50 protein-coding genes, 3 pseudogenes and 1 riboswitch (1 of these 54 only partly in view) are annotated in these 56,496 nt (G+C 72.5%); of the genes and pseudogenes, 31 read left to right on the plus strand and 22 right to left on the minus strand.

Annotated elements, in window-relative coordinates:
- Window positions 1–301: pseudogene (locus KUM40_RS26695) on the minus strand (lipase); the annotation flags it as partial.
- A gap of 492 nt (window positions 302–793) precedes the next feature.
- On the opposite strand from KUM40_RS26695, the gene KUM40_RS26700 reads away from it, so the two are divergent.
- Window positions 794–1,210, plus strand: coding sequence for a cobalamin B12-binding domain-containing protein (locus KUM40_RS26700; protein WP_217168746.1), 417 nt, complete (start codon window positions 794–796; stop codon window positions 1,208–1,210).
- 136 nt (window positions 1,211–1,346) lie between these two features.
- On the opposite strand, the gene KUM40_RS26705 is transcribed toward KUM40_RS26700, so the two are convergent.
- Window positions 1,347–2,978 (minus strand): DUF5691 domain-containing protein, encoded by a 1,632-nt coding sequence (locus tag KUM40_RS26705; protein WP_374227427.1) that lies wholly within the window; start codon window positions 2,976–2,978, stop codon window positions 1,347–1,349.
- A 452-nt stretch (window positions 2,979–3,430) separates the two neighbouring features.
- Window positions 3,431–4,804 (minus strand): SWIM zinc finger family protein, encoded by a 1,374-nt coding sequence (locus KUM40_RS26710; RefSeq protein ID WP_217168747.1) that lies wholly within the window; start codon window positions 4,802–4,804, stop codon window positions 3,431–3,433.
- A 131-nt stretch (window positions 4,805–4,935) separates the two neighbouring features.
- On the opposite strand from KUM40_RS26710, the pseudogene KUM40_RS26715 reads away from it, so the two are divergent.
- The 6 genes and pseudogenes from KUM40_RS26715 (at window position 4,936) to sucD (ending at window position 13,547) form a co-directional block, all read left to right on the plus strand.
- Window positions 4,936–6,047: pseudogene (locus tag KUM40_RS26715) on the plus strand (AAA family ATPase).
- A 132-nt stretch (window positions 6,048–6,179) separates the two neighbouring features.
- Entirely contained in the window at window positions 6,180–8,612 is a 2,433-nt protein-coding gene (locus KUM40_RS26720; RefSeq protein ID WP_217168748.1) for a DUF5682 family protein, read from the plus strand.
- Entirely contained in the window at window positions 8,609–9,778 is a 1,170-nt protein-coding gene (locus KUM40_RS26725; RefSeq protein ID WP_217168749.1) for a VWA domain-containing protein, read from the plus strand. Before KUM40_RS26720 ends, KUM40_RS26725 begins: the two co-directional genes overlap by 4 nt.
- A gap of 182 nt (window positions 9,779–9,960) precedes the next feature.
- Window positions 9,961–10,842 (plus strand): hypothetical protein, encoded by an 882-nt coding sequence (locus KUM40_RS26730; RefSeq protein ID WP_217168750.1) that lies wholly within the window; start codon window positions 9,961–9,963, stop codon window positions 10,840–10,842.
- A gap of 607 nt (window positions 10,843–11,449) precedes the next feature.
- Complete coding sequence (gene sucC / locus KUM40_RS26735; RefSeq protein ID WP_217168751.1) at window positions 11,450–12,634, plus strand: ADP-forming succinate--CoA ligase subunit beta; 1,185 nt, start codon at window positions 11,450–11,452, stop codon at window positions 12,632–12,634.
- A gap of 28 nt (window positions 12,635–12,662) precedes the next feature.
- The gene (sucD, locus tag KUM40_RS26740; protein WP_217168752.1) at window positions 12,663–13,547 is read left to right on the plus strand and encodes a succinate--CoA ligase subunit alpha; all 885 of its coding nucleotides are present in this window, start codon (window positions 12,663–12,665) and stop codon (window positions 13,545–13,547) included.
- A 90-nt stretch (window positions 13,548–13,637) separates the two neighbouring features.
- Here sucD and KUM40_RS26745 read toward each other — a convergent pair whose 3' ends face one another.
- Window positions 13,638–14,789, minus strand: coding sequence for a helix-turn-helix domain-containing protein (locus tag KUM40_RS26745; RefSeq protein ID WP_217168753.1), 1,152 nt, complete (start codon window positions 14,787–14,789; stop codon window positions 13,638–13,640).
- Window positions 14,790–14,885: 96 nt separating this feature from the next.
- Between KUM40_RS26745 and KUM40_RS26750 the strand changes: the two genes are divergently transcribed.
- A complete protein-coding gene (locus KUM40_RS26750; RefSeq protein ID WP_217168754.1) occupies window positions 14,886–16,613 on the plus strand; it encodes a DUF6350 family protein in 1,728 nt (575 codons plus the stop codon).
- A 179-nt stretch (window positions 16,614–16,792) separates the two neighbouring features.
- Here KUM40_RS26750 and KUM40_RS26755 read toward each other — a convergent pair whose 3' ends face one another.
- The gene (locus KUM40_RS26755) at window positions 16,793–17,593 is read right to left on the minus strand and encodes a hypothetical protein (protein ID WP_217168755.1); all 801 of its coding nucleotides are present in this window, start codon (window positions 17,591–17,593) and stop codon (window positions 16,793–16,795) included.
- A 353-nt stretch (window positions 17,594–17,946) separates the two neighbouring features.
- Between KUM40_RS26755 and purN the strand changes: the two genes are divergently transcribed.
- Together purN and purH are read left to right on the plus strand one after the other, a co-directional pair.
- Window positions 17,947–18,594 carry a phosphoribosylglycinamide formyltransferase gene (gene purN, locus KUM40_RS26760; protein WP_217168756.1) on the plus strand — a complete coding sequence of 216 codons (648 nt, stop codon included), beginning with the start codon at window positions 17,947–17,949 and terminating at the stop codon, window positions 18,592–18,594.
- The gene (gene purH / locus KUM40_RS26765) at window positions 18,591–20,168 is read left to right on the plus strand and encodes a bifunctional phosphoribosylaminoimidazolecarboxamide formyltransferase/IMP cyclohydrolase (RefSeq protein WP_217168757.1); all 1,578 of its coding nucleotides are present in this window, start codon (window positions 18,591–18,593) and stop codon (window positions 20,166–20,168) included. The genes purN and purH overlap by 4 nt, the downstream gene beginning before the upstream one ends.
- Before the next feature lie 66 nt (window positions 20,169–20,234).
- Here purH and KUM40_RS26770 read toward each other — a convergent pair whose 3' ends face one another.
- The 4 genes and pseudogenes from KUM40_RS26770 to KUM40_RS26785 form a co-directional block, all read right to left on the minus strand.
- Window positions 20,235–20,678, minus strand: a complete 444-nt coding sequence (locus KUM40_RS26770; protein WP_254395731.1) for a peptidoglycan-binding protein — start codon at window positions 20,676–20,678, stop codon at window positions 20,235–20,237.
- A gap of 89 nt (window positions 20,679–20,767) precedes the next feature.
- Entirely contained in the window at window positions 20,768–21,220 is a 453-nt protein-coding gene (locus tag KUM40_RS26775; RefSeq protein ID WP_217168758.1) for a peptidoglycan-binding protein, read from the minus strand.
- A 286-nt stretch (window positions 21,221–21,506) separates the two neighbouring features.
- Window positions 21,507–21,794, minus strand: a pseudogene (locus KUM40_RS41690) (ATP-binding protein); the annotation flags it as partial.
- Complete coding sequence (locus KUM40_RS26785; RefSeq protein ID WP_217168759.1) at window positions 21,791–21,997, minus strand: hypothetical protein; 207 nt, start codon at window positions 21,995–21,997, stop codon at window positions 21,791–21,793. The pseudogene KUM40_RS41690 and the gene KUM40_RS26785, both read right to left, overlap by 4 nt.
- Window positions 21,998–22,119: 122 nt before the next feature.
- Between KUM40_RS26785 and KUM40_RS26790 the strand changes: the two genes are divergently transcribed.
- Window positions 22,120–22,977, plus strand: coding sequence for a helix-turn-helix transcriptional regulator (locus KUM40_RS26790; RefSeq protein ID WP_217168760.1), 858 nt, complete (start codon window positions 22,120–22,122; stop codon window positions 22,975–22,977).
- A complete protein-coding gene (locus KUM40_RS26795; protein ID WP_217168761.1) occupies window positions 22,949–23,146 on the plus strand; it encodes a DUF397 domain-containing protein in 198 nt (65 codons plus the stop codon). Before KUM40_RS26790 ends, KUM40_RS26795 begins: the two co-directional genes overlap by 29 nt.
- A gap of 11 nt (window positions 23,147–23,157) precedes the next feature.
- On the opposite strand, the gene KUM40_RS26800 is transcribed toward KUM40_RS26795, so the two are convergent.
- The 7 genes from KUM40_RS26800 to KUM40_RS26830 form a co-directional block, all read right to left on the minus strand.
- Window positions 23,158–23,517, minus strand: a complete 360-nt coding sequence (locus KUM40_RS26800) for a peptidoglycan-binding protein (protein WP_217168762.1) — start codon at window positions 23,515–23,517, stop codon at window positions 23,158–23,160.
- A 138-nt stretch (window positions 23,518–23,655) separates the two neighbouring features.
- Complete coding sequence (locus KUM40_RS26805) at window positions 23,656–25,017, minus strand: protein kinase (protein ID WP_217168763.1); 1,362 nt, start codon at window positions 25,015–25,017, stop codon at window positions 23,656–23,658.
- Complete coding sequence (locus tag KUM40_RS26810) at window positions 25,014–25,757, minus strand: FHA domain-containing protein (RefSeq protein ID WP_217168764.1); 744 nt, start codon at window positions 25,755–25,757, stop codon at window positions 25,014–25,016. The genes KUM40_RS26805 and KUM40_RS26810 overlap by 4 nt, the downstream gene beginning before the upstream one ends.
- Window positions 25,758–25,995: 238 nt before the next feature.
- Window positions 25,996–26,466 (minus strand): hypothetical protein, encoded by a 471-nt coding sequence (locus KUM40_RS26815; protein ID WP_217168765.1) that lies wholly within the window; start codon window positions 26,464–26,466, stop codon window positions 25,996–25,998.
- A gap of 98 nt (window positions 26,467–26,564) precedes the next feature.
- On the minus strand, window positions 26,565–28,190 hold the full coding sequence (locus KUM40_RS26820; protein WP_217168766.1) for a protein kinase: 1,626 nt from the start codon (window positions 28,188–28,190) through the stop codon (window positions 26,565–26,567).
- Window positions 28,187–28,933, minus strand: a complete 747-nt coding sequence (locus KUM40_RS26825; RefSeq protein WP_217168767.1) for an FHA domain-containing protein — start codon at window positions 28,931–28,933, stop codon at window positions 28,187–28,189. Before KUM40_RS26825 ends, KUM40_RS26820 begins: the two co-directional genes overlap by 4 nt.
- 174 nt (window positions 28,934–29,107) lie before the next feature.
- Entirely contained in the window at window positions 29,108–29,719 is a 612-nt protein-coding gene (locus tag KUM40_RS26830) for a hypothetical protein (RefSeq protein ID WP_217168768.1), read from the minus strand.
- A 273-nt stretch (window positions 29,720–29,992) separates the two neighbouring features.
- Between KUM40_RS26830 and KUM40_RS26835 the strand changes: the two genes are divergently transcribed.
- The 9 genes from KUM40_RS26835 (at window position 29,993) to KUM40_RS26870 (ending at window position 42,162) form a co-directional block, all read left to right on the plus strand.
- Entirely contained in the window at window positions 29,993–30,847 is an 855-nt protein-coding gene (locus tag KUM40_RS26835) for a bifunctional methylenetetrahydrofolate dehydrogenase/methenyltetrahydrofolate cyclohydrolase (protein ID WP_217168769.1), read from the plus strand.
- Window positions 30,837–31,379, plus strand: coding sequence for a DUF3017 domain-containing protein (locus tag KUM40_RS26840; RefSeq protein WP_217168770.1), 543 nt, complete (start codon window positions 30,837–30,839; stop codon window positions 31,377–31,379). The genes KUM40_RS26835 and KUM40_RS26840 overlap by 11 nt, the downstream gene beginning before the upstream one ends.
- Window positions 31,380–31,826: 447 nt before the next feature.
- Window positions 31,827–33,188 (plus strand): XRE family transcriptional regulator, encoded by a 1,362-nt coding sequence (locus KUM40_RS26845; protein ID WP_254395719.1) that lies wholly within the window; start codon window positions 31,827–31,829, stop codon window positions 33,186–33,188.
- Between the two features lie 382 nt (window positions 33,189–33,570).
- On the plus strand, window positions 33,571–34,560 hold the full coding sequence (locus KUM40_RS26850) for a malate dehydrogenase (RefSeq protein ID WP_217168772.1): 990 nt from the start codon (window positions 33,571–33,573) through the stop codon (window positions 34,558–34,560).
- Between the two features lie 255 nt (window positions 34,561–34,815).
- Window positions 34,816–36,345 carry an aldehyde dehydrogenase family protein gene (locus tag KUM40_RS26855; RefSeq protein WP_217168773.1) on the plus strand — a complete coding sequence of 510 codons (1,530 nt, stop codon included), beginning with the start codon at window positions 34,816–34,818 and terminating at the stop codon, window positions 36,343–36,345.
- An 88-nt stretch (window positions 36,346–36,433) separates the two neighbouring features.
- Complete coding sequence (locus tag KUM40_RS26860) at window positions 36,434–37,966, plus strand: GMC family oxidoreductase (RefSeq protein ID WP_217168774.1); 1,533 nt, start codon at window positions 36,434–36,436, stop codon at window positions 37,964–37,966.
- Complete coding sequence (locus tag KUM40_RS26865; protein ID WP_254395720.1) at window positions 37,963–39,258, plus strand: glycine betaine/L-proline ABC transporter ATP-binding protein; 1,296 nt, start codon at window positions 37,963–37,965, stop codon at window positions 39,256–39,258. Before KUM40_RS26860 ends, KUM40_RS26865 begins: the two co-directional genes overlap by 4 nt.
- The gene (locus tag KUM40_RS41695) at window positions 39,258–41,204 is read left to right on the plus strand and encodes a proline/glycine betaine ABC transporter permease (RefSeq protein WP_254395721.1); all 1,947 of its coding nucleotides are present in this window, start codon (window positions 39,258–39,260) and stop codon (window positions 41,202–41,204) included. Before KUM40_RS26865 ends, KUM40_RS41695 begins: the two co-directional genes overlap by 1 nt.
- Window position 41,205: 1 nt before the next feature.
- Complete coding sequence (locus KUM40_RS26870) at window positions 41,206–42,162, plus strand: ABC transporter substrate-binding protein (RefSeq protein ID WP_217168775.1); 957 nt, start codon at window positions 41,206–41,208, stop codon at window positions 42,160–42,162.
- Between the two features lie 3 nt (window positions 42,163–42,165).
- Here KUM40_RS26870 and KUM40_RS26875 read toward each other — a convergent pair whose 3' ends face one another.
- The 3 genes from KUM40_RS26875 to KUM40_RS26885 are packed head-to-tail and all read right to left on the minus strand — an operon-like array spanning window position 42,166 to window position 43,918.
- On the minus strand, window positions 42,166–42,924 hold the full coding sequence (locus KUM40_RS26875; RefSeq protein ID WP_217168776.1) for an isocitrate lyase/phosphoenolpyruvate mutase family protein: 759 nt from the start codon (window positions 42,922–42,924) through the stop codon (window positions 42,166–42,168).
- Window positions 42,921–43,367 carry a carboxymuconolactone decarboxylase family protein gene (locus KUM40_RS26880; RefSeq protein WP_217168777.1) on the minus strand — a complete coding sequence of 149 codons (447 nt, stop codon included), beginning with the start codon at window positions 43,365–43,367 and terminating at the stop codon, window positions 42,921–42,923. The genes KUM40_RS26875 and KUM40_RS26880 overlap by 4 nt, the downstream gene beginning before the upstream one ends.
- Complete coding sequence (locus tag KUM40_RS26885) at window positions 43,364–43,918, minus strand: carboxymuconolactone decarboxylase family protein (protein WP_217168778.1); 555 nt, start codon at window positions 43,916–43,918, stop codon at window positions 43,364–43,366. The genes KUM40_RS26880 and KUM40_RS26885 overlap by 4 nt, the downstream gene beginning before the upstream one ends.
- Window positions 43,919–43,964: 46 nt before the next feature.
- Here KUM40_RS26885 and KUM40_RS26890 point away from each other — a divergent pair, with 46 nt between their 5' ends.
- The 4 genes from KUM40_RS26890 to KUM40_RS26905 all read left to right on the plus strand — a co-directional run bounded on the left by KUM40_RS26890 (window position 43,965) and on the right by KUM40_RS26905 (window position 48,709).
- The gene (locus tag KUM40_RS26890; RefSeq protein WP_217168779.1) at window positions 43,965–45,350 is read left to right on the plus strand and encodes a PLP-dependent aminotransferase family protein; all 1,386 of its coding nucleotides are present in this window, start codon (window positions 43,965–43,967) and stop codon (window positions 45,348–45,350) included.
- A gap of 96 nt (window positions 45,351–45,446) precedes the next feature.
- Entirely contained in the window at window positions 45,447–45,833 is a 387-nt protein-coding gene (locus KUM40_RS26895) for a hypothetical protein (RefSeq protein WP_217168780.1), read from the plus strand.
- An 8-nt stretch (window positions 45,834–45,841) separates the two neighbouring features.
- Window positions 45,842–47,026: a glutathionylspermidine synthase family protein gene (locus KUM40_RS26900; protein WP_217168781.1), complete on the plus strand. Its 1,185-nt coding sequence runs from the start codon at window positions 45,842–45,844 to the stop codon at window positions 47,024–47,026.
- A 114-nt stretch (window positions 47,027–47,140) separates the two neighbouring features.
- Window positions 47,141–47,228, plus strand: a riboswitch (ZMP/ZTP riboswitch).
- A 35-nt stretch (window positions 47,229–47,263) separates the two neighbouring features.
- The gene (locus KUM40_RS26905) at window positions 47,264–48,709 is read left to right on the plus strand and encodes a glycine hydroxymethyltransferase (RefSeq protein ID WP_217168782.1); all 1,446 of its coding nucleotides are present in this window, start codon (window positions 47,264–47,266) and stop codon (window positions 48,707–48,709) included.
- 26 nt (window positions 48,710–48,735) lie between these two features.
- Here KUM40_RS26905 and KUM40_RS26910 read toward each other — a convergent pair whose 3' ends face one another.
- Complete coding sequence (locus KUM40_RS26910; protein WP_217168783.1) at window positions 48,736–49,389, minus strand: hypothetical protein; 654 nt, start codon at window positions 49,387–49,389, stop codon at window positions 48,736–48,738.
- Between the two features lie 115 nt (window positions 49,390–49,504).
- On the opposite strand from KUM40_RS26910, the gene trpS reads away from it, so the two are divergent.
- Together trpS and KUM40_RS26920 are read left to right on the plus strand one after the other, a co-directional pair.
- Window positions 49,505–50,518, plus strand: a complete 1,014-nt coding sequence (gene trpS / locus KUM40_RS26915) for a tryptophan--tRNA ligase (RefSeq protein ID WP_217168784.1) — start codon at window positions 49,505–49,507, stop codon at window positions 50,516–50,518.
- A gap of 219 nt (window positions 50,519–50,737) precedes the next feature.
- Window positions 50,738–51,316 carry a 2'-5' RNA ligase family protein gene (locus KUM40_RS26920; protein WP_217168785.1) on the plus strand — a complete coding sequence of 193 codons (579 nt, stop codon included), beginning with the start codon at window positions 50,738–50,740 and terminating at the stop codon, window positions 51,314–51,316.
- 46 nt (window positions 51,317–51,362) lie between these two features.
- On the opposite strand, the gene KUM40_RS26925 is transcribed toward KUM40_RS26920, so the two are convergent.
- Together KUM40_RS26925 and KUM40_RS26930 are read right to left on the minus strand one after the other, a co-directional pair.
- A complete protein-coding gene (locus KUM40_RS26925; RefSeq protein ID WP_217168786.1) occupies window positions 51,363–52,118 on the minus strand; it encodes a decaprenylphospho-beta-D-erythro-pentofuranosid-2-ulose 2-reductase in 756 nt (251 codons plus the stop codon).
- Window positions 52,119–52,135: 17 nt separating this feature from the next.
- Complete coding sequence (locus KUM40_RS26930) at window positions 52,136–53,545, minus strand: FAD-binding oxidoreductase (RefSeq protein ID WP_217168787.1); 1,410 nt, start codon at window positions 53,543–53,545, stop codon at window positions 52,136–52,138.
- A 133-nt stretch (window positions 53,546–53,678) separates the two neighbouring features.
- Here KUM40_RS26930 and KUM40_RS26935 point away from each other — a divergent pair, with 133 nt between their 5' ends.
- The 4 genes in view from KUM40_RS26935 to KUM40_RS26950 are tightly spaced (at most 37 nt apart) and all read left to right on the plus strand, a layout consistent with a single transcriptional unit that may run on beyond the window.
- The gene (locus KUM40_RS26935; protein ID WP_217168788.1) at window positions 53,679–54,188 is read left to right on the plus strand and encodes a phosphatase PAP2 family protein; all 510 of its coding nucleotides are present in this window, start codon (window positions 53,679–53,681) and stop codon (window positions 54,186–54,188) included.
- 37 nt (window positions 54,189–54,225) lie between these two features.
- Window positions 54,226–55,176 carry a decaprenyl-phosphate phosphoribosyltransferase gene (locus KUM40_RS26940; RefSeq protein ID WP_217168817.1) on the plus strand — a complete coding sequence of 317 codons (951 nt, stop codon included), beginning with the start codon at window positions 54,226–54,228 and terminating at the stop codon, window positions 55,174–55,176.
- A complete protein-coding gene (locus KUM40_RS26945) occupies window positions 55,137–55,676 on the plus strand; it encodes a GtrA family protein (protein ID WP_254395737.1) in 540 nt (179 codons plus the stop codon). The genes KUM40_RS26940 and KUM40_RS26945 overlap by 40 nt, the downstream gene beginning before the upstream one ends.
- Window positions 55,664–56,496, plus strand: partial view of a YihY/virulence factor BrkB family protein gene (locus KUM40_RS26950; protein WP_254395722.1) — the 5' portion only. The gene runs 109 nt beyond the window's last position; only the first 833 of its 942 coding nucleotides appear in the window; its start codon is at window positions 55,664–55,666; the stop codon falls past the right edge of the window. Before KUM40_RS26945 ends, KUM40_RS26950 begins: the two co-directional genes overlap by 13 nt.

Genomic DNA, 56,496 nt, shown 5'->3' on the forward strand with positions numbered 1-56,496 from the left:
TGGGAGGGGTGGGCTGCGGGTCCTGGGAGTCCGCCGGCGGGAGGGCCGAGTCCGGGCGCACCGCGCCCGGGCGCCGCTCCTGGATGATCCCTGAGGGGTAGAGGAGGAGATGACCGGCGAGGATCGCGGCCTCCAGGGCGCTCGCCTTCAGGAGGGTCAGGGAGAGTCCGGTCAGCCGGCCCGGAATGCGTGCCAGTTCCGGCAGTCCTGGGATCGGGGGGAGACCGGGCAGACCGGGGAGACCGGGCAGGAGACGCTGAATGAGCGGAAGAAGGGGCAGTGCTGCCGTGGTGACCTTCATGGGCCGACCTCCTGTCGGCACGACCAGGGACGCCTCTGTCCCCCGTGTGCCCTTGTGGAGCGCCGTGACACCAGTGATTGGTGGTGTTTGTGAGGTTTATACCTACCCGTGTGCCGATGTGCCGTATCAGAGGTAGCCGAGTTCTGTGGGCCTTATGAGACCGGTGGTGTCCGGGCGGGCGGGCGTCCGTGTGGCTCTCCGTGCGCGTATGGCCGCCGCGCCCTGGAGCGGTGCGCGGCGAACGTGTCCCACCGTGTGATTTCCCCCTCTGTATCCACCGCGAAACTGCCGGTTGCGGGATGCTGGCGATAACGTTCGTTCACTTCCCCGGACGCTGTGGTGCGGGGGTTTCGCGCCGCGAGGATGTGCACTTTGCGCACTTCGTGCATGATGTGCCGCTTCACGTGCCATGCCCCCTGTGTACGGCGTCGGTGAAGTGTGCGGTACTTGTCGGTACGTACGGATGGATGTAGTCGCTTCATGGAGGCAGTGATGGGTGTGGCAGCCGGTCCGATCCGCGTGGTGGTGGCCAAGCCGGGGCTCGACGGCCACGATCGCGGGGCCAAGGTGATCGCGCGGGCCCTGCGCGACGCCGGTATGGAGGTCATCTACACCGGGCTTCACCAGACTCCCGAGCAGATCGTGGACACCGCGATCCAGGAGGACGCCGACGCGATCGGGCTGTCCATCCTCTCCGGTGCGCACAACACGCTCTTCGCCGCCGTGATCGAGCTGCTCCGGGAGCGGGACGCCGCGGACATCCTGGTCTTCGGCGGCGGGATCATCCCCGAGGCGGACATCGCCCCGCTGAAGGAGAAGGGCGTCGCGGAGATCTTCACTCCGGGCGCGACCACGGCGTCGATCGTGGACTGGGTCCGGGTGAAGGTACGGGAGCACGCGGAGGCGTGACCGCCGCCCGCTCCGCCGGTGCGGGTCTCGCACCGGCGCCGACGCGGGCACCCCGCGAGGGTGCACTGGAGGGCGGCGCACCGGTGGGCGCCGGGGTGTGCGCGCCGGCCCACCCCGTGTCGACGCCGCGCCCTGGCTACCCCGCCCGGAGTTCCTCGGCCATCGCCGCCCGCAGACGCAACGTCGTGACGAGCCGTTGGAACGCCTCCGCCCAATACCCCCCGGCCCCCGGCGACGCGTCCTCCGACTCGTCCGGTATCGCCAGCAGGCCGTCGAGGCGTCCCGCCTCCGAGGGGTCGAGGCAGCGTTCGGCCAGGCCCATGACGCCGCTGAAGCTCCACGGGTAGCTCCCGGCGTCCCGGGCGATGTCGAGCGCGTCGACCACCGCCCGGCCGAGCGGCGTGGCCCACGGCACCCCGCACATGCCGAGCAGTTGGAACGCCTCGGACAGTCCGTGCGTCGCGATGAACCCGGCGACCCACTCGGCGCGTTCGGCCGTGCCCAGGGTGCCGAGCAGTTTGGCCCGCTCGGCCAGGGACACCGCCCCCGGACCGCCGGCCTCGGGCGCCGTGGGCGCTCCCAGCAGCGCCCTCGCCCACGCGCCGTCGCGCTGTCGTACCGCCGCGCGGCACCACGCCGCGTGCAGCTCGCCCTGCCAGCCGTCCGACACCGGCAGGGCGACGATCTCCTCGGCCGTACGCCCCGCGAGCCGTGCCGACCAGGTGCCGAGCGGGGCCGCCTCCACCAACTGACCGAACCACCACGACCGTTCCCCACGCCCCGCGGGCGGCTTGGGCACCACGCCGTCCCGCTCCATGCCCGGGTCGCACTCGTGGGGCGCCTCGACGACTATCGCCGCCGGGGCGAGGGTCCGGTCCAGGGACACGCACGTCGCCGCCCGCGCCGCCATCCGCGCGGCCAGCGCCGATTCCGGCAGCGCCGACAACAACTCCGCGGCCGTCGCCCGTACGTTGCGGCTGCGGTCGGCCAGCGCCTGCTCCAGGAACGCCTCGTCCGCCGGTGCCAGTCCCGTCCGCAGCGAGTCCAGGAACATCAGCCGGTCCTCGGCCCGCTCCGTCGCCCAGGTCGAGGCCAGCAACTCGCGCGCACCGGCGGGGTCCCGGACGCGCAGGGACGCCAGCAGCGCGACCCGCTCGGCGAACAGACCCTCGTCCCAGAGCCGCCGGGCCCGCTCCGTGGCATCGGTGCCGGGCACCGCGTCCCCTCCGCCCGGCGTCGCACGCAGGGCGAACCGCCAGTCCGGATTCAGCCGGGCCAGCCACAGGGCACGGGGCCCCGCGAACGTCAGCGCCGCCGGTCGCAGGTCCGTACGTCCCCGCGCCGCGTCCAGCAGCGCCGGGAGTGCCTGGGGCGGGGCCGCGAAACCCCGGGCGTTCGCCGTCGCCAGCCACTGGGGCAACAGCTCCATCAGATCGGGCGCGCTGCCTCTGCGGCCACCGCCCGCCGCGCCGGGGCGGTCGGTGAGCAGCATCGTGAGCCGACGGGCGGCCGCGGCGGGCAGCGGCGGGCGGGAATCCTCGGGCGCCGGGTCGGGGCGCCGGGCCGCGCGGGCCGGCCGCAGCCCGGCGCGACGGCGGACGGTCTCGGCGGCCGCCGCGTCCAGCAACGCGGCCGCCGCCCCGGGCCCGGCCTCGCCGCCCGGCGGGGTACGCCGGTCCGTACCCAGCAACGCCGAGGTGACCAACTCCTCCCAGACACCCGCGCCGGAAGCCGACGCGGACGCCGACACCGACGCGGAGGAGTGCACCGGAGGGGACGCGGACGCGCCACGGGCGCCAGCGCCCGGTGCGGAGCCCGCGCCCGGCCGGGGATGGGCAGGCGGCGCGGCAGCGGGTTCGGGGAGGGAGGCAGCCGTGGCCCGGACGGCAGCAACCTCGGACTCGACGGCCGTCGCCGGTGCCGTCGCCGGTGCCGTCGCCGGTGCGGTGGCGGGTTCGGGATAGGGATAGGTATCGGGATCGGTGGTGGTCGTGGCCCGGGCGGTGGCCGCGGGCCTCGCGTCAGCCTCGGAGCCGGGGTCTGCCTCGGTCATCGCGGAGGCCGCCGGCTCGCTGGCTGGGGCGGAGGTCTCCGGTTCGATGGCCGACCCCGCCACGGTGGCCGGCGTCGGTGTGGACCCTTCCGTGGGGGCGGGCGTGCTGGTCATGTGGTTCCCCTCTGGTTCCATTGCCCGGGACCTGGTCCATTGCCCGGGACGGGTCAGCACAGCGGCACCGCGGGGCCCGGGCCGACCGGCCAGGCCGTCAGTGGTGTGAAGCCCCGGTGGCCGCACTCGCCGAAGACCGTGACGGGCGCGCCGCCCGACAGGGCGACCAGGCGCCACAGGCCCGGATGGTTTCCGGCGGCCCGGGCGAGCGGCAGTGCCGTGTCCCCGTCTGCGTCCGCCAGTTGCCAGGAGCCGCCGTCCGGCACCGGGACCACCCGCCCCAGGGTCACCGGTACGGAGTCCAGCCACGGGTCGTCACGAAGGGCCTCGCCGTAACGGATGGCCGCCTGTGACGTCGTCACCCCCCTCGGGCGCATCCGCGTGGGCTCCGGCGGCGCGAACCGCCGGCCGAGGGCTGCCCGCCGCTGACCCGCGCCCGGATACGCCGATACCTCCGCCTCCAGGGCCAGCCCCACCGGCAGCGCCTGCTCCGGGGCCCGGCCGGCGGCGCCGTAGGAGAGGACAAGTGCGGTGCGGTCCGTCTCCGCGCCGTACAACCAGATGCGACGGGTCGTCAGCCGTGCGTCGGAGGTGTCGTACTGGGCGAGGACCAGCCAGCGGTCCCGCACGGGTGGGCCGTCCGCGGACGCCGGCAGGCCCACGCGCGAACGGACCGCCGCCGCCAGACCGTCCGGCAGCCGCTCGCGGCGCAACCAGGCCTGGTCCAGCAGGTGGAGAAGGGCGCACTCCTCGAGCAGCCGCACCGGCCAGCCGGGGCCCGACGACGGTATGGACCCCAGCTCCCGCACCCGCGAGGCCAGCCCCGGTGCCTGGGCGTCGACCATGCGGGCCGCAGTCTCCTCCCACAGCCCGTATCCCGCCTGTTCCGCGCCCGCCAGTCCGTCGCGCAGGAGGTCCGCCAGCCGTTGCTCCAGCTCCGTCGCCCCCGCCGTGATCCGCTCGGCCCGCCGCGCCGCCCGGCGCCGCGCCGCCTCGGGGTCACGGGAGACGGACGCGGGAGCGGACGAGCCCGCTGTCCCCTCCGTCCCCGCCTGTACGTCCCTCCCGTGCTCGCGCCGTGCGGCGAGCCACCGCTCCGCCCAGTCCGGCGCCTCCGAGCCGGGCGGCACCGCACCGGCGCCGCCCGCCCAGAGCAGCAACAGCCCCAGCGCGTGCTTGCACGGGAACTTGAGGCTCGGGCAACCGCACGCGTACGCGGGCCCGGACACGTCCGCGACGTCGACGACCGTCCGATACGGCTCGCTGCCGCCGCCCTTGCACAGCCCCCACACCGCCCCCTCGTCGGAACTCCCCACCTCGGACCACGGCCCCGCCGCGCCGAGTCGGCTGCCCGCCCTGCGTGACGCGGCGTCAGGCGCCAGTGTCAGCACCTGATCCGTGGTCCAGCGCACCCCCTGCTGAGTCATGACATCGAAGGTAGATCCCCCCACTGACAATGGCCCGAACGAGAGTATTTTCGCAGGTCAGGGCGATTGTCAGTGGCGTGGTGCACCGTGGATGGCAGGTCGAACCGGCCGAGCTGGAGGGGGAATCAACCATGCCCGTAATCGTGGAACAGACGCCCGGAGTCGCGGAGCCGTTGCGGCCGCACGCCGAGCACGCGTTCGCGGCCGAACTGGCCGCACTGGCCGCGCAGGACGACCGTCCGCGTCCGGCCCGATGGAAGCTGTCGCCCTGGGCCGTCGCCACCTACCTGCTCGGCGGCACCCTGCCCGACGGCACGGTGATCACCCCGAAGTACGTGGGCCCGCGCCGCATCGTCGAGGTCGCCGTCACCACGCTCGCCACCGACCGCGCCCTGCTCCTGCTCGGCGTGCCCGGCACCGCGAAGACCTGGGTGTCCGAACACCTCGCCGCAGCCGTCAGCGGGGACTCGACGCTGCTGGTGCAGGGCACGGCCGGCACCCCCGAGGAGGCGATCCGCTACGGCTGGAACTACGCGCGGCTCCTCGCCCACGGCCCCAGTCGGGACGCCCTCGTGCCCAGCCCGGTCATGCGGGCCATGGCGGAGGGCATGACCGCCCGGGTGGAGGAGCTGACCCGTATCCCGGCCGACGTGCAGGACACCCTGATCACGATCCTGTCGGAGAAGACCCTGCCGATACCGGAGCTGGGCCAGGAGGTACAGGCGGTCCGCGGCTTCAACCTCATCGCCACCGCCAACGACCGCGACCGCGGGGTCAACGACCTGTCCAGCGCCCTGCGCCGCCGCTTCAACACCGTGGTGCTGCCGCTGCCGGAGAGCGCCGAGGCCGAGGTCGGCATCGTCACGCGCCGCGTCGACCAGATCGGCCGCTCCCTCGACCTGCCGGCCGCGCCCGACGGCGGTGACGAGATCCGCCGCGTCGTCACCGTCTTCCGCGAGCTGCGCGACGGGCTCACGAGCGACGGGCGTACGAAGGTCAAGTCGCCCAGCGCACGCTGTCCACGGCCGAGGCGATCTCCGTAGTCACCGGCGGCCTCGCGCTGTCCGCCCACTTCGGCGACGGGGTGCTGCGGCCCGGGGACATCGCCGCGGGCATCCTCGGCGCCGTCGTCCGCGACCCGGCCACCGACCGCGTCGTCTGGCAGGAGTACCTCGAGACGGTCGTGCGCGAGCGCGACGGCTGGAAGGACTTCTACCGGGCCTGCCGGGAGGTGACCGCGTGAACGGCACGGGGACGCGGACGCGACGCGGGGCCAAGGCAAGGGCAGGGAGATGGGCTGGGGCGGGTGCAGCGGTGACCGGCACGACGGGAGACGACGAGGACTCGACCTGGACCCGGCGGCGAGGAGGACGGCGTGACGGGCACTGACAGGGCCGGGAGCGACCGCCCCGGCGGGCCGGACGGCCCCGGCGATTTCGGGGACCGGCCGCTGCTGCTGGGCGTACGTCACCACGGGCCGGGGTCGGCCCGGGCGGTGCGGGCCGCGCTGGAGGCGGCGCGGCCGGGGATCGTGCTGATCGAAGGGCCGCCGGAGGCCGACGCCCTGATCGCGCTGGCCGCCCACGAGGACATGCGGCCGCCGGTCGCGCTCCTCGCCCACGCCGTGGACGAGCCCGGCCGCTCGGCGTTCTGGCCGCTGGCCGAGTTCTCCCCGGAGTGGGTGGCCGTCCGCTGGGCGCTGGAACACGGCGTACCGGCCCGCTTCATCGACCTCCCCGCCACGCACACGCTGGCGTGGCGGGCGGCGGACGAACCCGGTGCGCGGGGGCGCTCGCCCGGCGCGGCCTTCCCCGACGTCCGGGGCGATCCGCTCGCCGCCCTCGCCGAGGCCGCCGGCCACGACGACCCCGAGCGCTGGTGGGAGGACGTCGTCGAGCACCGGGGCGCGGGAGACGGAGACGCGCTCGCTCCGTTCACGGCCCTTGAGGAGGCGATGGGGGCGCTGCGGGAGACGGAGGAGGAAACAGAGAAGGAGACGGAGGAGGAAAGGGAAGAGGAAAGGGAAGAGGGGGGCGGACACGATCGGGACCTCGTGCGCGAGGCGTACATGCGACTCCAGGTCCGGGCGGCGCGGCGGGAGTTCACTCAGGGGGTCGCCGTGGTCTGCGGGGCGTGGCACGTGCCCGCACTGCGCCGCAAGGTCGCCGTCGCCGCCGACCGGGCCCTGTTGAAGGGGCTGCCCAGGACCAAGGTGGACATGACCTGGGTGCCCTGGACCCACCGCAGACTGTCCCGGGCCGGCGGGTACGGGGCGGGCATCGAGTCGCCGGGCTGGTACGGCCATCTGTTCGCCGCGGTCGACCGGCCCGTCGAGCGATGGCTGACCAAGGTGGCCGGACTGCTGCGGGAGGAGGACCGGATCGTCTCCCCGGCGCACGTCATCGAGGCGGCGCGGCTGGCCGGGACGCTCGCGGTGCTGCGCGGACGGCCGCTGCCCGGGCTGAGCGAGACGACGGACGCCGTGCGGGCGGTGATGTGCGACGGCTCCGACGTGCCGCTGGCGCTGGTCCACGACCGCCTGGTGGTGGGGGACGTACTGGGGGAGGTCCCCGCGGGGGCGCCCGCGGTGCCGTTGCAGCGGGACCTGACCCGGACCCAGCGGCGGCTGCGGCTCAAGCCGGAGGCGTCCGAGCGGGAGCTGGAACTCGACCTGCGCAAGGAGACCGACGCGGGGCGCAGCAGACTGCTGCACCGGCTGCGGCTGCTCGGCGTCGACTGGGGCGCGCCCGCCGCCTCGCGCAGCACGGGCACGTTCCGGGAGACATGGCGGCTGCGGTGGGAGCCGGAGCTGTCGGTGCGGGTCGCCGAGGCCGGGGTGTGGGGCACGACCGTGCTGTCCGCCGCGACCGCCAGAGCCGAGGCGGACGCCGTCACCGCGCCGGGCCTCGCCGAGGTCACCGCGCTCGCCGAACGCTGCCTGCTGGCCGAACTGCCGGACGCGCTCCCGCCCGTGATGCGGATACTCGCCGACCGGGCGGCGCTCGACACGGACGTCGGCCATCTCGCCCAGGCCCTGCCGGCCCTCGTCCGTTCGCTGCGCTACGGCGATGTGCGCGGCACGGACACCGGCGCCCTGGCCGAGGTCGCCGCCGGTCTCGCCGAGCGCGTCTTCGTCGGCCTGCCCGCGGCCTGCGCCGCACTGGACGCCGACGCGGCCGAGGAGATGCGCCGCCACGTGGACGCCGTGCACGGAGCGGTCGGCCTGCTCGGCGACGCTCCCGCGCCGGGCCACCGCGACCTGCGGACCCGCTGGCAGGCCGTGCTGCGCACGCTCTGCGCGCGAGACACCGTGCCCGGCGTCGTCCGCGGGCGCGCCGTACGGCTCCTGCTGGACGACGGAGAGCTGGCGCCGGACCAGGCGGCGCGGCTCATGGGCCTGGTGCTGTCCCCGGGGACGCCACCGGCGGACGCGGCGGCCTGGATCGAGGGCTTCGTCGGCGGCGGCTCGGGCGGCGGCATGCTCCTCCTGCACGACGAGCGGCTGCTCGCCCTGATCGACACCTGGCTGACCGGCGTGGCGGCGGAGGCGTTCACGGACGTACTGCCCCTGCTGCGCCGTACCTTCTCGGCCTACGAGCCGGGAGTGCGCCGCAGCCTGGGCGAGCTGGTCCGGCGCGGACCGCGGGCGCGGGGGAGTGTGACGGCGGCCGGCTCCGGCATACCGGGCTTCGCGGACGGCCTCGACACCGGACGGGCCGACGCGGTGCTGCCCGTGGTCCGGCTGCTGCTGGGCCGAGACGCGGGGCGAGGGCCGGACGACAACGATCTTGTGGGGGTGGACGCATGACGACCGATCCGGTGGAGGCCGAGGCGGCACAGGAGCGGTTGCGGCGGTGGCGCCTCGTACTCGGCGGTGACCCGGCAGACGGCACCGGCCGTGCGCTCTCGGGACGGGACGCGGCGATGGACGGCGCGCTCACCGCGCTCTACGGGAAGGGGGACGGACCACGGGCCGGGCGGGACCGTTCCGCGGGGCTCGGGGCCTCCGCACCGGCCGTGGCGCGCTGGCTGGGGGACATAAGGACCTACTTCCCCTCCTCCGTCGTGCAGGTCATGCAGCGGGACGCGATCGACCGGCTCGGGCTCGCCACGCTCCTGCTGGAGCCGGAGATGCTCGAGGCCGTGGAGGCCGACGTGCACCTCGTCGGCACCCTGCTGTCCCTGAACAAGGCGATGCCGGACACGACGAAGGAGACGGCGCGTGCCGTCGTGCGCAAGGTCGTCGAGGACCTGGAGAAGCGGCTCGCCACCCGCACCCGGGCCACCCTGACCGGCGCCCTCGACCGCAGCGCCCGCATCAGCCGGCCCCGCCACCACGACATCGACTGGAACCGCACGATCGCGGCCAATCTCAAGCACTACCTGCCCGAGCAGCGGACGGTCGTGCCGGAACGGCTCGTCGGGTACGGGCGGGCGTCCCGCTCGGTGAAGAAGGAGGTCGTCCTCTGCGTCGACCAGTCCGGGTCGATGGCGGCGTCCGTCGTGTACGCGTCCGTGTTCGGCGCGGTGCTGGCGTCGATGCGCTCGATCGACACCCGGCTCGTCGTCTTCGACACGGCGGTCGCCGACCTCACCGACCAGCTCGACGACCCAGTCGACGTGCTCTTCGGCACGCAACTCGGCGGCGGCACGGACATCAACCGCGCGTTGGCGTACTGCCAGTCGCGGATCACCCGGCCCGCGGAGACGGTGGTCGTGCTGATCAGCGACCTGTACGAGGGCGGTATACGGAACGAGATGCTCAAGCGGGTCGCGGCGATGCAGGCGGCCGGGACACGGTTCGTGACGCTGCTGGCCCTGTCCGACGAGGGGACGCCCGCCTACGACCGGGACCATGCGGCGGCGCTCGCGGCACTGGGCGCACCGGCCTTCGCCTGCACGCCCGACCTCTTCCCGGAGGTGATGGCGGCGGCGATCGAGAAGCGCCCCCTGCCGATACTGGATGCCGGGTGACGATTTATCGATCCGAGGCGAACCGATTCCCCCGGGTAAAACGGATATGACTGCCCATCGGCAGGACGGGGCTTGCACGACCTCCGGACCCTCGTGCGAGTATCGCGCGGCGTGTCGATGTCTTGGTCGATGTCATGTTCGACGCGTGGCCCGTTCCGCCGCACGGGAGGAATCTCCCCCTCTTGATCTGGTCAGCAGCCCTGCCCGGTGGTGCCGCTCTGCGCGTGATGCGCACGGCGGCCGGGCGGCGTGCGCTGCACATGGCGCTGCTGGTGGGCGGGTTGTTCGTACTCGGGGTGCTCTGCGGAGAGCGGGCGCAGGCTGCCGACGAGACGCCGTCCCTGAAGGACACGGTCGGCCAGGTACTCGACCTTCCCGCAGAGAGCCCCCGGAACGTCGTCCGGACCGTGGAGGACCGGGTTACGGAGGGTCGGGTCGTGCGGCCGGTCGGTGACGTGGTGGAGACGGTGACCGAGGGGCTCGGGGCCGTCGCGCGGGCGGAGGTGCCGCCGCTGGAGGCGTTGCCGGCGCTTCCTTCCGCACCGTCGCTGCCCGTGCTGCCCTCTTCGCCCCCGTTGTCGGTACTTCCGGACCCGTCCGGTCCGGCCGACCCGGACCCGCGGCCCGCACCCACGAACACGGGCACGGGCACGGGCACAAGTGCGAGTACGAGTACGGCACCGGACACCACCCACGAGGCCGCTGACGCGTCCGGCGCCACCGGGCCGCGCGACTCCGACGGAGCCGGAGACGCGGCACACGACGCGTACGGGCCGGCGTACGGCGGCCACGGCGGGGCGTCCGTCACGGAGCACGTCGACATCCACCGTGCCGTGCCCGCCCCCACCGAGCACGCCCCTGCCCACCGGGCACCCGGCGGCGATCCCGACGGCACGCTCGGCACCACGTCCGGCGCCGACCAGGGGACGCCGCGCCAGGGTGACGCACACGCGGTCACCCCGCACCACCGGATCGCGTTCCGACTCGTACCCGGCGCCCTGGTGCGCGCCGACACGGTCGAGCCCTGGGACCGGTACCGGGACATTCCCGTCTCTCCCGCCTAGGACGCCGGAGCACGAGCGCACGGGAGTACGGGAGCAGAGGCCTCCTCCGCCGGTCGGCCACGCGATGACCGGCGTCGAGGACATCGCCGGGTCGGTCACCTGGACTGCACCCCGGACAGCCCCCGACCGACCCCGACCCCGACCCCGCTCCACCCCCGCCCGCCCTCGCCCAGTGGGCGCAGACTCCGCGGGGCGGCAGGCCTCGGACGGCCGAAAGCCGTCGGCCTCCGTCCGGCCGAAACCCCGCGGTCCGGGCCGCCTGGTCCCCATTGGGGTGGGGATCAGCGAGCCCGACGGGCCTCACCGGGTCAACCCCAGCCCGGTGAGGCCCTTCCATCGGCTCGAGAGGCGCCCTCCCTCGGGCCCCCCGGCCCCTCACTCCCGGCACCGGGTGCCAGTGAGCGCGGCATCATGTGACAGGCATCACCGCTCAGGTGTGACCCACGATTTAGAGACCCCCGGGAAGCGGCGATAACCTGCGAGACGGACATGCCGCGCGCTCGGTCACCGTGTGCGCTCCCCTTGTGACACAGCGGACGTCACGTTGCCCTCGCGGCACGCCCACGCATCCAGAGAACCGCGAGATCACTGATAGGGACGGAAGCGCGTGGACCTGTTCGAGTACCAGGCGAGGGACCTCTTCGCCAAGCACGATGTACCGGTGCTGGCCGGTGAAGTCATCGACACGCCTGAGGCGGCGCGCGCGATCACCGAGGGTCTGGGCGGCAAGTCAGTCGTCAAGGCTCAGGTGAAGGTCGGTGGCCGCGGCAAGGCCGGCGGCGTGAAGCTGGCCGCCTCCGCGGACGAGGCCGTCGCCCGGGCGACGGACATCCTCGGGATGGACATCAAGGGCCACACGGTCCACAAGGTGATGATCGCCGAGACCGCCCCGGAGATCGTCGAGGAGTACTACGTCTCCTTCCTCCTCGACCGTGCCAACCGCACCTTCCTCTCCATCGCCTCCGTCGAGGGCGGCATGGAGATCGAGGAGGTGGCGGCCACCCGTCCGGAGGCCGTCGCCAAGACGCCGATCGACGCGATCGACGGCGTGACGCCCGAGAAAGCGCGCGAGATCGTCGAGGCCGCGAAGTTCCCGGCCGAGGTGGCCGGCAAGGTCGCCGACATCCTCGTCACGCTGTGGGACACCTTCATCAAGGAGGACGCCCTCCTGGTCGAGGTCAACCCGCTGGCCAAGGTCGTCTCCGGCGACGTCATCGCCCTCGACGGCAAGGTGTCGCTGGACGACAACGCCGAGTTCCGGCACCCCGACTTCGAGGCCCTCCACGACAAGGCCGCGGCCAACCCGCTCGAGGCCGCCGCCAAGGAGAAGAACCTCAACTACGTCAAGCTCGACGGTGAGGTCGGCATCATCGGCAACGGCGCGGGTCTCGTCATGAGCACCCTGGACGTCGTCGCGTACGCCGGTGAGGCGCACGGCAACGTGAAGCCCGCCAACTTCCTGGACATCGGTGGCGGTGCCTCCGCCCAGGTGATGGCGAACGGCCTGGAGATCATCCTCGGCGACCCGGACGTCCGCTCCGTGTTCGTCAACGTCTTCGGCGGCATCACCGCCTGCGACGAGGTCGCCAACGGCATCGTCCAGGCGCTGAAGCTCCTGGAGGACCGCGGCGAGAAGGTCGAGAAGCCGCTCGTCGTCCGTCTCGACGGCAACAACGCCGAGCTGGGCCGCAAGATCCTCACCGACGCCAACCACCCGCTGGTCCAGCGCGTCGACACCATGGACGGCGCGGCCGACAAGGCCGCCGAGCTGGCTCACGCCGCCGCCAAGTAAGCACTCAGGACGAGGACAACAACACACCATGGCTATCTGGCTCAACAAGGACAGCAAGGTCATCGTCCAGGGCATGACCGGTGCCACCGGCATGAAGCACACCAAGCTCATGCTCGGCGACGGCACCGAGGTCGTGGGCGGCGTGAACCCGCGCAAGGCGGGCACCTCCGTGGACTTCGACGGCAACGAGGTACCGGTCTTCGGCACCGTCAAGGAGGCCATCGAGAAGACCGGCGCCAACGTCTCCGTCGTTTTCGTGCCGGAGAAGTTCACCAAGGACGCGGTCGTCGAGGCCGTCGACGCCGAGATCCCGCTGGTCGTCGTGATCACCGAGGGCATCGCCGTGCACGACTCGGCCGCCTTCTGGTCGTACGCCGGCAAGAAGGGCAACAAGACCCGGATCATCGGCCCGAACTGCCCCGGCATCATCACGCCGGGCCAGTCCAACGTCGGCATCATCCCGGGCGACATCACGAAGCCGGGCCGCATCGGCCTGGTCTCGAAGTCCGGCACGCTGACGTACCAGATGATGTACGAGCTGCGTGACATCGGCTTCTCGACCGCCGTCGGCATCGGTGGCGACCCGATCATCGGCACCACGCACATCGACGCGCTCGCCGCGTTCGAGGCCGACCCCGAGACCGACCTGATCGTCATGATCGGCGAGATCGGTGGCGACGCCGAGGAGCGTGCGGCCGACTTCATCAAGGCCAACGTGACCAAGCCGGTCGTCGGCTACGTCGCGGGCTTCACCGCGCCCGAGGGCAAGACCATGGGCCACGCCGGCGCCATCGTCTCCGGTTCGTCCGGCACCGCCCAGGCGAAGAAGGAGGCCCTGGAGGCCGCCGGAGTCAAGGTCGGCAAGACGCCGACCGAGACGGCGAAGCTGGCCCGCGCCATCCTGGCCGGCTGACACGACACCCGAGCACACCGGGCACACCGAGTGGCCCGTCCCCTGTTCGCAGGGGGCGGGCCACTCGGCGTTCCGGACGTCGTGCGCGTGTCATTCGAGTCTGGGCGTCAGCCGTTCGGGACCGGCCTGCAACTGGTCCCGGAGCTTCTGCCGCAGCTCCAGTTCCTCGTCCGACAGCGAACCCGGCGCCACCCGGGGCGGCACGCCGCGCACCGCCTCCCCGCGGGACACGGGCGGCTCGTAGTGCGTGGGCGCGGTGCGCACGGTCAGGGCCGTGGTCCCGATGAGGGCGACCGTGACGGCGATCGCGGCCCGGGTCCAGAACCGCGCCCGGCGTTCGCCGACCGACCGCACCGCCGGCGGCTTCGCCGACCAGAGCCGCTCGGCCGAAGCCAGCTCGGCCAGCCGCCGGTGCAGCACCTGCGGGTCGGCCAGCGCGGGCAGCCGGTCGGCGACGGTCTCGCGGGCGCGCAGCAGCCGGTTCGCCGCCGCCGGTGTGCTCGCCTCCGTCTCGGCCGCCGTCTCGGGCAGGCCCAGGCCCACACCGTCGTACAGCAGGAGTGTGCGGCGGTGCCGCGGGGGGAGCCTGAGCAGGGTGTTCAGCAGGGTGCGGTCGCCCGGGTCGGCGGGCGGCGGCTCCGGATTCCGGTGCCGCGGGTGGAAGCGCTGCCAGGGGGAGAGCGCGTACTCGTACGCCGTCGCCCGTACCCAGCCCACCGGGTCGCGGTCGCGGGCCACCTCGGGCCAGTGCTCCCAGGCGGCTTGGAAGGCCCGTTCCACCGACTCGCGCGCCGACTCACGACGGCCGGTCAGCAGAAACGCCTGCCGTACGAGGGCGGGGGCGCCGAACTCGTACAACGCGTCGAAAGCCTGAGCGGGCGTCAGCGCGACCGGCTCGGGCTCGGGCTCGGGGACGGAGACGGGTGCGGGTGCGGGTACGGGGTCGGGGTCGGGGTGCTGCGCGGGCGGCTCCGAGGGGGGATCCGGCTCCGTGTGAGTCCCCGGTTCCGGTGTCGGTTCCGCCCGCTGTGCCGCGTCCTCCTCGGCCAGGGTCTTCAGCAGCTTCGCGTACGCCTCCCGTTTCTGGCCTCGTGGAGTGGTGCGGCCGCTCTCCCACGCACGGACCGTCTGACGGGTGACACCCACCCGTGTCGCGAGCTGATCCTGGGTCAGCGCGGCGGTCTCACGCAGGCGTCGGCGTGCCTTGGGGGGTGGGAGTGGGGTTGAGGGGCTCCGTGTCACAGGACGCCCCTTCGTACGAAAAAGTACATAAACATATATTGAGCGACACAGCGGAGCTTCGCCCGTTACATCGGAAAAGCGCGTGTCGTTGGGAGCATGGCGGGCGTGATCCAGACGACCGCTCGTCCAGCCGCTCTCTCCCTGCTGCACACCCACTGGCGCACCCGGTGGCGCGACCGGTCGCCCGGACTGGCCGCCGGTCTCCTGGGCGGCGCGGTCGCGGCGGTACTGGGGCTGGCGGCGTGCGCCGCACTCGTGACGGTGCTGTGGATCAGTTCGCCGTACCCCGACAGCGGACCCGGCGGCGCCCTCCACGTCGGCGCGGCGCTGTGGGTGCTGGCGCACGGGGCCGAACTGGTGCGTGCCGACACGCTCTCCGGCACCCCCGCCCCCGTCGGCGTCACCCCGTTGCTGCTCCTCCTCCTGCCGGTGTGGCTGCTGCACCGTGCGGCCCGCGACGCCACGGACCCCGGGGACGGTGTGGGCGTGGCCGTGGGGGTGGGCGCGAAGGCGGGGACCGGGATGCGTCCGCCGAGGCAGGGGAGCATCCCGGACGCCGGGCCGCCGCCCGTCTCCGCGCGCGTCGCCTGGGCGGGGGTCGTCGTCGGCTACCTCGCCGTCGCCGCCCCCGTCGTGCTGTACGCGCAGGGCGGCGCGCTGCGGCCCTCGTGGTGGTGGGCTGCGGTGTGTCTGCCGCTGGTCACCATGGGTGCCGCGGGCGCCGGCGTGTGGACCGCGTTCGGCCGGCCGGGCGGGCCGGTAGGACGGGCGCTGCGCGTGCTGCCGCGCAAGCTGCGGGAACTGATGGTGGAGCCGGACGCGCGCCTGGGCGCCGCGACGCGCGCCGCGGGCGCCGGCGCGGCGGTCCTCGTCGGGGGCGGCGCGCTGCTGCTCGCGGTGTCGCTCGTGTGGCACGGAGCAGCCGCGGGGGAGGCGTTCCTGCGGCTGACCGAAGGGTGGTCGGGGCGGTTCGCCGTGCTGCTGCTCTGTCTGACGCTGGTGCCGAACGCGGCGGTGTGGGCGGCGGTGTACGCCCTCGGCCCCGGCTTCGTGCTCGGCACCGGGCATGTCGTGGACCTCTCCGCCTCCGCTCCCGCACCGCTGCTGCCGCCGTTCCCGCTGCTGGCGGCGGTGCCGGACGCCGGTCCGGGTACGGCGCTGCACTGGGCGGCCGGAGCGGTGCCGCTGGTTGCGGGCGTGGTGGTGGGGTGGTTCACGGCGCGGGCGGCCACGGTGGGGGTGGCCGCGGCGGGGGCGGACTTGGCGGGCGCGGACATGGCGGGGACGCCGGGCGCGGATCCGGGCGCGGCCCCGGGCCGTTGCGGGGCCGCCGAGGCGTGGTCGTGGCGGCGGACCGCTGCCGCCGCCGTCGTGGCCGCCGGGCTGTGCGCCGTCCTCGTCGCGCTGCTGGCCTCGCTCGCGGGCGGGCCGCTCGGGAACGCCGGGCTCGCCCGGTTCGGGCCGGTGTGGTGGCAGGCCGGGGGCGCGACGCTGGCGTGGATCGGGGCGGTGGCGGTGCCGGTGGCGGTGGCGGCGAGGGCTTGGCGGTGCCGGGGGGCTGCCGCGACGGAGCGCGTGGTGGAGCGGGTTGTGGAGCCCGTGGTGAGGGACGGCGGGGCGGCCGACGGCGGGGGGCGTGGCGGGCGTCGGTGGGCGCGGGTGCCGTTGCCCTCCGTGGGGCGGTGGTGGAAGCGCGAGGCCGGGGCCCCGGCCGAGGTGGGGGAGCGGGACGAGGACGAGGACGAGGGCGAAGCGCCGTACGATCTGCTGCCGGTGGACTCCCCTGCCCAGTCGCCTCGCGCGGGGCGTGACGGCGGGGGGTGACGGCGGGGCGTGACGACGAGGCCCAGGGGGGTGCCCGTGAAGTCTTTCGCCCCCGCCGCCCCTTCCCGTTCCCGTCCCTGGGGGCTGCCGCCCCCAGACCCCCGCTTCGGCCTGGACGGCCTCGTCCTCAAACGCCGGACGGGCTGAGCTGCACCGCCCGGCGTCGAAGAAGGGGCCGGTCAGCCCTCCGTGCCCAGCAGGTCCCGTAGCTGCTCAGGCAGGTGGGTCTCGCAGGACTGTTTCGCGGCGTTGGTCAGGGCGTCGTCGCGGCAGGTGTAGTAGTCGCTGTAGATCAACTGGGCGCTGAAGGACGCGGCGACCAGAACGATGGCCAGGGACGACGTGACCAGGCCGCTGATCGCGGCGGTGCGCTGCGGGCGGCCGGTCTGCTCGGCGGGCGGGGCCGGGGTGTCCGGGTCGGAGGCCGCGCGGGGCTTGGCGCGCAGGGCGCTGATGCCCCAGTACAGGGCGAGGGCGCCGAGCAGCAGCGCCACGTACGGCCAGGTGAACAGGGCGAAGAAGAGGGCCCACATGCCGCTCAGCAGGGCATAGCGGGCACGCCGCTGCGCGGGGTCCTTCGGGTCCCAGCGCTGCCCCGGGCCGCCGCCCTGACCCTCGGGTCCTGGACCGTCGCCTGGCCGGTCGCCGAAACCGCCGGGGGACCGGCCGGGCTGCCGGTCGCTCCACCGGCCGCCCCACGGCGAACGACCACCACCGTCCTGGGAGTCGGGAGAGTCCTGGGAGTCACCGTCGCCCGACGGGCGCCGCGGCTGCCAGGGGCTGTCCGGTGTGCCCTCCGGGGGCGGCGCGAACGGATTGTCCTTGTCGGTGGCGCCGCCGTCCTGCTCGCCGCCGTCCCTCCGGTCCGAAGGCGTGTCGGGCGGTGACGAGGGGCGCTCCCGCAGCAACACGGTGCTGCGCTCCCCTGGCTGCGCCGACTGCTGGGGGAGCGTGAGCAGTCGCAGGCTGCGGTCCGGCATCAAGTGAGCGTCTTCCCCTTGGCGACAATGAACGAGCGAACTGAGAGAACTGGTGGAGCGGACGAACTGGTGGGACGGGCGAACTGGGCGAACCGGTCGGCACGACTGGTGAACGCGTGGCGGGCAGGTCGCGTTCCCGGTCCGCCCCCACGCAGACGCTACCTTCCGGCCACGCCCCCGTCCCGAGGGGGCCGCCCGGTGTGCCGGTATCGTTGCTGACGGTCGGCCGCTTCGTAGACTTCCCCGTATCCAGGGGCGCGAAGCATTCGTACGACTGTACAAACATCGCGAACAGACGAACAGACGAACAGACGAACCGTACAGACCCGCTCCCCCGAGAAAGGCCCCCCACCGTGGCCGCCAAGCCCGTGGCCCAGCGAGCCAAGCGCCTCGTCGTGCTGGTCTCCGGATCCGGCACGAACCTCCAGGCGCTGCTCGACGAGATCGCCGCCACCGGCGTCGAGGCCTACGGAGCCGAGATCGTGGCCGTCGGCGCCGACCGCGACGGCATCGAGGGACTCGCGCGCGCCGAGCGTGCCGGGCTGACGACCTTCGTACGAAAGGTCAAGGACTACGGGACCCGTGAGGAGTGGGACGCGGCCCTCGCCGAAGCCGTCGCCGCCCACGAACCGGACCTCGTCGTCTCGGCGGGGTTCATGAAGATCGTGGGCAAGGAGTTCCTGGCCCGCTTCGGAGGGCGGTTCGTGAACACCCACCCCGCTCTCCTGCCCAGCTTCCCGGGGGCCCACGGGGTGCGCGACGCGCTCGCGTACGGCGCCAAGGTCACCGGCTGCACCGTCCACTTCGTCGACGACGGCGTCGACACCGGGCCGATCATCGCGCAGGGCGTGGTGGAGGTCCGGGACGAGGACGACGAAGACGAAGGTGTCGCTCTGCACGAGCGCATCAAGGAAGTCGAGCGAAAGCTGCTCGTCGATGTCGTGGGGCGGCTCGCCCGCAACGGCTATCGCATTGAGGGACGAAAGGTAGTTATCCAGTGACCGCCACCGCCACCGCCGAGAGCAACAAGCGGGCCATCCGTCGCGCGCTCGTCAGCGTCTACGACAAGACCGGGCTCGAGGACCTCGCCCGTGGGCTGCACGAGGCGGGCGTCGAACTCGTCTCCACCGGGTCGACCGCCGGCCGTATCTCGGCCGCCGGTGTCCCCGTCACCAGGGTCGAGGAGCTGACCGGCTTCCCCGAGTGCCTGGACGGCCGCGTCAAGACGCTGCACCCCAAGGTGCACGCCGGCATCCTCGCCGACCTGCGCCTGGAGAGCCACCGCCAGCAGCTCGGCGAGCTGGGCGTGGAGCCGTTCGACCTGGTCGTGGTCAACCTCTACCCGTTCCGCGAGACCGTCGCCTCGGGCGCCACCCCCGACGAATGCGTCGAGCAGATCGACATCGGCGGCCCCTCCATGGTGCGCGCCGCCGCCAAGAATCACCCCTCGGTCGCGGTCGTCACCAGCCCGGCCCGGTACGCCGACGTGCTCTCCGCGGCCAAGGACGGCGGCTTCGACCTGGCCGCCCGCAAGCGGCTGGCGGCCGAGGCGTTCCAGCACACCGCCGCGTACGACGTGGCCGTCGCCTCCTGGTTCGCCTCCGAGTACGCGCCCGTCGACGAGTCCCGGTTCCCGGACTTCCTCGGCGCCACCTACGAGCGCGCGCACACCCTGCGCTACGGCGAGAACCCGCACCAGCCCGCCGCCCTCTACACCTCCCCCGAGGGCGGTGGCCTCGCGCAGGCCGAGCAACTGCACGGCAAGGAGATGTCGTACAACAACTACACGGACACGGACGCCGCCCGCCGTGCCGCGTACGACCACGCCGAGCCCTGCGTCGCGATCATCAAGCACGCCAACCCGTGCGGCATCGCGGTCGGCGCGGACGTCGCCGAGGCGCACCGCAAGGCGCACGCCTGCGACCCGCTGTCCGCGTTCGGCGGCGTGATCGCGGTCAACCGTCCGGTCTCCAAGGAGATGGCCGAGCAGGTCGCCGAGATCTTCACCGAGGTCGTCGTCGCGCCGGACTACGAGGACGGCGCCCTCGAAGCCCTCACCAAGAAGAAGAACATCCGCGTCCTGCGGGCTCCCGAGGCGCCCGCCGCCCCGGTCGAGGTCAAGCCCATCGACGGCGGCGCCCTCCTTCAGGTCACCGACCGCCTCCAGGCCGAGGGCGACGACCCCGCCACCTGGACCCTGGCCACCGGCGAGGCACTCTCCCCGTCCGAGCTCGCCGAGCTGGCCTTCACCTGGAAGGCCTGCCGGGCCGTCAAGTCCAACGCGATCCTCCTCGCCAAGGACGGCGCCTCCGTCGGCGTCGGCATGGGCCAGGTCAACCGCGTCGACTCCGCGAAGCTCGCGGTGGAGCGGGCCGGCGCCGAGCGCGCGCAGGGGGCGTACGCCGCCTCCGACGCCTTCTTCCCCTTCCCGGACGGCCTGGAGATCCTCACCGCGGCCGGCGTGAAGGCCGTGGTCCAGCCCGGCGGCTCGGTCCGCGACGAACTGGTCGTCGAGGCCGCGAAGAAGGCCGGCGTGACGATGTACTTCACGGGGACGCGGCACTTCTTCCACTGAGCGGCACGTGCAGGGCGGCCCGCCGGTAGTACAGCCAGTACACCGGCGGGCCGCATTCGTCGTATCTCAGAGCCGTACGCACCTGAGCGAGCCGCCCCGCGTGAACTCCCACCTGAGGTGTTTACGGGTTTGTTCTCCGTAGCCGCCGTCCGCGCTGATGTTCTCCTTGTCCTGGGCGTAAACGAGTGCGTTCCTGGTGTTGTTGCCGAAGACGCCGTCGATGGTGAGGCTGCGGTTGTAGCACACGTTCAGCGACCGCTGGAGCATGGCGACGGACTTGCTCTGCGCGCCGGGATTCATGTAGCAGTCCGCGTTGCCGTTGTAGCCCGGAAGGTATGCCGTGTAGGTGTAGCTGGAGATCGTCCTGGTCGTGGTTGCGTAGCCGTCGTTGCACCAGCCGGCGTAAGCGGCGGCCGGGGTGGCCGTCGCGATGCCCAGCCCGAGCCCGGACAGCAGCATGAGGCCGGTGACGGCCCCCGCCTTGACGCGCAGCCCTTGTAGCTTCTGCATCGGGCCCCCTGAATTCATGTCTGTGCCGGATAGTCCGGCGCGCTTACCTGGGCAGGACGACCGGCGTGCCGGGGCTGCCCCACAGCGCGCTACCAATTGGTGATGTAAAAGCATGCCCACTGTCCGATGCCGCCGCTGTACTGGTAGGCCCACTTGATGTTCGTGCGCGTCTGTTTGCCGTAGCCGCCGTCCGCGCTGATGTCCTCGCGGCCCTGGGCGTAGATGAGGGCGTTCCTGGTGTTGTTGCCGAAGATTCCGTCGACGTCCAGATTGCGTCCGTAGCACTTGTTCAGCGTTGTCTGCAGTGCCGAGACGGCCTTGCTCTGAGCGCCCCGGTTCATGTAGCAGTCGACATTGCCGTTGTAGGCCGGAATCTTGGCGTGATAACCGGAGTTGGAGATCGTCCTGCCCACCTGGCCGTTGCAGTAGCCCGCGTAGGCGGCGGCGGGAGTCGCGGTGGTCAGGCCGAGTCCGGCGCCGGACAGCACAACGGCTGCGGCGGAGACCCCCGCCCTGGTGCGCAGAACGCGAAGTTTCTTCATCTTCATGGTCCCCTTGTGTCAGTGTCGACTTGGTCGTGAGGTGGCGCCTGACGCGCCCGGCGCGTTGGTCATGGCTCGCGTCGATGTCCCCAGCATGTTGGTGCTGTGTGCTCCTGCCACGGCCATGCTGGCCGAGGCAGGTGCTCCGGGGAACCTGGAAAGTTTCAGGTTTGAGCCGCGGAACCGGCGACGCCGTCGTACGCCTCTTCGTGCCACTCGCACCACACACGGTCTTGCCGCCGAGTCCCTGTTCCACGCCCCCGTGCAGCGCCAACGCGTTGAGCAGGAGGAGGCCACGGCCTGTCTCGTCTTCCGCGCCAGGGTGGCGCGGGACCAGCCGGATACGTGGGTCCGGGTCGGTGATCTCCAGGCGCGTACGGCCTTCCGGTGTGTGGGACAGGCGGAGGGTCACCGGCGTCCCCTCGCCGACGTGGTTGATCACGTTGGTCAGCAGCTCGCTGACGCAGAGCTGGGCTTCGGGGCAGGGCGCGCCGAGGTGTTCGCGGACCGCCCGGCGAACCTCGGGTACTGCCTTGGGGAGGGCGAGCAGTTTGAGGGTGAGAGGTTCGGTCACTGGCCGGCTGCCTTGCGGAGGGCGGCGGTCAGGGCACGGGCGGTCGCTTCGTTGCAGTTGCCGAGGGAGATGAGGGGCGCCGTGCCGTACGCGCCCGCGAAGGTCGGCAGGTCGGTGCCGAGGGAGGGGAGTGTGATGCCGTTCGCGGCCAGCGCGGTGCGGAGTTGGTCGACGCAGGTAGCGGCGTCGTCGTGGGGGTGCATGGGGTACGCCTTTCCGAGCCCTGTGCGGTCTGTGACGAATCACTCACAGAGTGGTGCGAGGTGGCGTACCGTGAAAGACCCTTCGGTTGCGCACGGTAACTGGCGAACGGCGGTGGTGGGTTGTGCCTCCTCGTAAGGACACTGACGCTTCGGTGAGCGTCCCCTGCTTCTACGGCGCGGAGTTGCGCTACAAGCGAGAGCAAGCGGAACTGACGTTGGAGCAGTTGGCGGACGGCAGTTTCCGGGGAATCTCGTTCCTGAGCCAGATCGAGCGGGGCGAGCGGGGGATGCCGTTGGACCTGGCCCGGCATGTGGACGAGCGGCTGCAGACGGACGGGTTCTTCCAGCGGCGCTGCGAAGACGCGGCGAAGGCGCGGCGGGTGGGCATCGCCCCACACTTCGCGGACGTCGCCGAACTGGAGAAACTGGCTCGGACGATCGAGGACTGGGCTCCCCTGCTGGTGCCCGGACTGCTCCAGACCAGGGCGTACGCGACTGCGATTGCTCGATCGGCGATGCCACGAGCCTCGGACATCGAGGTCGAGGAAGTCGTGAAGGCTCGCCTGGATCGGGCGAAGCTCTTCAGGCGAGAGTCGCCGCCCAAGTTCTGGGCGATTGTCGACGAGTCGGTCATCCGGCGGCGGGTGTTGCCGTCTGCCGGAATGGCCGAGTTGCTGGACCACATTGCTGAGGTGGTCAGGACCACCCGCTCGATTGTGCAGGTTGTCCCGGAACACGCGATGCACCCGTTCTTGATGGGGCTGACGCGGATCATGACCTTCCCGGACGCACCGCCGCTGGTGTACACGGAGGGGATGCACAGTGGCCAAGTCATCGACTATCCGGCCCTCGTGATGGACTACCGCGAGTCGTACGATCTGCTCAGGGCCGCCGCACTGCCGCCGGAGGCGTCCCTGGCCATGATCGAGGCAGCAGCGGAGGAACGCCGGAATGAAGCCCAACAGCAACGTCGACCTTAGCTCCGTGCAGTGGCGCAGGAGCACCTACAGCAGCGGGACCGGCGGTGAGTGCGTCGAGGTGACCGATGATCTCCCCGGCCTCGTCCCCGTCCGCGACTCCAAACGCGCGGAGGGCCCGGCGCTGGTGTTCCCCACCCGCGCCTGGGCCCCTTTCGTCGAGTCCCTCTGACGGACCGAGGTCTACGGGTGGAGGCAGGCCCAGGTGTTCGGGCCGATGATTCCGTCGTCTGCGATGCGGCACCTCATCTGCATGGCTACCACCCCGGCCTCCGTCACTTCCCCGAAGACCCCGTCTATGGCCACGGCGTTGTAGCCCCAGACGCGGTTCAGCAGACATTGGGCGTGACGCACGGCCGAGCCGGTGCTTCCCCTGCTGAGTACGGGATGGGAGCCGCTGTAGTTGCAGGGGCCCAGGGCGGTCGCGGAGGACCCGGCGACGCTCTCGGGTGCGGGCGCGGCGGCTGCCGCGGGTACGGAGAGGACACCGCCGACCAAGGCCGCCACGGATACGGTAAGAGCGAGACGCTTGCGTAGGGACATGCCGGTCACACCTTTCGGAAGCTCGGAAGCAGTTGCACTTCGCGGCGGGAATCGCCGGCACAGAACTTACGAGCGGAGCATCCGCCGTGCGTCAAACCAACGGTGTACTTGTGCCGTAAACCTGCGCGGTAGCAAAGCTCAGGACTCCCCGCCCTTGCGCAGCGCCCGCCACGTCGCCGGGCCCACCATCCCGTCCGCGTCCAGGCCCGCCCGCTTCTGGAAGATGAGGACCGCGCTCTGGGTCTTCGGGCCGAAGTCGCCGTCCACCTCGCCGACCTCCTCGATGCCGTGGAGGTGGCGGAGCAGGCACTGGAGCTCTCTGACCTGGCTGCCGCCGTCTCCCCGCTTGATGGTGAAGTCCCACGTGCCGCTCTGGCCCGCCTGGTATCCGCGACGGCCCTCGGCGTCCTCGTGGACCGTGGGCTTCTGACAGGTGGGAGGCGCGGCGGCGACGGGGGCCGACTCCCACGGGGTGGTGTAGGCGATGCTCGCCGCTCCCAGGATCGCTGCCGCGAGCGCTGCCGCCAGGGCCGGGCGGCGCCACCGCCGGGGGCGGAGCCTCGGGAGCCGGGCGGACCGGGAGGTGCCCGCCGCCTCCTCCACGCGGCGCAGCAGCGCGGCGGTGTCGGTGGTGCGTTGCGCGTGGGTCGGGGCGAGGCAGTCCCGCAGGATGGTCTGCCAGACGTCGGGGAGGTCGGGAGACAGGCGTAGTTCCTCACGGCCGCCGGCATAGCGCATCGCGGCGTCGGAGCGTGCCTCCGAGCTGCCGCCGGGCAGGGGGAACTCCCCGGTGAGGACCACGTGCGCGAGGACGCCGAAGGCCCAGACGTCGGCCGACGGGCGGATTCGGGTTCCGCGCTCGTCGACTTCGGGCCACAGGAGTTCGGGCGGGGTGTAGTCCGGGGTGGCGAAGGCGGGGGTGTAGGCGTGGGTGCCTTCCAGCTCGGCGGCCAGGTTGAAGTCGGCGAGCCGGGCCGAACCGTCCGCCATCAGCAGAACATTGGCCGGTTTCAGATCCCCGTGCAGCCAGCCCGCGTGGTGCAACTGGTGCAGGCCCTCGCAGATCTGGGCCAGCAGGGCCGGACCGGCGTCCGGGCGCGGGGTCCGGGACAGTACGGCGTCCAGGGAGCCCTCGGCGCGCTCCAGCACCAGGACGGTCGCGCCGTCCAGCTCGGGATGGTCCGGGTCGTCGACCGTCAGGGTGTCGTACATCCGGATCAGGCGGGGGGAGCGGAGGCGGCGCAGCAGTTGTACCTCGCGTTCGGCCAGGTCGCGCAGGTGGTGCAGTTGGCGCGGGGTACGGGTGCCGGTGGGCAGGAACTTCAGCGCCGCCCGGCGTGGCAGTTCGCCGCCGTCGGAGGTGCGGCTCACCGTGCCGGGCGCGTGGCGGACCGCCTCGTAGACGGTGGCGAACGCGCCGGACGCGAGCGGCTCGCGCACCTCCCAGGGCCCGATCCGGTAGCCCTTGGGCACCGGGACCGCGTACGGCCGCCCGGTCACCGTGCCGCTCCGCTCGGGGCCGGGGCGAGTACGACGAGGTCGTCCTCGCGGACCAGGTCGAAGCGGAGGGCGAGCGAGGCCAGGGACTCCTTCTTGCCGTGGGTGCGTCTGCCGGGCTCGGCCGTGTCCGGGCCCGGTCTCAGCCGCAGTTTGACGGCGAGGTAGTCGATGTTCCAGTAGACGGCGGAGCGGCTGACCTTGGGCCAGCAGGGCCGCAGCCGCTCCACGATCTCCTCGACGGCGGGCAGCGGCGCCCGGGGTTCACCGCGCAGGCGCCGCTCGCACAGCGCGGCCAGGACCGCGAAGTACCGCTTGGTGCGGTCAAGGGCGAACGCCGGGACCGTGCCGGCCCCCTCAAGACCGCGGCGTTCGATGCTGCGGAAGGCGTGCCGCGGAGCCCAGACGTCGAAGGTGAGCAGGTCACCCGCGGCCGGCAGGGTCACGCGCGCCAGCTCGAACGGTACGGGCGCCTCCACGCGGCCGGGGGGCACCTTGATGTGCTCGCCGGCGCCCTCCGGGTTCTCCACCACATAGGTCTGGTCCTCGCTGAGATTGCTCAGCAGCCAGAAGGTGCGGTGCGCCGTGATCTCCCCGGCGATTCTGGGCACCCCCGCGTGTGCGATGACGAGCCCGCCGCCCCGGGCCGATGCCCTGCCGAACTCGACGCGGTCGCCCGTGCCGATCCTTAGCTGTTCGGTGACGCTGCCGCACGACGGCGGCACGACGATGACGCTGTACATGGAGTCGTCCCCCTCCCCAGTCCAACAAGGGGCAGCGTACGGGAGACGGGTGAGGGCAGCCTAAGCATTCGGACGGTGCGGCGCGGCGTGGCGGGGTCGGTGACGTCCGCTGGTGACGTCCGTCGGTGACGTCCGTCGGTGACGTCCGTCGGTCGGCCTGACGGCGAAACGGCGGCCCTCGGTTCTCCTCCGCGGAGGGAACCGAGGGCCGCCGGACGGGCAGACCCGGGTGAGCGGATCAGCAGGGGCGCAGGTACCAGACCGGGTCCCAGTCCGCCCGGCCCGCCTCGTAGGCCGTGGACGTCCAGCGGACGCTGCGGTCCTGGTTGTAGAACTTGGCGACCGTGCCCGAGGTCTGGTTGTTGGTGAACGGGCCGTCGCCCGTCCAGTTGGAGAGCTTCCACATCTGACACTTGTAGAAGTCGAACTTGGTGCCGTCGACGACCATGCACAGGTGGCCGTAGCGGCAGGCCAGGTCCTGGGCGCCCTTGGTCACGGGCGCGTCCGTCACGGTCAGGCCCTCGTACTGGACCGCGTCGGCGGACACGCGCAGGGGCTTCGGGCTGTCGGCCAGTACCTGCTCGGCCTTCTGCTGGAGGCCGGTGACCCGGGTGCCGTCCGGGCCGTCGGCGGCGGTGGCCGTGATCGTGGAGCCGGCGGCCAGTGCGGTGGCCGCGAAGAGGAGTGCCGCGGGCTTGATGATGTTCATCGTTGTTCCCCCGAGAACGTCGGTGTCGTACCGCCGAAGCGGTGTGCTCACACCGTGCCCCGGGACGCCCGCCGGGTGGTACCTCAGAACTCTCAGGGTCACTTCCCGCCGGAGGGCGTGTACTCCTTGAGGCGGTGAGCGACGCGGTCGGCGTAGTCGCGGTACTTCGGGGGAACCCCGCCCGCGTCGTTCACCTTCTTGTACGACGTCCGGTAGGACAGAGCGATCAGCACTCTGCGGTCGCCCCGCAGACCGGCGTCGAGGTGCGGCGTGATCCAGCAGAGGTAGCGGCCCATCGCCGGAATGGACTCGGCGGGCGGGAACGGCGGCCGGGGCACGGTCTTGTCCGGTGCGCCGTCCGCGTTCATCCACCAGCGCAGCACGCTCGGGGTCCAGCGGGCGATGCCGTACTCGTTCTTGTCCGGGTCGGCGAGGTCCGGGTCGAAGTCGCTCTCGACCTTCAGCATGGCCGCGATCAGGGCCGGGCTGACCTCCTTGTGTCCACACTCGTGCGCCGTATCCACGATCAGCCGGCGATAGGCGGGCGGCACGTCCCGGTCGGTACGCAGTTCGGCCGCTCCGTAGGAGGCGGCGGCGACGCTCGCGGTGCCGCCGGGGCGCGGGCCCGCTACGGGCTCCCGGCCGTCGTCGGCCCAGCGGACGACGCCGTAGCCGAGCGCGGTGAGGGCGACCAGCCCCGCGGCCGCGGCGGCGAGGACCTTGCGCCGGGGGCGTGCGCGGGGCCGCCGGAGCGAGAACCTCGCCAGGCCGCTCGCGCCGCCCGTCATGCCGCCCGTCACGCCTGTCACCCGCCGCAGCAGCGCGTCGGTGCCGATGCGGTCGGCGTGTGTACGGGTCAGGCACGCCCGCACGATCTCCCGCCACGCCGACGGCAGTTCGGGGGACAGGCGCAGTTCGTGGGTGCCGCGTGCGTAGGCGATCGCGGCGTCGCGGCGGGCCGTCGGGGTGCCGCCGGGCAGCGGGAAGGACCCCGTGAGCACCAGGTGGGCCAGGACGCCGAAGGCCCACACGTCGGCGGACGGGCGGATCCGGCGGCCCCGTTCACCGATCTCGGACCACAGCAGCTCGGGCGGCGTGTAGTCCGGGGTGGAGAAGGCGGGCGTGTAGGCGTGGGTGCCTTCCATCTCCGCGGCCATGTTGAAGTCGGCGAGCCGCACCGAACCGTCCGCCATCAGCAGCACGTTGGCCGGTTTCAGGTCCCCGTGCACCCAGCCCGCCCGGTGCAACTGGGCCAGCCCGGCGCAGACCTGGGCGAGCAGCACGGGCCCGGCCGGCGGGCGGGGCGTGGCGCGGAGCAGGGCGGACAGGGAGCCCTCGGCCCGCTCCAGGACGAGGACGGTGGCACCGTCGAGCCTGCTGTTCGCGGGGTCGTCGACGGTGAGGGTCTCGTACATCCGGATCAGCCGGGGCTGTCGCAGTCGGCGCAGCAACTCCACCTCGCGCTCGATCAGGTCCCGCAGGTGGGCCAGTTGGCGCGGGGTGCCGGTGCCGGTGGGCAGGAACTTCAGCGCGGCCGTCTGCGGCAGGTCGCCGCCCGTGCCGTCGGCGCCACCCGTGTCACCGGCGCTGCCCTCGTCGTCGGCGCCGTCCGTGCGGTGCGCGGCGTACACGCTGCCGAAGGCGCCGGTCGCGATCGGCTCGCGCACCTCCCAGGCACCCACCCGGTACCCCCTGGGCACCGGGACGGCGTACGGCTCCGTCATCGCAGTGCCTGTCCTGACGGTTCCGTGAGGACCACCAGGTCGTCCTCGCGGACCAGGTCGAAGCGGAGCGCCAGCGAGACCAGCGACTCCTTCTTGCCGTTCAGCCGCGGACCCGGCTCGGCGGTCTCCGGGCCCGGCTTCAGCCGCAGCTTCACCGCGAGGTAGTCGATGTTCCACTGCACGGACGTACGGGACGCGGCCGGCCAGGCCGGGCGGAGCCGCTCGACGACCTGGTCCATGGTGGGCAGCGGCGCGTGCGGCGCCCCGCGCAGCCGCGGCTCGCACAGCGCGGCCAGCACCGCGAAGTACCGCTTGGTGCGGTCGACGGAGAACGCCGGGGCGGTCGGCTCGCCGTCGGTGCCGTCCTCTCCGCGCAGATAGTCGTGGCGCGGCGCCCACACCTCGACCGGCAGCAGGTCGCCGGCCGCGGGCAGCACGATCCGCGAGAACTCGAACGGCACCGGGGCGTCCAGCCGGCCCGGCGCGACCTTGATGTGCTCGCCGGCGCCCTCCGGGTTCTCCACCACGTAGGTCTGCTGGGCGGAGAGGTTGCTCACGGTCCAGAACGTGCCGTGCGCGGTGATCTCACCCGCTCTGCGCGACACCCCGTCGTGCCCGATCAGCAGACCCCCCTCGGGCACGGACCGCCCGAAGACGAGCCGTTCGCCGGGCGCGAGCCGGAACTGGGTACTGGTCTCTTCGTCCTCCGGGGTCGGCGGAGGTACCACGATGATGCTGTACAAGGTGCGTCTCCCCGTGCCTGACGGCTACCCGAGCCAGCCTAGGGCGACGCACCAGGGCCGTGCCCCCCTCGTACGGGTGAGACACGGCCCTGTGACGTGATTGGCCAGAAGTACGCCGTGGCGGACGCCGGTTCGGCACGGGCGCACGCCGGTTGGGTACCGGCATACGCCGGTTCAGTACCGCGGGCGGGTGAACCAGGCGCTGCCGTTCCTGTTGGCGCAGAACACGATGATCAGGATGCCGAGGATCACACTGATCAGGGCGAAGACGTTCGAAGCGAACAGGCTGATGACGCTGAACAGGAGGACCACCGACGCGTACACGATGGCGGACACGCGCGCGCCGCCCCGTCCCGAGGCGAACTTGACGGCCGTGAATATCGCCCAGAAAGCAAACGCCAGCACGATGACACCGAAGACGATCATGACGCCGGCGCCGATGTCGGCGACGGTGTCCGCGTCCTCCGCGGAGATGTTCGGGTCGGTGGAGGCCGCGTCCTCGAACTGGTCCACGAACCAGGCGCTGGCGACCATCATCAGCAGACCGCCGATGACCTGGAAGGCGCCCAGCACGAACAGCATCACGCGCGCGGCCTTCACCGAGCCCGGCATGACCGCCGGACCCGGCGCGTAGCCGCCGCCGTAGGGCTGCTGCACCGGCGGGGCCGCGGGGTAGCCGTAGCCCGGCTGACCCTGGCCCTGGGGCTGCTGCTGGGGGTAGCCGTAGTTCGGCTGCTGGCCGCCCTGGGGCGGGCCGTAGGGGTTGTTCGGGTCGCCGAAACTCATGGCGGGACTTCCTCCGTCGCTGTCAAGTGCGGGGACGACGCGCGGCCCGACTCGGAGGAAGTCATTACGAAGCGGTTCGTCCCCCCGGTACGGCCCCGCGGCACTGTGCTGTCCCATCGTTCTTGACCGAACTCTTACTTGTCCACCCCGCCCGCAAGGTGTTGTGCAAGTGCAACAACGCCGATCATGGGCGGATACGGGTGGAGGCGTCCGCCGGCGTCCGGATGATGGCCTGATTGGAACCCGGGGCCGGTCATCCCCGAGAATGGGGGCATGACCGCCCAGATTCTCGATGGCAAGGCCACCGCAGCCGCGATCAAGTCCGAACTGGCCGCCCGCGTGGCGGCGCTGAAGGAGAGGGGTGTCACACCCGGCCTCGGCACCGTCCTGGTGGGCGACGATCCCGGCAGTCAGAAGTACGTCGCAGGCAAGCACCGCGACTGCGCCCAGGTCGGCATCGCCTCCATCCAGCGCGAGCTGCCCGCCACGGCCACGCAGGAGGAGATCGAGGCGGTCGTCCGCGAGCTGAACGAGGACCCGGCCTGCACCGGGTACATCGTCCAGCTTCCGCTGCCCAGGGGCATCGACGAGAACCGCATCCTGGAACTGATGGACCCGGACAAGGACGCGGACGGCCTGCACCCGATGAATCTCGGCCGCCTCGTGCTGAACGAGCCGGCGCCGCTGCCCTGCACCCCCAACGGCATCCTCACCCTCCTGCGCCGCTACGGCGTGGAGATCAAGGGTGCCGAGGTCGTGGTCGTCGGCCGAGGTGTCACCATCGGCCGCCCGATGCCGCTGCTGCTCACCCGGCGCAGCGAGAACGCCACCGTGACCCAGTGCCACACCGGCACCCGGGACCTGGCCGCCCACCTCAAGCGCGCGGACATCGTCATCGCCGCGGCCGGCTCCCCGCACCTGGTCCGTCCCGAGGACGTCAAGCCGGGCGCCGCCGTCCTCGACGTCGGCGTCTCCCGCAACGCCGAGGGCAAGATCATGGGCGACGTCCACCCCGGCGTGGCCGAGGTGGCCGCCTGGATCTCCCCGAACCCCGGCGGCGTCGGACCCATGACCCGGGCCGAGCTGCTCGTCAACGTGGTGGAGGCGGCGGAGCGCAGTGCCGGCTGAGGAGATCAACGCCGAGCGGCCCGTGGACCAGAAAGAGCAGGGAGAGCAGGCGGAGCAAGGGGAGCAGGCGGAGCAGGGGGAGCAGCAGGACCTCACCGTCCGCGACCCCGTCAGCGCGCCCGACGCCAAGGGGCGGCCACGACGCGTCACGCGCCGGTTCCCGCTCTTCACCCGCGACACCGCGCGCCCCGAGGGCGGCGGCCGGGCCGCGGCCGGGGACGCCCCGGCACCCGCCCGGCAGTGGCCGGTGCTCCTGGTGGTCGGCCTGGTCGGAGTCGGCCTGCTGATCACCGGGCTCGACGTGTTCCGGTGGGGGCTGGTGCTCATCGGCGCCGCGCTGCTGATCGGTGCCGTGCTGCGCTGGTTCGTGCTGGACGTCGGCATGCTCGCCGTGCGTTCGCGATTCACCGACGTCGTCACCTACGGCGTCCTGGGCACCGCGATCGTCGTGCTGTCACTGATGGCGCAGCCGGATCCGCGACTCCACATCCCGTTCCTCAACGACCTGCTGCACTTCACCGTGAGCGGTTAGGACCGGTCCCGGCCCTACTACGACACGACGGCCCGTCCTCCCCCCCGTGGAAGGACGGGCCGCCGCCGGGATTCACACTCCTGCACGTCGAACGCCCTGTTCAATGCCTGTCAGAGCGCTGTGGCACGGAAGTGACCGTTCCGGTACTCCGCTACGCGGTCCTTCAGGACCTGGATTCCGGCAGGAGTTGGATTCCGGGGTTCCGTTACGAGCAGGGGAACGCCGGTGGGACACTGGACCACGGGTCGGTGGGCGTGCGCCGGTGCGTGCTCGCGGCTCCAGTGCTCCTGTGCGCCCCCACCCCGGGAACTGAGATCCTGATCGGGCGCATCCCTGTGGGTAGCCAGAACGGGTACTTCGCGCGGGACGCCGCGCGTGATGCCGGGCGGGGGAACGACCAGCACGTCACCGGGGGAAGAGGGGGAAGCAGTGCCTCGTTGGAAGGCCTTGCCGGATGAGCTCGATCCGCAGATCAGAGAGTTCGCGAGTCAGCTCCGCCGACTCGTGGACCGCAGCGAGCTGAGCGTCGCGTCGGTGGCCGACGCCACGGGCTACAGCAAGACGTCCTGGGAGCGTTATCTGAACGGTCGGCTGCTGGCGCCCAAGGGCGCCATAGTGGCCCTGGCCGAGGTGACGGGGACCAACCCCCTCCACCTGACCACCATGTGGGAGCTGGCCGAGCGCGCCTGGAGCCGCTCGGAGATGCGCCACGACATGACCATGGAGGCCATCCGGATCTCCCAGGCGCGCGCCGCGCTCGGCGAACCGGGCACGACGGCCGCCAAGTCGGGCAACTCCGCGGCAAAGTCGGGCCACGGCGCCAGGAACGGCGACAGGAACGACGACAGGAACGGCAAGGGGAGCCGGACCGGTCGCCACGGCGGCGGTGCCCCGGCCGCGACCGGCGTCGCGGGACCGGCCGGTGTGGCGCCCACGCTGCCGCCGACGGTCCCGGTACAGCCGACGGCCGCCGACAGCCCCGACTCGGCCCTCGGCGCGGTCCGCGACGGCGGCGCCCCCGGCGCCCCCTCCGGCCCGTCCGCCGGCGGAGCGACCGACGGCAACTCGTGGGGCCTCGCCGGCTACCGGGGACCCGCGCCGGCCGGTGACCGCGCGGCGCGTTCCTGGACCCGGACCGGCCCCGGAGAGGTGCCGGGAGCGGCCGGGCCCGCGGCGATGCCCGGCCCCGCCGCGCCGGACGGCCTCGGTCCCGCGGGCGCCTACGGCGAGCCCCCGCACGGCGGCCACCGTTCGCCCAACCGGTCCTCCGGGGGCGGCAACTATGGCGGCAACAACGGGGGCGGCAACGGAGGCGGCAACAAGCGGATGACGACGTTCGTCGCGGGTGTCGTCGGCGTGCTCGTCGTGATCGCGGGCGCCTTCTTCCTCCTGAAGGACGGCGGTGACAAGAAGAACGAGGGCACCAAACCCTCCCCGTCACCCACCGTGAGCAGTGACCCTCAGTTGCCGCCGGGCGTGAAGTGCAGCGGCGACGCCTGCACCGGCAAGGACCCCGAGGTCATGGGCTGCGGCGGCGACCTGGTGACCACCACCGCGACCGCCACCGTCGGCACGGCCGCCGTCGAGGTCCGGTACAGCAAGACCTGCGGCGCGGCGTGGGCCCGGGTCACGCAGGCGGCCCAGGGCGACGAGGTCCAGGTGACCGCCGACGGCAAGAAGCGGCAGTCGGGCACGGTCGCCGGGGCCGGTGACACCGTCGCGTACACCCCGATGGTGGCGGTGAAGTCCGCTGCCGACGCCAAGGCGTGCGTGACGACGGCGGCGGGCCCGCAGGGCTGCACGGAGTAACGGGGTAGGGGCGCGAGGACGGAACTAGGTCGCGGGGGACGGGTCGCGGCGGGGGACGAAGAAAGTTCGCCCCCGGCATGCATGGCCCGCGGCGTCACGGGAACGCGAGAAGTACCCCCACGGGAGTCCGGCAACGGTCCCCGAACGGCGGTCGCCTTCGTCCCCCTCTCCCGGACAGGCGGCCGCCTCTTCTTCACGCCCGGTCCGAGCGCGGGCGGACACGGACCGGCGGGGCCTTGTGGGCCGGGCCACACCGACCCGGACGTGCCGGGCACCACAGGCGCGATAGCCTGACCGCTGGATCGATCTCTTGATACCAAGAGATCGATCAAAAGCCCGGGGCAGGGACGCCCCCACCGCTAGCTGTCATTCGGAGAACGCCATGACCCGCACTCCCGTGAACGTCACCGTCACCGGCGCGGCCGGCCAGATCGGTTACGCCCTGCTCTTCCGCATCGCCTCCGGCCAGTTGCTCGGCGCGGACGTGCCGGTCAAGCTGCGCCTCCTGGAGATCACCCCGGCGCTCAAGGCCGCCGCGGGCACCGCGATGGAGCTGGACGACTGCGCGTTCCCGCTCCTTCGGGGCATCGAGATCACCGATGACCCGAACGTCGCCTTCGACGGCGCCAACGTCGCCCTCCTCGTCGGCGCCCGCCCCCGCACCAAGGGCATGGAGCGCGGCGACCTCCTCGAGGCCAACGGCGGCATCTTCAAGCCGCAGGGCAAGGCCATCAACGACCACGCCGCGGACGACATCAAGGTCCTCGTCGTCGGCAACCCGGCCAACACCAACGCCCTGATCGCGCAGGCCGCCGCCCCGGACGTACCGGCCGGGCGCTTCACCGCGATGACCCGCCTGGACCACAACCGCGCGCTGACCCAGCTCGCGAAGAAGACGGGCTCGACGGTCGCCGACATCAAGCGCCTGACCATCTGGGGCAACCACTCCGCCACCCAGTACCCGGACATCTTCCACGCCACGGTCGCCGGCAAGAACGCCGCCGAGACCGTGAACGACGAGAAGTGGCTGGCCGACGAGTTCATCCCGACCGTCGCCAAGCGCGGCGCCGCCATCATCGAGGCCCGCGGCGCCTCGTCGGCCGCCTCCGCCGCCAACGCCGCCATCGACCACGTCCACACCTGGGTCAACGGCACCGCCGAAGGCGACTGGACCTCCATGGGCATCCCGTCGGACGGCTCCTACGGCGTCCCGGAGGGCATCATCTCCTCCTTCCCGGTCACCACCAAGGACGGCTCGTACGAGATCGTCCAGGGCCTGGACATCAACGAGTTCTCCCGCGCCCGCATCGACGCCTCCGTCAAGGAGCTGTCGGAGGAGCGCGAGGCGGTCCGCGGTCTCGGCCTCATCTGAGCCGACCTCGCCGACCTCGACCCCGACGCCCGCACGGGCCCCGTTCCGGTTCACGCCGGGACGGGGCCCGTGCCCGTTGCCGGACACCCATACGCCCTTTTCCTCATCTTTTTCTCCCTTTCCTCCGTGATGCGCCCCACTTTCGGTCACCGATTCGGCATGCAAACGTGGCCGTGGGGCAGGGGCTCACGGTCCCCGAGAGGCACACGTGGGTGACCCAGGGGGGTCGATCAGGAACGGAAGGCAACAGGGAACATGGCGAACAGCACGGAAACTCCGGCGGAGCGCGCGCACCGGACCATTCACGCGGGAGGTGAGTGGCTCGCGGCGTCCTCCGGCGCCACGCGCGAGATCCTCGACCCCGCGGACGCCCTGCCGTTCGCCGTGGTCGCGGAGGGCGACGAGAAGGACACCGACCTCGCGGTGGCCGCCGCCCGCCGCGCCTTCGACGCCGGCGACTGGCCGCACACCCCGGTCACCGGACGCGCCGCCCTGCTGCGCCGCGTCGCCGACCTCCTCGTACGCGACCGCGAGACTCTCGGCCTGCTGGAGAGCCGCGACGCGGGCAAGACCGTCGAGGAGGGGCGCGTCGACATCGACTGCGTCGCCGACGCCTTCCGCTACTTCGCCGACCTGGTCGCCGGCGAGGCCCCCGGCCGGGTCGTCGACGCGGGCTCGCCCGACATCCACAGCGTCGTCGTGCACGAGCCGATCGGCGTCTGCGCGATGATCACGCCCTGGAACTACCCGCTCCTCCAGGCAAGCTGGAAGATCGCCCCGGCGCTCGCCACCGGCAACACCTTCGTGATCAAGCCCAGCGAGATCACCCCGCTCACCACGGTCGCCCTGATCGACCTGCTGACCGAGGCCGGCCTCCCCACCGGCGTCGCGAACATCGTCACCGGCCCCGGCCACACCGTCGGCGCCCGGCTCGCCGAGCACCCCGACGTCGACCTGGTCTCCTTCACCGGCGGCCTGATCAGCGGCACCAAGGTCGCCCAGGCCGCCGCCGTCACCGTAAAGAAGGTCGCCCTCGAACTCGGCGGCAAGAACCCCAACGTCGTCTTCGCCGACGCCTGCGAGACCGAGGAGGGCTTCGACACCGCCGTCGACCAGGCCCTCAACGCCGCCTTCATCCACAGCGGGCAGGTCTGCTCCGCCGGCGGGCGCCTCATCGTCGAGGAGTCGGTCCGCGAACGCTTCGTCGCCGAACTCGCCCGCCGCGCCGAGCGGATCCGCCTCGGCCGCGGCACCGAGGAAGGCGTCGAGTGCGGACCGCTCGTCTCCGAGCAGCAGCGCGCCAAGACCGAGGACTTCGTCGCCTCCGCGCTGGCCGAGGGCGCCGAGCTGCGCTGCGGCGGCAAGCGCCCCGAGCCGTCACCCCAGCGGCCCGAGGGCGGCTACTTCTACGAGCCGACCCTCCTCGACCACTGCCACCGCGAGATGAGGGTGGTGCGGGAGGAGGTCTTCGGGCCGGTGCTCACCGTCGAGACCTTCCGCACCGAGGACGAAGCCGTAGCCCTCGCCAACGACACCGAGTACGGTCTGGCCGGTGCCGTCTGGACTGCCGACGCGGGTCGGGCCCGCCGGGTCGCGGGCCGGCTGCGGCACGGCACCGTGTGGATCAACGACTTCCACCCCTACCTGCCGCAGGCGGAGTGGGGCGGCTTCGGCAAGAGCGGCGTCGGCCGCGAACTCGGCCCCGCGGGCCTGGCCGAGTACCGCGAGAGCAAGCACGTCTACCAGAACCTCGCGCCGAAGCCGGTCCGCTGGTTCACCGGCTGACCCCCGGCCGCCTCCTCACTCCGCACGCCCCCCGCCCTCATCCCCGCCCACATCCCCGCTCATCCGCTCGCCCCCCTGGAGTACCCCCATGCCAGAGACCACCCACGTCTACGACTACGTCGTCATCGGCGGCGGCACCGCGGGATCGGTGATCGCCTCCCGCCTCACCGAGAACCCCGATGTCACGGTCGCCGTCATCGAGGGCGGCCCCAGCGATGTCGGCCGCGACGACGTGCTGACCCTGCGCCGCTGGATGGGCCTGCTCGGCGGCGAGCTGGACTACGACTACCCCACCACCGAGCAGCCGCGCGGCAATTCGCACATCCGGCACAGCCGCGCCCGCGTCCTCGGCGGCTGCTCCTCGCACAACACCCTCATCGCCTTCAAGCCGCTGCCCTCCGACTGGGACGAGTGGGAGGCCGCCGGTGCCAAGGGCTGGGGCGCGGTGCAGATGGAGGCGTACTTCGCCCGGCTGAAGAACAACATCGTCCCGGTCGACGAGAAGGACCGGAACGCCATCGCCCGCGACTTCGTCGACTCGGCTCGGAAGGCGCTGGACGTCCCCCGGATCGAGGGCTTCAACACCAAGCCCTTCACCGAGGGCGTCGGCTTCTTCGACCTCGCCTACCACCCCGAGAACAACAAGCGTTCCTCGGCGTCGGTGGCGTACCTGCACCCCGTGATGGACGAGCGCCCCAACCTGACGCTGATGCTGGAGACCTGGGCGTACCGCCTGGAACTGGACGGCACCCGCGCCGAGGGCGTCCACGTGCGCACCAAGGACGGCGAGGAAGTCCTGGTCAAGGCCCGTAGCGAGGTCGTGCTGTGCGCCGGCGCCGTCGACTCGCCGCGCCTGCTGATGCACTCCGGCATCGGCCCCCGCCAGGACCTCGAAGCGCTTGGCATACCCGTGGCGCTCGACCTGCCCGGCGTCGGCGAGAACCTGCTCGACCACCCCGAGTCGGTCATCGTGTGGGAGACCGAAGGACCCATCCCGGACAACTCCGCGATGGACTCCGACGCCGGTCTGTTCGTGCGCCGCGACCCCGAACACGCGGGCCCCGACCTGATGTTCCACTTCTACCAGATCCCGTTCACGGACAATCCGGAACGGCTGGGCTACGAGCGCCCGGAGTTCGGCGTCTCCATGACCCCGAACATCCCCAAGCCGAAGAGCCGCGGCCGCCTCTACCTCACCAGCGCCGACCCGTCCGTGAAGCCCGCCCTGGACTTCCGCTACTTCACCGACGAGGACGACCACGACGGCCGCACCCTCGTCGACGGCATCCGTATCGCCCGCAAGGTCGCCGAGTCCCAGCCGCTGGCCGGCTGGCTCAAGCGCGAGGTCTGCCCCGGCCCGGACGTCACCGGCGACGAGGAGCTGAGCGAGTACGCCCGCAAGGTCGCCCACACCGTCTACCACCCGGCGGGCACCTGCCGGATGGGCGCCGCCACCGACGAGCAGGCCGTCGTCGACCCCGAGCTGCGGATCCGGGGCCTGGAGGGCATCCGCATCGCCGACGCCTCCGTCTTCCCGACCATGCCCGCCGTGAACCCCATGATCGGCGTCCTCATGGTCGGCGAGCGCGCCGTCGAGCTGATCGGCGGTGACGCCCGATGAGCACCACCACCAACGCCGGTACGCCCAGTACGCCCGGTACGCCCGGTACGCCGCCGGGTACGGACGAGAGCGCCGCTCCCGTCTTCTCCGTGGACGGCCTGTGGAAGGTCTTCGGACCCAAGGCCGACCGGATACCCGCCGACCCGGAACTCACCGCCCTGAGCCCGGCCGAGCTGCGCTCGCGCACCGGCTGCACCGCCGCAGTCGCGGACGTCTCCTTCGACGTGCACAAGGGCGAGGTCTTCGTCGTCATGGGCCTGTCCGGCTCCGGCAAGTCCACCCTCGTACGCTGTCTGACCCGGCTGATCGAGCCGACCGCCGGTTCCATCGCCATCGACGGTGAGGACGTCCGCGCGATGGACAGATCCCGGCTGCGCGAACTGCGCCGCCACCGCGCCGCGATGGTCTTCCAGCACTTCGGCCTGCTCCCGCACCGCACGGTCCTCGACAACGTGGCCTACGGCCTCGAGGTCCAGGGTCTGGGCCGCGCCGAGCGCCGCGAACGCGCCGCCGCGATCGTCGCCAAGGTCGGCCTGGAGGGCCTGGAGCAGCGCCGCCCCGGCCAGCTCTCCGGCGGCCAGCGCCAGCGCGTCGGCCTCGCCCGCGCCCTCGCCGTGGACCCCGAGGTCCTGCTCTTCGACGAACCGTTCAGCGCGCTCGACCCGCTGATCCGGCGGGACATGCAGGAGGAGGTCGTCCGGCTGCACCAGGAGGAGGGCCGCACGATGGTCTTCATCACCCACGACCTCCAGGAAGCCCTGAAGCTCGGCGACCGCATCGCCCTGATGCGCGACGGCCGCGTCGTGCAGCTCGGCACCCCCGAGGAGATCGTCGGCTCGCCCGCCGACGACTACGTCCGCGAGTTCGTCCGCGACGTCCCGCGCGAGCAGGTCCTCACCGTCCGTACGGCCATGCGCCCCGCGTCCTCGGCCGACGAGGCGGGCAGCGGCCCCGCGCTCCGCCCCGACGCCACCGTCTCCAAGGCCATCGAGGCCGTCGCCCGCGCCGGCTCCCCGGCCCGCGTGATGGACGACGGCCGCTGCCTGGGCGTCGTCGACGCGGAGGCCCTGCTCGGCGTCGTCGCCGGAACCACCGGAACCGCCGGAACCGCCGTATCCGCCGGAGGCAGCGACGCCGGTACCGCCGGAACCGCTGGAGGCAGCGACGCCGGTACCGCCGGAACCGCCGTATCCGCCGGAGGCAACGACGCCGGAACCGAACGCCCCGAGGGAGCTGATGCCCCCGCGACGGATCTCGCCGAGGAGGCGGACGAGCGCAAGGAGGCGGTCTGATGGCCACGGTCACCGCACCCGCCGCCCGCCGCCCCGCGCTCCCCGGCGCCCTGCGCCACCCCGCCGCCCGCAAGCTCCTCACCCTCGCCGTCGCCGCCGCGATCCTCGTCCCCCTGGCCGTCTCCCAGTGGGGCGGCACCACCTGGCCCGACGCGCTGACCGTCGACGTCTCCGAGCCGCTCGGCAAGGCCAGCGACTGGATCATCGACAACCGCGACAGCCACCCGCTGTTCCTCTACTTCTTCGGCCACGTCAGCAACGTCGTCGTCATCGCCGTACGCGCCGTGTACCTCGCCCTCCTCGCCGTCGGCTGGGCCGGGGTCACCGCGATCGGCGCCCTCGTCGCCTGGCGGGTGGCCGGTGTGCGGCTCGCCCTCGGCACGGGCGCGGCGTTCCTCGCGTGCGGGCTGCTCGGCATGTGGGTGCCGACCATGCAGACCCTCGCGCTGATGGTCGTCGCCGTCCTCGCGTCCGTCGCCGTGGGCGCCCTGCTGGGCCTGGCCGCCGGTCTCTCCGACCGGATGGACCGCGTCCTGCGCCCGGTGCTCGACACCATGCAGGTGCTGCCCGCCTTCGCCTACCTCCTCCCCGTCGTCCTGGTCTTCGGCATCGGCGTCCCCGCCGCCGTCCTGGCCACCGTCGTCTACGCCGCCCCGCCCATGGCCCGGCTCACCTCGCTGGGCCTGCGCGGCGCCGACAAGGAGGTCCTGGAGGCCGTCGAGTCCCTCGGCACCACCGCCCGCCAGCGGCTGCTGACCGCCCGCATCCCGCTGGCCCGCAAGGAACTCCTCCTCGGCGTCAACCAGACGATCATGATGGCGCTGTCCATGGCCGTCATCGCCTCCGTCATCGGCGCCGGCGGCCTCGGCGACCGCGTCTACCAGGCGCTCGCCTCGGTCGACGTCGGCGCGGCCCTCGCGGCCGGCATCCCGATCGTGCTGCTCGCCGTCGTCCTGGACCGCGTCACCGGCGCGGCGGGCGAACGGCTCGGGGGGTCCGGCAGGTCCCCGGTGACCTGGCTGTACGCCCTGGTCGTCGCCGCGGCCGTCGCGCTCGCCGGACGACTCGCCGGCTTCCTCGACTGGCCCGACGGGTGGGACGTGAACATCGCCGAGCCCGTCAACCGGGCCGTCGACTGGATGACCGCCCACCTGTACTCCGGCGTCCCGGTCGTCGGCGGCACCGCCGACTGGGCCGCCCACTTCACGAGCTGGATCCTCAACCCGCTGCGTGAGGGCCTCCAGTGGCTGCCCTGGTGGTCCGTACTCCTCATCGTCGCCGCCCTTGCCTGGCTGATCGGCACCTGGCGCACCGCGCTCACCGCCGTCCTCGCGATGGCCGCGATCGGCGTGCTCGGCGTGTGGAACCCGTCCCTGGACACGCTCTCGCAGGTGCTCGCCGCCGTCGCCGTCACCCTGGTCATCGGCTTCGCGACGGGCATCGCCGCCGCCCGCAGCGACCGCTTCGAACGCGCGCTGCGGCCCGTCCTGGACGTGTTCCAGACGATGCCGCAGTTCGTGTACCTGATCCCGGTCGTCGCCCTGTTCGGCGTCGGCCGCGCGCCCGCCGCGGCCGCCGCCGTCGTCTACGCCCTCCCGGCCGTCGTCCGCATCACCACCCAGGGGCTGCGCCAGGTCGACCCGGCCGCGCTGGAGTCGGCGCGCTCGCTCGGCGCGAGCACCGGGCAGCAACTGCGGCAGGTCCAGCTCCCGCTGGCCCGCCGGTCCCTGCTGCTCGCCGTCAACCAGGGCGTCGTCCTCGTCCTCGCCGTCGTCATCATCGGCGGCCTGGTCGGCGGTGGCGCGCTCGGCTACCAGGTCGTCTTCGGCCTGGCCCAGGGCGACCTGGCGACCGGTCTGGTGGCGGGCGCCGCGATCGTCTGCCTCGGCCTGATGCTCGACCGGGTCACCCAGCCGACCGAACGCCGTCCGAAGAAGGGAGCCTGACATGCGGATGCGTACGACCTCCGCCCTCGCGGGCGTGGCCGCGCTGACGCTGCTGACCGGCTGCGGCGCCGCCGACATGACCAAGCAGGCGTCCCCGTTCGCCAACGCCCAGGGCGCCAAGACCGTCACCCTGTCCGTGCAGTCCTGGGTCGGCGCCCAGGCCAACGTGGCCGTCGCCCAGTACCTGCTCGAACACGAGCTGGGCTACCGCGTCGACACCGTCCAGGTCGACGAGGTCCCCGCCTGGGACGCGCTCAGCCAGGGCCGCGTCGACGCCATCCTGGAGGACTGGGGCCACCCCGAACAGGAACAGCGCTACGTCGAGGACAAGAAGACCATCGCCCCCGGCGGCGACCTCGGCGTCACCGGGCACATCGGCTGGTTCGTCCCGACGTACTTCGCGAAGAAGCACCCGGACGTCACCAACTGGAAGAACCTCGACAAGTACGCCGACCTGCTGCGCACCGCGGAGAGCGGCGGCAAGGGCCAGCTTCTGGACGGCTCCCCGTCCTACGTCACCAACGACAAGGCGCTGGTGAAGAACCTCGACCTGGACTACCAGGTCGTCTTCGCCGGCTCCGAGGCCGCCCAGATCACCCAGATGCAGCAGTTCGCCAAGGAGAAGAAGCCCTTCCTGAGCTACTGGTACACCCCCCAGTGGCTGATGCAGAAGGTCCCGATGACCGAGGTGAAGCTGCCGCCGTACAAGGAGGGCTGCGACGCCGACCCGGCGAAGGTCGCCTGCGCCTACCCGGTCACCCCGCTGCAGAAGTACCTCAACGCCGACTTCGCGAAGGACGGCGGCAAGGCGGCGGAGTTCCTGAAGAAGTTCAAGTGGACGACCGAGGACCAGAACCAGGTCTCCCTGATGATCGCCCAGCAGAAGCTGCGGCCCGAGGAGGCGGCGAAGAAGTGGGTGGACGGCCACGAGTCCGTCTGGAAGAAGTGGCTGTCCTGACCGTCACTCCGCCGACCGGGTCGCCGGCCGTTCAGCGAGCCGTTCCGCGAGCCGTTCAGCGATCTCCCGCACCGCACGCTCCGCGTGCCGCTGGAGACCCGGCCCGAACGTGATCCGGGTGGCCCCGAGTCCGCCGAGTTCGGTGGGCGAGGGGCCTCCCCCGGGCCGGGCGACCATGTTCAGCGGCCCTTGGATCCCGGCCCGCAGCAGGGGCAGTACGGCGGTCGGGGCGCCGATCGGATACACGCAGTCCGCGCCCGCCGCGACATACGCAGCGGCCCGCTCGATCGCCGCGCCCGGATCGTCGACGCCCCTGATGAACGTGTCGATCCGGGCGTTGAGGAAGAGCCGGCCGCCGGCCGCGTCCCGCACCCCGGCCAGCCACTCGGCGTGCTCCACCGGGTCCTTGAGCACCCCGTCGTCCGTGGAGTCCTCGAGGTTGCAGCCCACGGCGCCCGCCTCGAGCAGCCGCTCCACCAGCTCCTTGGGCGCGAGCCCGTACCCGCCCTCGACGTCCGCCGACACGGGCACGTCCACGGCGCGCGCGATCCGCGCGATCGCCGCGAACATCTCGTCGGCCGGTGTCGCCCCGTCCTCGTACCCGAGCGAGGCCGCGACCCCGGCGCTCGGTGTCGCCAGCGCCGGGAACCCCGCCTCCGCGAACACCCGGGCGCTCGCCGCGTCCCAGGGTCCTGGCAGTACGAGGGGATCGTCCGGGACCCGGCCGTGGTGCAGGGCGCGAAAGGCGGCGGCGTGACTCACGGTGTGTAACCCCCCGGTGGGACCCGGCGGCCGACCATCAGCCGGTTCCAGCTATTGATGACGGTGATCACCCCGACGAGGTGGGCCAGCTCACCGTCGGCGAAGTGTACGGCGGCCCGCTCGTACACCGCATCGGGCACGAAGCCCTCGGTCAGGACCGTCACCGCCTCGGTCAGCGCGAGCGCGGCCCGCTCCCGCCCGTCGTACAGGTCCCCGGCCTCCTCCCAGGCGGCGAGCAGGCCGAGCCGCTGCTCGCTCTCCCCGTTCCTGCGGGCCAGGGTGAGGTGCATGTCGAGGCAGAAGGCGCAGTGGTTGAGCTGCGAGGCCCGGATCATCACCAGCTCGGCGAGCGCGGGATCGCCGAGCCCCTTCTTGGCCGCCGCGCTCAGCGCGGACAGGGCCTGCCCGACCTCCCGGTCCAGGAACTGCGTGCGGGCCGTCACGCGTGCTGACCGGGCGCGTAGTGGCCCGGCGTCCTCCGGCAGGTCACGCCGAACCGGTTCCAGGCGTTGATCGCCGTGATCGCGGCGATCAACTGCGCCAGCTCCGGCTCGTCGAACTGCTTGGCGGCCCTCGCGTACACCTCGTCCGGCACGAAGCCGTCGGTCAGCACGGTGACCGCCTCGGTCAGCTCGATCGCCGCCAGCTCCTTCTCAGTGTAGAAGTGCCGCGACTCCTCCCAGGCGGCCAGTTGCACGATCCGCTCCACGCTCTCCCCGGCCGCGAGGGCGTCCTTGGTGTGCATGTCGAGGCAGAAGGCGCAGTGGTTGATCTGCGAGGCGCGGATCTTCACCAGCTCGTACAGCGTCGGGTCCAGGCCCCGCTTGGCGGCGGTCTCGAGCCGGAGCATCGCCTTGTAGACCTCGGGCGCGTGCCGCGACCAGTCCAGCCGGACGGGCAGCTCGGAGGCGTAGCCGGTACTCGTCGTGTCATCGACCTTCGTGCCATCGGTGTGCGTGTCATTGGAGTGCGTGTCATCGGAGTGCGTGGTCATGCCTCGACCCTAGGAAGGAAGCAGCCCAGGAGTATGGTCCATTTCCATGGCTAGATCATGGGCCACTCTGGGCGTCGACCTGCATCTGGAACCCACCGGACCAGGCCTGCGCCGCGGCCTCACCGGCGCCCTGCGCGAGGCCGTCCGCACCGGCCGCCTCGCCCCCGGCACCCAACTGCCCTCCTCCCGCACCCTCGCCGCCGACCTCGGCATCGCCCGCAACACCGTCGCCGACGCCTACGCCGACCTCGTCGCCGAGGGCTGGCTCACCGCGCGCCAGGGCTCGGGCACCCGTGTCGCCGAGCGCGTCGTCGACCCGCCGGCCGGTGCCGCGGTACGGCGCCCCCGGCTGCCGGCCCGCCCCGCCCACGACCTGCGCCCCGGCACCCCCGACCTCGCCTCCTTCCCGCGCGCCGAGTGGCTCAGGGCCGCCCGCCGCGCCGTCACCGCCGCCCCCAACGACGCCCTCGGCTACGGCGACCCCCGCGGCAGGCCCGAGCTGCGCACCGCGCTGGCGGGCTACCTCGCCCGGGCCCGCGGCGTGCGCGCCGACCCCGAGAGCCTGCTGGTCTGCGGCGGCGTCGCACACGGCCTCGTACTGCTGGCCGCCGTACTGCGGGCGCGCGGCGTGCACACCGTGGCCGTCGAGTCGTACGGCCTCCACGTCCACCGCGACCTGCTCACGAAGGCCGGGCTGCGCACCGTCGCGCTGCCCGTCGACGACCGGGGCGCGGCTCCCGGGGCGCTCGCGGACGCGGGTGCCGTGCTCCTGACCCCCGCCCACCAGTTTCCGACGGGTGTCCCCCTGCACCCCGACCGCAGGGCTGCCTTCGTGGACTGGGCCCGGCGCACCGGCGGCCTGGTCCTCGAGGACGACTACGACGGCGAGTTCCGCTACGACCGCAAGCCCGTCGGCGCCCTCCAGGGACTGGACCCCGACCGCGTCGTCCACCTGGGCACCGCCAGCAAGTCCCTCGCGCCCGGCCTGCGGCTGGGCTGGCTGATGCTGCCGCCGTCGCTTGCCGGAGACGTCCTGGACGGCATCGCGGGCCGTACCCCGGGCGTGCTCGACCAGTTGACCCTCGCGGAGTTCGTCGACTCCGGCGACTACGACCGGCACGTCAGGTCCGCCCGCCTGCGCTACCGGCGCCGCCGCGACGCACTGGTCGCCGCCCTCGCCGAGCGCGCGCCCCAGGTCCAAGTCACCGGCATCGCCGCCGGACTGCACGCCGTCCTCCAACTGCCGCCCGGCACCGAGCAGCAGGCCGTACGGGCCGCCGCCTGGCACGGACTCGCGGTGCACGGCCTGTCCATGTTCCGGCACCCGCACGCGTCCGGCCCCCCGCAGGACGCCCTCGTCGTCGGCTACGGCACTCCGCCCGACCACGCCTGGGCGGGGGCCCTGGACGCGCTGTGCCGGGCGCTGCCGTAAAGTCCACCCGCGACAGGGGCCGTACACTCGATCGGTCCAACTGTCGTACAACCGCACCGAACACGCGACACGCGCGGACAACGGGGAGACAGAGAAATGGCGGAGACCCGGCGACGGCTGCGGTCGAGCACAGTGGTGCTCGGCGGCATGGGAATGCTCGCGGCGGCCCTGAGCGCATGCGGTTCGGACCCCGACCGCCGCTGCGTGGACCGCGACAGCTACGACTTCCTCAACGGCTACAAGGTCGTTGCCGACAAGAACTGCAAGTCGGGCTCTTCCGGCAGTTCGTCCGGCGGCTCGTACGGCAAGGGCGGCAAGGGCGGCAAGAAGAAGGCCGGCTCCTCGAGGTCCGCGGCCGACGCCGACTGGTACTACGACGGCGACGTCAGCAGCGGCTGGGCCGACGACGGCACCTTCAGCCGCTCCGAGGCCGTCGACCGGGGCGGCTTCGGCTGCTCGGGCTCCGGCAGCGGCGGCGGCTGAGCACGGCCATGGAACGCCGCACCACCGACCCCCGCCCCGGCTGGCAGCAGACCGTCGAGGAACAGGGCCTGATCTACCCCCTGACCCGCTACCCCGACGACTCCCTGCGCCCCTACTGGGACGAGAGCGCCTACTACGTCTTCTCCCTGCCGGAGATCGAGGCACTGGAGGAGGCCGTCGAGGAGCTGCACCGCATGTGCCTGGCGGCCGCCGAGCACATCGTCACCGCCGACCGCTTCACCGACCTCGGCATCACCGACCCGCGCGTCGTCCGCGCGGTCACCGAGGCCTGGCACCGCCGCGCCGAACTCCCCTCCGTCTACGCCCGCTTCGACCTGCGCTACGACGGCACGGGCCCCGCCAAGCTCCTGGAGTACAACGCGGACACCCCGACCTCCCTCGTCGAGGCGGCGTCCCCGCAGTGGTTCTGGATGGAGGAGAGCTTCCCCGGCGCCGACCAGTGGAACAGCCTCCACGAGCGCCTCGTCGAGGCCTGGAAGAAGCAGGCCGCCCTCCTCCCGCCCGGCAGCCCCCTGTACTTCGCGCACTCCTCGGACGACGAACTCGGCGAGGACCTCATGACGGTCGCCTACCTCAAGGAGACCGCCGAGCAGGCCGGTCTCGAGACCGACTGGATATCCATGGAGGAGATCGGCTGGGACCGCCTGTCCGGCCGCTTCGTCGACAACAGGCTCCGCTTCATCCGCAGCCTCTTCAAGCTCTACCCCTGGGAGTGGCTCACCACCGACCGCTTCGCCGGCCACGTCCTGGACACCCTCGACAACGGCGGCGGCACCGGCAGCACCCTGTGGATCGAGCCCGCCTGGAAGATGCTGCTCAGCAACAAGGCCCTGCTGGCGATCCTCTGGGAGCTCTACCCCGGCCACCCGAACCTGCTGCCGGCCTACCTGGACGGCCCGAGGGACCTGCCCACCACGACGGGCTGGGTCGCCAAGCCCCTCCTGGGCCGCGAGGGCGCGGGCGTCACGATCCACGAGCCCGGCACCGCCCCCGTCGTCCGGGACGAACCCTGCTGCTACCAGGAACTGGCCCCCCTCCCCGACTTCGACGGCAACCGGGTCGTCCTGGGCGCGTGGGTGGTGGAGAACGAGTCGGCGGGCCTGGGCATCAGGGAGTCGAGCGGCTTGGTGACGGACGAATACGCCCGCTTCCTGCCCCACGTGATCCTTTAGCGCCCTGGAGGGGGCCGCAGGCCCCCCAGGGGCGCGGGGAACGGCGCGACCAGCCACAACGAGCCCGCAGCCCGCGACGGACAAGCAACCCGGCAGACGCTTTCCGGTACCCTGGCCCCGGGCCGTAACTGGCGCGCTGGGATGGACCAACCATCGGGGAGCGGCCCAAGAAGAACAAGTGCCGTGCGCCTGGGCCGTCCGTACCGTGAACGCTGAACACAACGTCCGGAGACCGACATGCCCGCAGAACTCACCCCCGAGTCCGTCGCCTACCGTGCCGCGCTGCAAGCGATCCGCGCCGTCGAGCCCCGCGTGGCCGACGCCATCGGCCAGGAGGTCGCCGACCAGCGCGAGATGCTCAAGCTGATCGCCTCGGAGAACTACGCCTCCCCGGCCACGCTCCTGGCGATGGGGAACTGGTTCAGCGACAAGTACGCCGAGGGCACCATCGGCCGCCGCTTCTACGCCGGCTGCCGCAACGTCGACACCGTCGAGGCCCTCGCCGCCGAGCACGCGCGCGAACTGTTCGGCGCCCGTCACGCCTACGTCCAGCCGCACTCCGGCATCGACGCCAACCTGGTCGCCTTCTGGGCCGTCCTCGGCGCCCGCGTCGAGGTGCCCTTCCTGGAGAAGACCGGCGTCCGCCAGGTCAACGACCTGAGCGACGCCGACTGGGCCGAGCTGCGCCAGGCCTTCGGCAACCAGCGGATGCTCGGCATGTCCCTGGACGCCGGCGGCCACCTCACCCACGGCTTCCGCCCGAACATCTCCGGCAAGATGTTCGACCAGCGTTCCTACGGCACCGACCCGGCCACCGGCCTCATCGACTACGAGGCTCTGCGCGCCTCCGCCCGCGAGTTCAAGCCGCTGATCATCGTCGCCGGGTACTCCGCGTACCCGCGGCTGGTGAACTTCCGGATCATGCGCGAGATCGCCGACGAGGTCGGCGCGACCCTCATGGTCGACATGGCGCACTTCGCCGGCCTCGTCGCGGGCAAGGTGCTCACCGGCGACTTCGACCCGGTCCCGCACGCCCAGATCGTGACGACCACGACCCACAAGTCGCTGCGCGGCCCGCGCGGCGGCATGGTCCTGTGCGACGACTCGCTCAAGGACCAGGTCGACCGCGGCTGCCCGATGGTCCTCGGCGGCCCGCTCCCGCACGTCATGGCCGCCAAGGCCGTCGCCCTCGCCGAGGCCAGGCAGCCGTCCTTCCAGGACTACGCGCAGCGCATCGTCGACAACGCCCGCGCGCTCGCCGAGGGCCTGACGCGCCGCGGCGCCACCCTGGTGACCGGCGGCACGGACAACCACCTGAACCTGATCGACGTGGCGTCCTCCTACGGCCTCACCGGCCGTCAGGCGGAGGCCGCCCTGCTCGACTCCGGCATCGTCACCAACCGCAACGCCATCCCGGCCGACCCCAACGGCGCCTGGTACACCTCGGGCATCCGCGTCGGCACCCCGGCGCTGACCACGCGCGGCCTCGGCACGGCGGAGATGGACGAGGTCGCGGGCCTGATCGACCGCGTCCTGACCTCGACGGAGCCCGGCACCACCAAGTCCGGCGCCCCCTCCAAGGCCTCCCACGTCCTGGACGCCAAGATCGCCGACGAGATCTCCCACCGGGCCACGGACCTGGTCGCGGGCTTCCCCCTGTACCCGGAGATCGACCTCGGCTGACGCTCCCCACCGGCCTACAGGTCGGTCTACAGGTCGATCAGCTCCTGACGCGGCTCCCCGCGCGGCGGTCCGGCACGGTACCGGTCCGCCGCGCGGCGCGTCAGCAGCGTCCCCGCGATGCCCGCCCCGAGCCCGGCTGCCGCGGCCCACCACACCCCGTCCCGCCCGCCGTCGCGGCCTTCGGCGCCGGTCCCGTCCGCCGCGAAGAAGCCCGCGTCGGCCAGCCGCTCGTAGGTGTCCCGCGGCACCCGGTGCCAGCGGATGTCGTCGTCCGCCACGTCCGGCGCCGGATCGGTGCGTACCCATGGCGTGCCGTCCTCGGCCAGGAACAACTGGTCCTGACGCAGCATCGCCACGTCCCCGCCGGGCGCCCGCTGCGTCTGCGGCCACCCGCCGACCCCGGTCAGCCCCCACAGCACCGTGAACCGCATCGGGGGCCGCCGACCCTCGGTCCAGTCCTTCGGGACCCACTCCGTGCCCGCGTAGTCCGGGCGCAGCAGGCTCCGCAGCCGGTCGAAGCCGACCTCACCCGCATGCCAGGACGCGGTCCGCCCGGTGCCGGACCACACGACCACCGCCACGTCCGGCTCCTCCACGGGAGCCGCACCGTCCGCCACGGCGGCGCCCGGCGCGCACGCCCACAGCACCGCCGCCACCGCGCACACCCACCGCCGCCGCACAGGGCCGCCCCCTCCCGCCTGCTCCCGCCCTTGTTACACCCCTCGGCACAGATTGGAGCCCCCCTGTACCGAACCAGTGCCCGATCGCCCCGCGCGGCCTGAGAGAATGGCGGACATGGCCAACGATCGTCCCCGCGTGCTCTCCGGTATCCAGCCGACCTCAGGCTCGTTCCACCTCGGCAACTACCTCGGTGCCGTCCGCCAGTGGGTCGACATGCAGGACACCCACGACGCGTTCTACATGGTCGTCGACCTGCACGCGATCACGGTCCCGCAGGACCCGGGGGAGCTGCGCGAGAACACGCGCGTCGCCGTCGCCCAGCTTCTCGCGGCGGGCCTCGACCCGGACCGCTGCACCCTGTTCGTGCAGAGCCATGTCCCCGAGCACGCCCAGCTCGGCTGGCTGATGAACTGCATCACCGGTTTCGGCGAGGCCTCCCGGATGACCCAGTTCAAGGACAAGTCCGCCAAGCAGGGCAACGACCGCACGACCGTCGGCCTGTTCACGTACCCGATGCTGATGGTCGCCGACATCCTGCTCTACCAGGGCGACCAGGTCCCCGTCGGCGAGGACCAGCGCCAGCACCTGGAGCTGACCCGCGACCTCGCGGACCGCTTCAACCAGACCTACGGCGACACCTTCACCGTCCCGAGCGCGTACATCCTCAAGGAGACGGCGAAGATCTACGACCTTCAGGACCCGACCGCCAAGATGAGCAAGTCGGCGGCCACCCCGAAGGGCCTGATCAACCTCCTGGACGAGCCGAAGGCCACCGCGAAGAAGGTGAGGAGCGCGGTCACGGACACCGACACCGTGGTCCGCTTCGACCGCGAGCACAAGCCCGGCGTCAGCAACCTGCTGACGATCTACTCCACCCTCACCGGCGCGGAGATCGCGGAGCTGGAACAGAAGTACGAGGGCAAGGGCTACGGCGCGCTGAAGACGGACCTCGCCGACGTCGTGGTGGAGTTCGTCACCCCCTTCCGCGAGCGCACCCAGCAGTACCTGGACGACCCGGAGACGCTGGACGCGATCCTCGCCAAGGGGGCCGACAAGGCCAGGGCCGTCGCCGCCGAGACACTCGCCCGGGCGTACGACATGGTGGGCTTCCTGCCCGCCAAGCACTGAGCCCCGGCGGCACCGGAGCCGCCGCCCGCCCGCCCGCCCGCCGCCGTGCGTGCGCCCCGGCATGCCGCCGTAGCGCTGCACATCACTCCGGTTGCGCCTGCCCACGGCCCGGTGGTGGCCGTACAGTCGATAACCGGGTGTCCGGCACAGCGGACGCACAGAGCCACACGACGTCACACGACGCCACACGACGAGTGACACGTAACGACAGGAGACGAAGTGGGGACCGTAACGATCGGCGTGTCGATCGCGGTCCCGGAGCCTCACGGCAGCAAGCTCCAGGAGCTGCGCGCGGGCTTCGGCGACGCCGCGGCTCACGGCATCCCCACGCACGTCACCCTGGTGCCGCCGACCGAGGTCGACGGCACCGCGCTGCCCGCGATCGAGGCACACCTGGCGGAGGTGGCGGCGCGCGGCCGGCCCTTCCCGATGCGGCTGTCCGGCACCGGCACCTTCCGCCCGCTGTCCCCCGTCGTCTACGTCCAGGTGGTCGAGGGCGCGGCGGCCTGCTCCTGGTTGCAGAAGCGGGTGCGCGACGCGTCCGGCCCGATGCCCCGTGAGCTGCAGTTCCCCTACCACCCGCACGTCACCGTGGCGCACGGCATCGGGGAAGCGGCGATGGACCGCGCCTACGAGGAGCTGTCCGACTACGCGGCGCAGTGGCCCTGCACCGGCTTCGCGCTGTACGAGCAGGGCCCCGATGCGGTGTGGCGCAAGCTGCGCGAGTTCCCCTTCGGCAGCGCCACGGTGCCCCCGCAGGCCGGACGCGTCGAGAGCGGCACCCTGCCCACCCGGTAGCCCCCTTGGCCCCGGTAGCCCCGGTGGCCCCGGCAGCCCCCGCGCCTCACACCGGCAGCCGGCGGAACACCGTCCGGGGCAGGTGCCGCAGCGCCGACATCACCACCCGCAGCGTGCCCGGCACCCACACCGTCTCCGAGCGCCGCCGCAACCCCAGCTCGATGGCCGTGGCGACCGCCTCGGGCGTCGTGGCGAGCGGCGCCTCCTCGAGACCGGCGGTCATCCGCGACCGCACGAACCCGGGGCGTACGACCATGACGTGCACGCCCGTGCCGTGCAGCGCGTCGCCCAGGCCCTGCGCGAAGGCGTCCAGGCCGGCCTTGCTGGAGCCGTAGATGAAGTTGGCGCGGCGCGCCCGCTCACCGGCCACCGAGGAGAGCACCACCAGCGAGCCGTGCCCCTGTGCCTGGAGGGAACGGGCGGCGACCAGCCCGGCCGAGACCGCGCCGGTGTAGTTGGTCTGCGCGACCCGCACGGCGTTCAGCGGCTCGCGCTCGTCGTGCGCCTGGTCGCCCAGGATGCCGAAGGCGAGCAGCACCAGGTCGATGTCGCCCTCGGCGAAGACCTTGCCGAGCGCCGCCTCGTGGGACTCGGGGTCCAGCGCGTCGAAGACGACGGTGCGCACCTCGGCGCCGAGGCCGCGCAACTGCTCGGCGGCACCGTCCAGGGCGGGGGAGGGGCGGCCGGCCAGCCACACCGTGCGGGTGCGGCGGGCCACCAGACGGCGCGCGGTGGCGAGCGCGATCTCGGACGTACCGCCGAGAACGAGAAGGGACTGGGGGATGCCGAAGGCGTCCTTCACGACAGCTCCTGAGGGGGTCAGAGGGCGAGGCGGCGGGCCAGGTCGGACACGAACACCCCGCGCGGGTCCAGCTCCGCGCGCAGTGCGCGGAAGTCGTCCAGGCGCGGGTACATCGCGGCGAGCAGCTCCGGCCGCAGCCGGGAGTCCTTGGCGAGGTAGACCCGGCCGCCCGCGTCGGCGACCTCCTCGTCCAGCTCGTCAAGGAAGGTGCCCAGGCCCGGCAGGCCCGCCGGGATGTCCAGCGCGAGGGTCCAGCCGGGCACGGGGAAGGAGAGCCAGCCGGGGTCGGCTTCGCCGAACCGTTTGAGGACGGCCAGGAAGGACGGGCAGCGGCGGTCGGAGATGCGTCGCACGATCCGGCGCAGGGCCTCCTCCCGGCCGTGCCCGACGACGAACTGGTACTGCACGAAGCCGCCGCGGCCGTAGACCCGGTTCCAGTGCGGGACGCCGTCCAGCGGGTGGAAGAAGGTGGAGATCCGCTGGAGCCGGCCCCGGCCGGCCCGGGGCGCCTTGCGGTACCAGAGTTCGTTGAAGAGCCCCACCGTCGTCCGGCTGAGCAGTCCGCCCGGAAGGAAGTCGGGGGCCGCAGGGAGGCGCGAGGTGCGGAAGGCAAGCGGCTGCCGCCGCGCGCGCGAGCCGGCGGGCAGCGCGTCCAGGGGCGCGTGGTCGCCGCGGGTGAGCACCGCGCGGCCCATCGCCGCACCGCGCGCGAGGAGGTCGATCCAGGCGACCGAGTAGCGGTAGCGGTGGTCGCCGGCCGTCAGCCGGGCCATCAGGTCGTCGAGGTCGGCGGCACGCTCGGTGTCGACCGACATCAGCGCCGTCCCGACCGGCTGGAGCCGCAGCGTCGCCGTGAGGATCACCCCGGTCAGCCCCATGCCGCCGGCGGTCGCGTCGAACAGCGGGGTGCCCGGCGTGACGGTGCGGACCGCGCCGTCGGCGGTGAGCAGCTCCAGGGACAGCACGTGCCGTGCGAAGGAGCCCGACACGTGGTGGTTCTTGCCGTGGATGTCCGCGCCGATCGCCCCGCCGACCGTCACATAGCGGGTGCCGGGCGTCACCGGCACGAACCAGCCCAGCGGCAGCAGCACCTCCATCAGCCGGTGCAGGGAGACTCCCGCGTCGCAGAGCACGGTGCCGCCGCCGACGTCGATGGCGTGGACCCGGTCCAGGGCCGTCATGTCCAGCACGGCACCCCCCGCGTTCTGCGCGGCGTCCCCGTACGCCCGCCCCAGCCCCCTCGCGATGCCGCCCCGGGCCCCGCAGTCGCGGACGGCGACGGCGGCCTCCTCGTACGTCCGCGGGCGGATCAGACGGGCCGCGGTGGGGGCGGTGCGGCCCCAGCCGGTGACGGGACCCCAGTCGGCGTCGAGATCCGGGGCGCCGTCGAGATCCGGTTCGGCGTCGGGGACGGTGTCGGCAGACATGGCGGTGACCGTATCGCCCCTATGCGAATGATTAGTTCCAAAACATTCGGGCCGTCCCTGAAACGGGTGATTAATGGTATGTCGCTGGAGAGTGCCGGACTTCCCGTGCCGCGGGCGTGAACAGTGAGTCCACATGGACGACCTCGACGACATGGACCACCGGATCGTCACCGCGCTCAGGGCCTGCGGCACGGACCCGCGCGTCGCCGGTGCCGCGCGTGCCCTGTCCTGGGCCGGGGAGCACGGGGCGCTGTGGCTCGCGGCGGGCCTCGCCTCGGCCGCCGTGGACGCCCCCCGGCGCACGGCCTGGCTGCGCGGCACCGCGCTCACCGCGGGCGCCCACGTCGTCAGCATGGGCGTCAAGCGCGTCGTGCGCCGTCCCCGCCCCGCGCACGTCGAACCCCTGGTGCGCACCGCGGGCCGGCACTCCTTCCCCAGCTCCCACGCCACCTCGGCCGCCGCGGCCGCCGTCGTCTTCGGCGCGCTCGGGGTACGTGCCGCCTGGCCGCTCGCCGCCGCCGTGTGCGCCTCCCGGCTGGTCGTCGGCGTCCACTACCCCTCCGACGTCGCGGCGGGCGCCGCCCTGGGCGCGCTCACGGCCCGGCTCGGCGCCGACTGGATGCGCGGAGGCACCCGTGACTGACACCGCCGTGACCGACACGGCCGTCACCGACACCGCCGTGACTGAGACTGCCGTCCAGCGCCAACGCGCCCCGGAGCAGCGGCAGGAGACCACGCCACCGCGCGGGGCGGGCATCCCGGCCGGGCTGCTCCGTACCGCACGCCCCCGCCAGTGGGTCAAGAACGTCCTGGTCGTCGCCGCCCCGGCCGCCGCGGGCGAGCTGTTCTCCACCCACGCCCTCGGCCGGCTCGCCCTGGTCTTCGTCCTGTTCACCGCCTGCGCCGCCGCCGTCTACCTCGTCAACGACGCCCGCGACGCCGAGGCGGACCGCGCCCACCCCGTCAAACGCCACCGCCCGGTCGCCGCCGGACAGGTCCCGGTGCCGCTCGCCTACGCCGTCGGAGGCGCCCTGGGCGTCCTCGCGCCCACCCTCGCCGCCTGGCTGTGCCCGCCGCCCGTCGCGGCCCTGCTGACCGCCTACCTCGCCATGCAGGTGGCGTACTGCGTCAGCCTCAAGCACGTCCTGGTGGTCGACCTCGCCGTCGTCACCACCGGCTTCCTGATGCGGGCGATGATCGGCGGACTCGCGCTCGGCATCCCCCTGTCGCGCTGGTTCCTCATCACGACCGGCTTCGGCGCCCTGTTCATGGTCGCCGCCAAGCGGTACTCCGAAGCCGTGCAGCTCGCGGAGAAGGCGGGCGCCACGCGCGCGTTGCTCACCGAGTACACCACCGGCTACCTCCGCTTCGTCTGGCAGCTCGCCGCCGGTGTCGCCGTCCTCGGCTACTGCCTGTGGGCCATGGAGGAGGGCGGCGTCCCGCACACCAGCGTGCTGCCCTGGCGCCAGCTTTCCATGGTCGCCTTCGTCCTCGCCGTCCTGCGCTACGCCGTCTTCGCCGACCGCGGCACCGCCGGCGAACCCGAGGACGTCGTCCTGCGCGACCGCCCGCTCGCGCTCATCGGCGTCGCCTGGGCGGCGATGTACGGCCTGGCGGTGGCCAATTGGTAGCCGACCGGCGCGAACTGCTGGGCTTCGCCTCCGTCGGCCTGCTCGCCTACGCCGTCGACCTCGGCCTCTTCACCTGCCTGCGCGGCCCGGCCGGCCTGGGCCCGCTCACCGCCAAGACACTCTCCTTCGTCGCCGGCTGCTCGGTCGCGTACGCGGGCAACGCCCTGGGCACTTACCGGCACACCCGCCCGCGCGGCCTGCGCCCCTGCGCCGTGTTCTTCGCCGTGAACGCCGCCGGAGCCGCCGTACAGCTCCTCTGCCTCACCGTCAGCCACTACGGCCTCGGCCTCACCTCGCAGCGCGCCGACACCGTCTCCGGCGCGGGGATCGGCATGGTCCTGGGCACGATCCTGCGTTTCTGGGGCACAAGAACACTGGTCTTCCGGCCCGTCACCGGAGTCGTCACCGGAGTCGGCGGCGGATCCGGCGGCGGATCCGGTGGCCGGCCGAGATCATGGAACAGGACGAGCGGGGGCAGGGTCGGATCATGGACTGGCTGAAGAAGCTCCCCGTCGTGGGGCCCTGGATCGCGCGCCTGATGACCACGCACGCGTGGCGCTCGTACGAACGTCTCGACCGGGTGAAGTGGTCGCGGCTGGCCGCCGCCATGACCTTCACCAGCTTCGTCGCGCTCTTCCCGCTGCTCAGTCTGGCCGCCGCCGTCGCCGCCGCCACGCTCACCAAGAAGCAGCAGGACCAGCTCCAGGACAAGCTCGCCGACCAGATCCCCGGCATCTCCGACCAACTGAACATCCAGAGCCTCGTCGACAACGCCGGCACCGTCGGCCTCATCGCCGGTCTCCTGCTGCTGTTCACCGGCATGGGCTGGGTCGAGGCCACCCGGGGCTGTCTGCGCGCCGTCTGGGAGCTGCCCGACGAGGAGGAGAACCCGGTCCTGCACCGGGCCAAGGACGCGGGCGTCCTCGTCGGCCTCGGCGGCGCGCTGCTGATCACCGTCGCCATCTCCACCGTCGCCTCGGCGCTGGTCGGCTGGATCATCCGCTCGATCGGCCTCGCCGAGGGCGGCGTCGGCGGCGTCCTGCTCTACGTCGCGGCCTTCGCCGTCGCCGTCCTCGCCGACTTCCTCCTGCTGCTGTACGTGCTGACCCTGCTCCCCGGCGTCCAGCCCGAGCGCCGCCGCCTGATCGTCGCCGCGCTGATCGGCGCGGTCGGCTTCGAACTGCTGAAGCTGCTCCTCAGCGGCTACATGCAGGGCGTCGCGGCGAAGAGCATGTACGGCGCCTTCGGCGTCCCCGTCGCCCTGCTGCTGTGGATCAACTTCACCTCGAAGCTGGTGCTGTTCTGCGCCTCCTGGACGGC

The sequence above is a fragment of the Streptomyces sp. AC512_CC834 genome (genome assembly GCF_019049325.1).
GTDB lineage: Bacteria > Actinomycetota > Actinomycetes > Streptomycetales > Streptomycetaceae > Streptomyces.

Excerpts from the sequence above, each read along its gene's own strand:
- KUM40_RS26700 (WP_217168746.1), top strand. The coding sequence starts at position 794 with ATGGGTGTGGCAGCCGGTCCGATCCGCGTGGTGGTGGCCAAGCCGGGG.
- KUM40_RS26710 (WP_217168747.1), bottom strand. The coding sequence starts at position 4,804 with ATGACTCAGCAGGGGGTGCGCTGGACCACGGATCAGGTGCTGACACTG.
- KUM40_RS26725 (WP_217168749.1), top strand. The coding sequence starts at position 8,609 with ATGACGACCGATCCGGTGGAGGCCGAGGCGGCACAGGAGCGGTTGCGG.
- sucD (WP_217168752.1), top strand. The coding sequence starts at position 12,663 with ATGGCTATCTGGCTCAACAAGGACAGCAAGGTCATCGTCCAGGGCATG.
- KUM40_RS26750 (WP_217168754.1), top strand. The coding sequence starts at position 14,886 with ATGGCGGGCGTGATCCAGACGACCGCTCGTCCAGCCGCTCTCTCCCTG.
- KUM40_RS26755 (WP_217168755.1), bottom strand. The coding sequence starts at position 17,593 with ATGCCGGACCGCAGCCTGCGACTGCTCACGCTCCCCCAGCAGTCGGCG.
- KUM40_RS26770 (WP_254395731.1), bottom strand. The coding sequence starts at position 20,678 with ATGCAGAAGCTACAAGGGCTGCGCGTCAAGGCGGGGGCCGTCACCGGC.
- KUM40_RS26775 (WP_217168758.1), bottom strand. The coding sequence starts at position 21,220 with ATGAAGAAACTTCGCGTTCTGCGCACCAGGGCGGGGGTCTCCGCCGCA.
- KUM40_RS26785 (WP_217168759.1), bottom strand. The coding sequence starts at position 21,997 with ATGCACCCCCACGACGACGCCGCTACCTGCGTCGACCAACTCCGCACC.
- KUM40_RS26795 (WP_217168761.1), top strand. The coding sequence starts at position 22,949 with ATGAAGCCCAACAGCAACGTCGACCTTAGCTCCGTGCAGTGGCGCAGG.
- KUM40_RS26800 (WP_217168762.1), bottom strand. The coding sequence starts at position 23,517 with ATGTCCCTACGCAAGCGTCTCGCTCTTACCGTATCCGTGGCGGCCTTG.
- KUM40_RS26810 (WP_217168764.1), bottom strand. The coding sequence starts at position 25,757 with ATGTACAGCGTCATCGTCGTGCCGCCGTCGTGCGGCAGCGTCACCGAA.
- KUM40_RS26815 (WP_217168765.1), bottom strand. The coding sequence starts at position 26,466 with ATGAACATCATCAAGCCCGCGGCACTCCTCTTCGCGGCCACCGCACTG.
- KUM40_RS26820 (WP_217168766.1), bottom strand. The coding sequence starts at position 28,190 with ATGACGGAGCCGTACGCCGTCCCGGTGCCCAGGGGGTACCGGGTGGGT.
- KUM40_RS26830 (WP_217168768.1), bottom strand. The coding sequence starts at position 29,719 with ATGAGTTTCGGCGACCCGAACAACCCCTACGGCCCGCCCCAGGGCGGC.
- KUM40_RS26835 (WP_217168769.1), top strand. The coding sequence starts at position 29,993 with ATGACCGCCCAGATTCTCGATGGCAAGGCCACCGCAGCCGCGATCAAG.
- KUM40_RS26850 (WP_217168772.1), top strand. The coding sequence starts at position 33,571 with ATGACCCGCACTCCCGTGAACGTCACCGTCACCGGCGCGGCCGGCCAG.
- KUM40_RS26855 (WP_217168773.1), top strand. The coding sequence starts at position 34,816 with ATGGCGAACAGCACGGAAACTCCGGCGGAGCGCGCGCACCGGACCATT.
- KUM40_RS26860 (WP_217168774.1), top strand. The coding sequence starts at position 36,434 with ATGCCAGAGACCACCCACGTCTACGACTACGTCGTCATCGGCGGCGGC.
- KUM40_RS26865 (WP_254395720.1), top strand. The coding sequence starts at position 37,963 with ATGAGCACCACCACCAACGCCGGTACGCCCAGTACGCCCGGTACGCCC.
- KUM40_RS41695 (WP_254395721.1), top strand. The coding sequence starts at position 39,258 with ATGGCCACGGTCACCGCACCCGCCGCCCGCCGCCCCGCGCTCCCCGGC.
- KUM40_RS26870 (WP_217168775.1), top strand. The coding sequence starts at position 41,206 with ATGCGGATGCGTACGACCTCCGCCCTCGCGGGCGTGGCCGCGCTGACG.
- KUM40_RS26885 (WP_217168778.1), bottom strand. The coding sequence starts at position 43,918 with ATGACCACGCACTCCGATGACACGCACTCCAATGACACGCACACCGAT.
- KUM40_RS26890 (WP_217168779.1), top strand. The coding sequence starts at position 43,965 with ATGGCTAGATCATGGGCCACTCTGGGCGTCGACCTGCATCTGGAACCC.
- KUM40_RS26895 (WP_217168780.1), top strand. The coding sequence starts at position 45,447 with ATGGCGGAGACCCGGCGACGGCTGCGGTCGAGCACAGTGGTGCTCGGC.
- KUM40_RS26900 (WP_217168781.1), top strand. The coding sequence starts at position 45,842 with ATGGAACGCCGCACCACCGACCCCCGCCCCGGCTGGCAGCAGACCGTC.
- KUM40_RS26905 (WP_217168782.1), top strand. The coding sequence starts at position 47,264 with ATGCCCGCAGAACTCACCCCCGAGTCCGTCGCCTACCGTGCCGCGCTG.
- trpS (WP_217168784.1), top strand. The coding sequence starts at position 49,505 with ATGGCCAACGATCGTCCCCGCGTGCTCTCCGGTATCCAGCCGACCTCA.
- KUM40_RS26930 (WP_217168787.1), bottom strand. The coding sequence starts at position 53,545 with ATGTCTGCCGACACCGTCCCCGACGCCGAACCGGATCTCGACGGCGCC.
- KUM40_RS26935 (WP_217168788.1), top strand. The coding sequence starts at position 53,679 with ATGGACGACCTCGACGACATGGACCACCGGATCGTCACCGCGCTCAGG.